Source organism: Amycolatopsis sp. cmx-11-12, from assembly GCF_046269425.1.
Classification (GTDB): domain Bacteria; phylum Actinomycetota; class Actinomycetes; order Mycobacteriales; family Pseudonocardiaceae; genus Amycolatopsis.
Genome location: NZ_JADNQM010000017.1, coordinates 57,672 through 115,342 on the forward strand (window position 1 = coordinate 57,672; position 57,671 = coordinate 115,342).

A 57,671-nucleotide genomic window follows, 5' to 3' on the forward strand; every position below is an offset into this window, starting at 1 on the left:
AAAGTCCATCGCGACCTTGCTGGCGCCGTAGATCGACATGCCGGGCCACGCACGCCGTCCCAGCGAACCAGCCGTGCTGAGGTTGACCACGGTCCCGCCGGTGTCCGCAAGCGCGTCGATCGCGTGCCGGGTGAGCAGGACAGGGGCGCGGAGGTTCACCGCGATCTGCTCGTCGATCCGGCCGGGATCGATGGCGCTCAGCATCTGTGGTGCGGCGATGGCCGCGTTGTTCACCAGCACATCGATCCGGCCGAACTCGCGCAGCGCGGTTTCCACGATCCGCTCGGGCGCGCCCGTGTCCGTGATATCGAGGCACAGTATGCGGAAATTGGCATGATCCTCGGCGGTTTCCCGCAGGGTGTGTCCGGTGCGCCCCACTACCAGCACGCGGTCACCGCGGTCGGCAAAGGCACGGGCAGTCGCGCGACCGATCCCGGTGCCACCACCGGTGACGATCACGACGCGGGACGCGGGTTTCTCACTCGGTGTGTTCACAACGCACTACGATAGGCAGCCGTACTTGAATCGCGGTAAATTCGGGCTCCTGTTCAGAGACAGTCGTCCCGAATGACGCGACGATCGCGAACCTTGAGTGATCCGCCCTCGCGGACCAGCACGTCGTCACAGACACACATGGCGTGCAGATTCGCTTCTCCACCCCGGCGGGTGGCGATCACCTGCACGTAGGACCGGACGTGCAGTTCTCCGTCGACCCGCTGCCTGACCGAGATCATCGAATAGCAGCGCCGATAGGTCACTCCCTCGTCAGCCAGCGCTTGCGCGGCCCTTCGCAGCCCCGCGGCGAGATTCGCCCGGCCACGTATCGGTTCGGCGACCTTCGGCGGGGACAGCAGCGATGCGTCCTCGGTGAACGTAGCCGCCGCTTCCTCGGCGGACCCGCCATCCATCAGGTGAACGTGTTCGGCGTAGAACTGCTGGACTTCGGCGTATATCTTCTCGAAGGACCTCTGATCGGCGGGTGTCGACACGGTGGGCTCCGTCCTTGTCGCTGTGCTCGCGTGGCCGGCTGGCCCGCCTCGCGTCAACGGTGTCACCTCCCGGTAGAGCGGGACCGGGAACATCGGTCCAGTGACGCTCCAACACTTTTCAGGCAGTGGGCGAAAGCATGTGCGATGACGGTGGATGTACCGAGAGACACTGCGGAGGTGGTCGTGCCGATCGTCGACCTGTCGTCGCCAGTTGACGCCGAGGGCTACGAACCAGACCCGGTGGTACACGACGTGCTCACCCCGGCCGAGGGCGCCCTGCACATGAGCGAGGAGATGCGTAAGCACTTCGGGATCGAGTTCGACCCTGACGAGTTGCCGGGCTCCGAGTTCCTTTCACTGGACCGGATCACCCTCACTACGCACACCGGCACCCATGTCGACGCACCTTCGCACTATGGTTCCACGACCAGCTACGGCAGCGGTGTTCCGCGAAACATCGACGAAATGCCACTGGACTGGTTCTTCCGCCCTGGCGTGGTACTCGACATCAGTGATGCGAAGACCACCGTGGTCGACGCCACCCGCCTGCGGAAGGAGTTCACCCGCATCGGCTACACGCCATCGCCGCTGGACATCGTGCTGCTGCGCACCGGCGCGAGCCTGCTGGCCGGAACCCCTCGGTACTTCACGGACTTCGTCGGACTCGAAGGGACGGCGGTACACCTGCTGCTCGACCTCGGCGTGCGAGTGATCGGGACCGATGCGTTCAGCTTGGACGCGCCGTTCGGCGATGTCATCACGCGCTACCGGGAGACCGGGGACCGCTCGGTGCTGTGGCCTGCCCACTTCGCCGGGCGAACCAGGGAATACTGTCAGATCGAGCGCTTGGCGAACCTGGAAGCGTTACCCGCTCACGGTTTTCGGGTGGCCTGCTTTCCGGTCAAGATCGCCCGCGCCGGAGCAGGGTGGGCACGGGCAGTCGCCATTACTGATGACTGAACGGGGCAGGCCATCGGTGACTGGTCGAGGCTGGTTGCTCACCGGCGATGGACATGACGTACCGGCCATAGTCGGACTTCATCAGCCCCGCCCCCAATCGGTAGCATGCCTCCGAATCGATGAAGCCCATGCGTAGAGCGACTTCCTCGACGCACGCTATCCGTACCCCTTGGCGCGCCTCGAGTGTCTGCACGTACTGTCCGGCCAGCAGGAGCGACTCCGGTGTACCGGTGTCCAGCCAGGCGAAGCCGCGTCCGAGGTCCACCAATTTTGCCTGTCCACGCTCCAGATAGGCACGGTTCACGTCGGTGATCTCCAGCTCACCACGGGTGGAGGGACGAAGGTTCTTGGCGATGTCGACGACCTCGTTGTCATAGAAGTAGAGGCCGGTGATCGCCCGGTTGGAGCGGGGATGCGGAGGTTTCTCCTCGATGGAGACGATCCGGCCTTCGTCATCGATCTCCGCGACACCGAACCGTTCGGGGTCCTTCACCGGATAGCCGAAGAGCACGCAGCCATCGGGATCGGCGTTCTTTGCCAGCACGTCGGAGAAGGCTGGCCCGTGGAAGATGTTGTCCCCGAGTACCAGCGCGACCTTGTCGTCCCCGATGTGCTCGGCGCCGATGATGAACGCCTCGGCGAGTCCCCTGGGTTCGGGTTGCTCCCTGTAGTCGATCCGCAACCCGAGATGTGCACCGTCACCAAGCAACCTGCGGAACTGCGGAAGATCTTCTCGCGTCGAAATGAGCAGTATTTCCGTGATATTGGCCAGCATCAGCACCGAGAGCGGATAGTAGATCATCGGTTTGTCGCTCACCGGTAGAAGTTGCTTGGACACCGCGAGTGTTATGGGGTGAAGACGGCTTCCGGAGCCACCTGCGAGAACTATTCCTTTCATCCGCGGTTCACCGGCCCGGCGAGTTCGAGGACAGGCTGTGCAGGCAGGCAACCAGACTACGGGCCTGAATATTGAGATAGTGGCTGTGCCTGAGCAGATCGACGAGTTGGTGCAGGGTCACCCAGCGGAAGTCGGAGTGCTCCAGGTCGGGATCCTCGTCGACTTCGACTACGAGGTAGCGGTTACGAGCGTGATAGAAACGCCCGCCCTCCTCGGACAAGATGGCTTCGAACCGTATCTGGCCGGGTTCCGCGCCGAGTACCGTGTCGAGGAACCGCGGCCTGGCGGCGGCCGGAAGGGAAAGGTAGTTGTCCGGGGTGCATTGCACGGTCGGCGCCAACTCGATCACATCGACGTAGCCTGGTTCCGTCCGGGCATGCACGAGAGCGTGGAGAACTCCCTGTACCTGCCGGACCACAAGCGCGACCACTCCACGGCCGATCGGTGCGATCATCGGCTGCATCCAGTGGCCGACCTCCCGGCCACCGGCCCGGACGTCCACTCCGATCACGTCGAAGTACCGGCCACTCGTGTGGGCGATCTTCTCTTCCGTCCGGTACCACTGGCGTACCGCGTTGAGCGGAATCGCGCTGGTGTGCACCTCAGTGCGGGTGCGGACCTCAGTGATCCAACTCAGGACCTCGTCGGTCGAACACAGGCTGCCCTGGACCCCGCAGTACGACCGGACAAGTGAGTCGCGAAACTGGTCGGTGCCGGAACTCAAGGCAGGGAGGACGTCGACACCCGCGAAGGGCAGACAGGAGAGCACCGTCCTGGCGTCCATGTTCACCAGGTCGTCGACCGCGAGCAGCTGATGTATCTGTCCGAGAGTCAGCCAGCAGAAGCCGTCCAGGAGTTCGACGTCGCCCTCGACTTCTACCACCATGTTTCGATTGCGCTTGTGATGAAACCATGATCCCTGCTCGGACTGACGTACGTCGGCGATGACCCGGTTCCGGGTCGCGGCGTCCTGGAAGAACGCGAGATATGGAACGGGCTTGCCCTTGTGTACCTTGGTGTAGTTACTACGGGTTGCCTGCACCGTGGGCGAGAGCTGAATCTCGTTGCGATTGCCTGGTTCGAACTTGGCCTGCATCAGACAGTGCAGGACTCCCTCGATCTCCTTGACCAGGATGCCCAGTACGCCGATTTCCGGCTGGTTTATTATCGGTTGGTCCCAGTTCGAAACCGGCCCTGCGGGGATTTGGACGTTCAGGCCCTCGACGGTGAAGAACTTTCCGCTGCGGTGACCAATCGTGCCGGTTTCGGGTGATCGATACCAATCCACCAGTTTGTCGAGCGGCACTCGTTCCACGTGGGCCTTGGTGCGCTGTCCGAACTCGGCGAACCAGCGGTGGAAGTCCGCCAGGGTGGTGACGGCGCCTTCCCTGGCCAGCACCGATTCGGCTATCCGCACCGCCATCAGTTTGTCGTCTTTGGGAGCCAGGAGCGCGGCAACCGCCGATGAGTTTTCCACGGATCCGACGTTGACAGGCGCCCCTGGAGCGGAGCTGAGCTGCCGACTGGAGACCAGTCGAGCCCTGCTCTATCCGATACGCGGGCCGACGAAAGATTCAACGCCCTACGACGGTCACGTTGCCGGGCACGATCGAATGTATCGGCTCTTGACTGGTTTCAGAGGAGGAAACGGCACGGTCTCCGTATGGCGATCGCGACTATTGCCCTGGCAGCTGCAATAATGATGGCCGTCCCTGGCGACGCGGTGTCCCTGGAACCGGGCCCGCACCCACTGCTGGGTACGTGGGAAGGAACCGTGCACATCCCGGACGGTGACCATCAGGCCCGGTTCTCCTTCAGCCGGAACGGGGGATTCTGCCTCGTCGCGGGTGGCACCGGGAGCGGTAGGTGGTGGCGGACGGGTGAGAACCGTTTCTCTTTCAAGGCGCTGGAAAAGTTCCACAACGAGGATGGGACGTTCCTCGGGGCCGTCGCGGTGAACCAGGCGGGTGTTCATCGACGCGGGACCTTTCGCAGTTCCGGACTGTCGTATTACTACGACGCGGACGGGAACCTCGAGGGTTCAGGAGTGGCCACGATAACCGCCACCAGAGTCCGGCGGGATGCGCTGCACTGTCGATAGCCGGACTGCCTCACCGCAGTCCGGGTTGGTGGTCCGTGGCGGCGCCCCGCGCGGCGCGCGCGACGAGTTCACCTACCGCGTGACGACGAGGTGGGCCTGCCGATGCCGCGTATCAACCCGGAGAACATCGTCCTCGTGGTCGCGCCTGTAATTTGTCCGGGTGTGAGCTGCCCTATCTGAAGGCCAACCTGCGCCACGCCCTGGCAGACCTACTGCACCGCCTGCTAGACCTGACCCAGCTCACGATCAAAGTCCACTACCAGAACGACCAAGTAACCATCAGAGCTACGTTATCCGGGGACATGGACGCGATAACCGCCATCGGCGACGCCGCGTCGCAGCAGCGCTGCGCAGGCGGGGACGAATGTGCATCCTGCGAGTGCCCCCGGTGGGGCTCGTGCAGCATCCACTCGAAATCACATCCGCTGTGAACTGCGACCTTCAGCGACCGCGGGGGATCGTCCGGTGTCGCCGCGGTCAGGATGTTGATGCTTGATGACGACTTCCGTGCGGCGCAGGTTCAAGCCTTCGGCAGGACTACCAAAGGATGGGAACGGGGCTGACCAGGGGCTTTTCAGCGGCACGAATTGGAGGGCGAGGTCTCGTCCGTGGAGGTAGGAGGCATAGGCGGCGCCGAGGGCAATGCAGGGCGGTGCAACCACGCTGCATTGCCAGAGCCGGCTCGCGCCGCGGCCGGGATGATATTGCTTCATGCGTGGTGTTCGGATCGCGAGGCGCAGATGGACTCGAGTCGAGCATCCGCTGCCCGAGTTCCTGGAGCCGCTTACGTCCCATCGCCTCACGTACGTCGGGGAACCACTCCTCTTCTTCTTCCTCCTCGACGTGGTGCCGCACGTTCTCGATGAGTACGGTGACTTTCGCGTCGAACCGCTCATCCTCGGGATCCATCCCTTTCAGCTCGCTCAGCATCCACACCACCACGTGGTGCTCTTCTCCGCTTTCGAGCACGTGATCCTAGGTATCCGGCGCCGCCTCGCGGGCGGCCGGGATCTCCTCCTTGAGGTAGGCGTGCACCGTGAGTTCCTCGATGAGACGATCTTCCGTTTGGTGATCTGATCGTCCACAGTGGCCTTCTGGCGGTTCAGGTAGTGCCCTGGGCGGTCACATCCGGGGGCTCAGCCCGCGCGAGCTTCGTCGTCACCTCGTCCACCTTGCTTTTGAGAAGCGAGGCGCTGTCGAGCAGGACGAGGAGTTCGCTCTCGTCGATCTCCAGGAGCATTCTGGTGATCTCTCCCGCCAAGATGGGCTGATGGCCCTGTACGAGGGGGAACAACGCCTCGCCCAACCGCACCTTTTTCTGCGCGGGACTCAGGCCGGTGAGCGCTTCGGCCGTCAATTCGGCGGACACGGCATACCTCTTTCACTCTGGGCCCGGCCGATCACTCGTGGATCGGCCGGGTCCGTTGGCGAAGCTCGCTCAGGCGAGGTCGAACCGGTCGAGTTCCATGACCTTGGTCCAAGCCTTCACGAAGTCGGCGGCGAACCGCTCGCGGGCGCTCTGGCCCGCGTAGACCTCGGAAAGCGCCCGCAGCTGGGAGTTGGAGCCGAAGACGAGGTCGACCGCGGTGGCGGTCCACTTCACCTTGTCCGAGGCCGCGTCGCGGATCTCGTACACGTTCTCCTCGGACTCCGAAACCTTCCATCGCGTGCCCGGCGAGAGCAGGTTGGTGAAGAAGTCGTTGGTGAGCACCCCGGGCCGATCGGTGAGGACGCCGTGCCGGGTGCCACCGGTGTTGATCCCGAGAGCGCGCAGGCCGCCGGTGAGGACGGTCATCTCGGGCGCGGTCAAGTCGAGCATGTAGGCGCGCTCGACGAGCAGGACCTCCGGCTGTAGCTTCTCGCCGGCACGCAGGTGGTTGCGGAACCCGTCGGCGCGCGGCTCGAGGAGCGCGAACGATTCGACGTCGGTGTCGTCCTGCGTGGCGTCCGTGCGCCCCGGGTGGAACGGCACGGTCACCTCGTTGCCCGCGTCGCGCGCCGCCTTCTCGACGGCGGCCGAACCGGCAAGCACGATGAGGTCGGCCAGCGAGATCTTCGCGCCACCGGCGTCGTTGAACTCCCGTTGGATGCCTTCCAGGACCTCCAGGACACCGGCGAGTTGCTCGGGCTCGTTGACCGCCCAGGAGCGCTGCGGCTCCAGCCGGATCCGGGCCCCGTTCGCGCCACCGCGCTTGTCGGTGGACCGGAAAGTCGCCGCGGACGCCCACGCGGTGCCGACCAGCTGGGCGACCGAGAGACCGGATTCGAGCACTTTCGCCTTGAGCGCGGCGATGTCGGTGTCACTCACGAGCTCGTGGTCGACCTCCGGCACCGGGTCCTGCCACAGCTGCGGCTCGGGGACCCACGGTCCCAGGAAGCGGCTGACCGGGCCCATGTCGCGGTGCAACAACTTGTACCAGGCTTTGGCGAACGCCAGTGCGAACTCGTCCGGGTTCTCCAGGAAACGGCGCGAAATCTTCTCGTACGTCGGGTCGACGCGCAGCGCCAGGTCCGTCGTGAGCATGGTCGGCTTGTGCTTCTTGGCCGGGTCGTGGGCGTCCGGGATGATCGCCTCCGCGTCCTTGGCGACATATTGCTTCGCGCCGCCAGGGCTCTCGGTGAGTTCCCACTCGTAGCCGAAGAGGATCTCGAAGAAGCGGTTGCTCCACTGAGTCGGCACATCGGTCCACGTCACCTCGAGACCGCTGGTGATCGCGTCGCCGCCCTTGCCGCTGCCGTGGCTGCTCAACCAGCCGAGGCCCTGTGCCTCGATCGGGGCGGCTTCGGGCTCGGGGCCCACGTGGTCGTCGGCGATGCCGGCGCCGTGGGTCTTGCCGAAGGTGTGGCCGCCGGCGATGAGCGCGACGGTCTCCTCGTCGTTCATCGCCATCCGGGCGAAGGTTTCCCGGATGAAGTGGGCCGCCGCGGCGGGATCCGCGCTGCCGCGGGGGCCCTCGGGATTGACGTAGATGAGGCCCATCTCAGTCGCGCCGACGTCGGGCACCATCTCGGACTCACTGGCGTAGCGCTCGTCACCCAGCCAGGTGTCTTCCGGACCCCAGAAGATCTCCTCGGGTTCCCAGGTGTCCTCACGGCCGAAACCGAAGCCGAACGTCTTGAAGCCCATCGACTCCAAGGCGACATTGCCCGCGAGCACGAGCAGGTCGGCCCACGAAATCTGCTGGCCGTATTTTTCCTTGACCGGCCACAGTAGACGGCGCGCCTTGTCGAGGTTGGCGTTGTCGGGCCAGCTGTTGAGCGGGGCGAATCGCTGCCCACCGTCACCGGCCCCGCCGCGGCCGTCGTGGATGCGGTAAGTGCCCGCGGCGTGCCAGCTCATCCGGATCATCAGCCCGCCGTAGTGGCCGAAGTCGGCGGGCCACCAGTCCTGCGAGGTGGTGAGCACCCCGGTGATGTCACGTTTGAGGGCCTCGACGTCGAGCTTGGCGAACTCCTTGGCGTAGCTGAAGTTCTCCCCCAGCGGGTTGGCCTTCGACGAATGGGCGTGCAGCACCGAGAGGTCGAGCTGGTTGGGCCACCAGTCCTTGTTGGTGCGCGGGCGCCCGCCCGATTTCGGTGTCGGCGAATCGATCGCCGGGTTCTCACTCTCACTGCCGTGCGATGTCACCGAGTCGTGGGCGACCGGGCAGCCCGCCGCCGCTTTGCCGTCCACGCCCTGCGCACTCGACGGGACGTTGTCCTGGGTGTCGCTCATCTACTTCCTTCCAAAGCGGCGAATCATTTCGGGACACTTTCGGCCGCACAATCGGGGCAAACGCCCCAGAAAACGACCTCCGCCTCGTCGATCACATAGCCGTGGTCATTCGAGGCGGTCAGGCAGGGGGCGTGGCCGACCGCACAGTCGACGTCCTCGATCGCGCCGCAGGAGCGGCAGACGACATGGTGGTGGTTGTCCCCGACCCTGGATTCGTAGCGGGCGCGCGCGCCGGCGGGCTGGATGCGCCGCACCAGACCGGCTTCGGTGAGTGCCCGCAAGACGTCGTAGATCGCCTGGTGGGACACCGTGGGTAGCTCGGACCTCACCCGCGCGATCACCGTTTCGGTATCGGCGTGCGGGTGCTCACGCAGGGCGCCGAGCACGGCCAGCCGTGGCCGCGTCACGCGTAACGAGACCGCCCGCAACTGTGCCTCGAAGTCGGACATCACCATCGACGATAAAAGCTTGTCTGTAACCGGTCAAATCATGCCCGCTCACCGTCGGACGACATCCACGATCAGGCCGGTGTGGTGCCGCTGGCGTGCCCGGTCGCCGGATGAATCACAGCCTGACTACCCGCGATCGGCATCACCCACACGTCGGACGCCCCACATGAACGAGTTTTCGTACGGCTCGCTTAAACACGGCGAGGGCGGGGTATTCGCGGCGCACCACCACTCTCGGCAAGGAGAAACATGCCTCCGAAACGGCAGCGCGCCCGGACAGAACCGGCTGAAGGCGAAACGAACGCGACCGTCGGTCGATCGGGTGAAGGACAGCGCGGCGACTACCTGACGACCGCTCAAGGAGTACTGCTGCCGGACACCGATCACTCGTTGAAGGCGGGCCCGCGGGGACCGTCCCTGATGGAGGACTTCCACCTCCGCGAGAAGATCACCCACTTCGACCACGAGCGCATCCCGGAGCGCGTGGTCCACGCGCGAGGGGCCGCCGCACACGGCACTTTTCGCGCTTACGGCAACGCGTCGTCGGTGACCAAGGCCGGTTTCCTGGAGAAGGACCGAGAGACCCCTGTTTTCGTGCGGTTCTCGACGGTGCTGGGCTCGAGAGGGTCCGCCGACACCGTCCGGGACGTCCGCGGCTTCGCTGTGAAGTTCTACACGGAAGAGGGAAACTTCGACCTGGTCGGCAACAACATGCCGGTCTTCTTCATTCAAGACGGCATCAAGTTCCCCGACGTCATCCACGCGGGCAAGCCCCATCCGGACCGGGAAATCCCGCAGGCCCAGACCGCGCACGACACCTTCTGGGACTTCGTTTCCCTCCACACCGAGGCGACGCACCATGTCATGTGGGCCATGTCCGATCGCGGGATCCCCCGCTCTTACCGGACCATGGAGGGCTTCGGGGTGCACACCTTCCGGCTGGTCAACGCCGAGGGCGAGACCAGCCTGGTGAAGTTCCACTGGAAACCGGTGGCCGGTGTGCACTCGCTGGTCTGGGAGGAGGCCCAGATCGCCGCGGGCGCCGATCCCGACTTCCATCGCCGGGACATGGCCGACGGCATCGATGCCGGGGCCCCCTTGGAATACGAACTCGGACTCCAGGTCATGCCGGATGCCGACGACGAGATGTTCGAGGGGATCGACCTGCTCGACCCGACCAAGATCGTTCCGGAAGAACTCGCCGAGGTCCAGCTGGTCGGCAAGCTCACGCTGGACCGGAACCCGACCAACTACTTCGCCGAGACCGAACAGGTCGCCTTCCACACCGGCAACCTGGTGCCCGGCATCGAGGTGACCGACGACCCGTTGATGCAGGCGAGGCTGTTCTCCTATCTGGACACCCAGCTCACCAGGCTCGGCGGCCCCAACTTCACGCAGCTCCCGATCAACTGCCCGCACGTGGCCGTCAACGACAACCTGCGCGACGGGATGCACCAGACCCTCATCCACCACGGACAGGCCCCGTATCTGCCCAACAGCGTCGACGACGCTCTGCCGACGACGGCCACGGAAGCCGAAGGTGCCTACGTCCACCGGCCCATCGAGGTCGCGGGCCCCAAGGTCAGGGCCAACCCGGTGTCGTTCGACGATCACTTCTCGCAGGCCACGCTCTTCTGGAAAAGCCTGTCGAGGATCGAGCAGATCCACGTGATCGAAGCGTTCACGTTCGAGCTGGGAAAGTGCTTCTCGCAGACGATCCAGGCACGTGCCCTGGAGTCTCTCGCCCAGGTCGACGCCGAACTGTGCGCGGCGGTCGCCGAAGGACTCGGGCTACCCGCTCCGCAGGGCACCCCGGCCGAAGACGTCACTCCGTCGGCCGCGCTGTCCCAGATCCCGCCGGGACCCGGCCCGATCGCGGGCCGCATCATCGGGGTCGTGGCGACGTCCGGCGCCGACCTCGGCGGAATCGGCAAACTCCGCCGGGTCGTCGAAGCCCAGGGCGCGATCCTGCGGGTTCTGGCACCGGCAGGCGGAACGCTGAAACGAGGGCGCGGACAACAGCCGGTGGCGCGGACCTTCCTCACCGCCCGTTCCATCGAATTCGACGCGGTGGTGGTCGCCGACGGCACCGCCGGACTGCACGACATCAAGCTGACCGTTCTGTTGGAGGAGATGTTCCGCCACTGCAAGGCCATCGGCGCCTGGGGCGACGGACGCCAGGTGCTGACCGACGCCGGGATCGACGTCGACGCACCGGGAATCGTGCTCGCCGACGAGGTCGCCAAACCGTTCTCCACCGAGCTGGTGAAGTCCGTGGGCCTGCACCGCGTCTGGGAGCGGGCCGAGCGTGTGATGAACGACTGAGTGCCTGTTGGCGGAGCTGCGACGTGCTTCGCGAAATGGACATAACGCGTGAACCTGCCCGGCCGAAGGCCCCGCTATCGCGGTGGCAGGGCGCCCTTGTCGACAACGCGAGTTGTTCGACCAGGTTGCGCCCTGTCGACGCGATCGCGGACGCGGGTTCACCAACAGACACTGAGGAATCGAACCTTGATGAAGACCCTGCTCGAACCGGCCGCACCGGAACCTTTGACGGGGCCGCGATCCGTCGAAACCATCACCGGCACGGTGCGGTTGCTGATGGCGAACGGCGTCCTCGACCTGCCCCGCCCCGGTGCGGGCGACACGTGGGGCCGCTGGACGACGCTCGCCGGGCTCGGCCGCCGCGACCTGGTGCTCGGCCGCCTCGCCGAAGGTCACACCGACGCCGTCGCGATCTTGGCCGAAGCCGGTCGTGAGCCTGTTCCGGACGCGCTGTACGGCGTGTGGGCCGCCCGGTCGGGCGGTACCGGCGCGACCGTCGTGGGCGGCGCTCTCACCGGTACCGTCCGGTTCTGCTCCGGCGCTCAAGTCCTCGACCGTGCCCTGGTGGTGGCGGATTACGAGGACGGGCCGCCGATCCTGCTGGAAGTCGGCCTGGACGAGCCGGGCGTCCAAACACTGCCGGAAACGTGGCAGGCGATCGGGATGGACGCCTCCGACAGCGGTGACGTCCGGTTCGACGGGGTCCCGGTGACCTCGGCCCATATCGTCGGCGAGCCGGGCTGGTACGTGTCCCGACCGGGATTCAGCCTCGGCGGCGCGGGCGTCGCCGCGGTGTGGCTCGGCGGCTGCGCGGCCGTCGTGGACTCGGTGACGGCGTACCTGCTCGCCCGCGGCGCGGCGGACGACCACCAGCACGCCCAGCTCGGCGCGCTCCACACCGCGATCCATCAGGCCGACGCGCTGCTCGTGCGGACGGCGGAAGTCGTCGCCGCCGAACCGGACGAGGACCTGCCCTTGCTGACCGGATTCTGCCGGGCCGCCGTCGAGCACGCGGCCCGGCAGGTCCTGGACGTCGCGCCGGAGATCACCGGGCCGGCGGCACTCTGCCGCGAGCGACGGTTGTCTCAGCAGCTGGCAGACCTGATGGTCTACGTCCGGCAGCACCACGGTGCCCGCGACCTCGCGGCTCTGGGCGTCGAACTGCTGAAGGAGGGCCGGCGGTGACCACGCGCCCCTTCTCCGCCGAGGACGTCAGCCGCGTCTGTGTCGTCGCCGCGCACCCGGACGACGAAACTCTGGGCGTCTCCGGGCTCATCCAGCGGCTGCACACCCGAGGAGCGGAGATCCGGCTGATCGTCGCCACCGACGGGGAGGCGGCGTTCCCCGGCTCCTCGGCCATCGAGCGCCGGGCTCTGGGCGCTCGCCGTCGCTTGGAGCTCCTGGAAGCGCTGCGGTGCCAAGGACTGGATGACGTGGAGCCGGTATGGGCGGGTCTGCCCGACTCGGCACTGGCCGACCACGAGGCGGAGCTGACCGCCGTCATCAGCGAAGTGGCCGCCGACAGCGAGCTCTGCTTGGCGCCTTGGCCGGAAGATCCCCATCCGGACCATCAGGTGGCGGGCAGGGCCGCGTTCCGCGCCGCGCCGCTGGGCGCGCATCGGTGGTCGTACCCGATCTGGCTGTGGCACATGGTGGCGCCAGACGACCCGGCCGTCCCGTGGGGACGGGCCGCGGAAGTCCGGCTCGACGACGCGAGCGCGGCGGTCAAGGCGAAAGCCCTCCAAGCTTTCCGGTCGCAGCTGGAGCCGGGCCCAAGAGGTGAAGATCCGATTCTGACACCGGAGATACTGGAGCACTTCGCGCGCGACAGGGAGGTCGTGTTCCACGAACCGAGGACGACATCGACGCCGGTGAGCAGATTCGAAACGCTCTACCGCGAACCCGATCCGTGGACGATGGACAGCTGGTACGAACGTCGCAAAAGGACGGTCGCGCTGGCCGCTCTGCCCCGCGAGCGGTACGACTTCGCCGTGGAACCCGCTTGCGGCACAGGAGTCTTGACACTGGACCTGGCCGGACGTTGCGACCGGGTCCACGCCTTCGACCCGGTGCCCGCCGCTCTGTCGATCGCCCGCGATCGCTTGGCCCATCTGTCCACTGTGGAGTTGGCCGCGGGCTCACTGCCGGACGATCTGCGAGGTCCGGCGGATCTGGTGGTACTGAGCGAAATTCTCTACTACCTGGACGAGGCGGACCTGACGGCGACGCTGGACCGGACTGTGGCGTCGCTACGCCCGGACGGTGAGGTGCTGGCCGTGCACTGGCGACCGCAAGCTCCGGACGCGCCCCACCACGGCGCCGAAGTCCACGAGAGGTTGCGAGCCCATCCAGGTCTGCGAAGCCTGGTGACGCACCGTGAGACCGACTTCCTGGTCGACGTTCTGGTACGCCGTTGATCACGTCCGTGGGCGTGCTGATTCCGGCGCGTGACGAAGAAACCGATCTCCCGGCCTGCCTGCGCGCGCTCGCCGTCGCCCTGCGCACACTGCCTCCGGAACTGGAGCGGCGGGTCTGCGTGGTGGCCGACCGCTGCCGCGACGACACCGCCGAGCTGGCCAGGAGCGCGGGAGCGGACGTCCTCGTCAACGCTCACGACCTGCCGATAGGAGCGATCCGGGCGCTGAGCGCACGGCATCTGCTTCGCGGGTTGAGGCACCACGCCTCCGCCCGCACCCTGCTGCTGAGCACGGACGCGGACACCGTGGTCGACCGCGACTGGGCGGTCCGGCATGTCCGCAGAGCGGACGCGGGCTGGGACGCCGTGGCAGGCACGGCGAAGCTGAACGCCGGATTGACATTCCCCGCGCAGCCTCGCTACGAGGCGCTGCTCGCGAACACACGAATTCCCGAAGGCCACGGAAACGTCTACGGAGCCAACCTGTCGATCAGGGCGAGCGCCTACCACGCGGTCGGCGGCTTTCTCCCGATCCGAACCGCCGAAGACCACGACCTGTGGCGTCGCCTCGCTCGCGCCGGATTCCGCCTGGCTTATGCCGAGGAAGCGAAAGTGATGACGAGCTCCCGGCTGAACGGCCGAGCGCCGGACGGCCTCTCGACATTGCTGCGTGCACTCGCCACTGCCTCATGAACCTTCGAAAAGCCTTTTCGCCGTCGCCGGTCACGACCGTGGCGAGGAGAGCGCGGCTGCCAGGATGGGGCCGAGTTGGCGCAAGGCGGGCGTGCGCATCATGCGGTGGTGTGTGGTGTCGATCTGGTGGGTCGTGATGCGGCCATCGACGTAAGGCCGCCAATCGTCGGCCAATCCGGTCGGTCCGGCCGTGCACAGCAGCAGGTCACCGCCGAACCGGCCGGGGGTGAAGCCACCTTGCAGCCGGATGCTGTGCCGGACGCTGGCGGTGATTCGCTCGATGGTCTCGGCAGGCAAGCCTGCCTCGCAGATTTCGTCCGCGAGCTCCTCCTCGGCGATACCGTCCGGGAGGGGGTCGCCGGTCCGGTCCACCACGGGCGGTACGTCGAGGATCGCCAGCAGCGCCACCTTTTCGCCCTCTTGCTCGAGCCGGACCGCGAGCGCGTGGGCGACCAGCCCGCCGAACGACCAGCCCAGCAACCGGTACGGTCCGCTCGGTTGTACTCCCCGGATGTGCCGCAGATAATCCGCGGCGATCTCCTCGACGGTCTCCGGCACGGCACCGTCGTCACCGAAGATCGCCGACTGCAGTCCGTAGAGCGGGGTCTCCGGATCGAGGTGGTGCAGCAGTCCCGCGTACGACCAGCTCATCCCGCTCGATGGATGGACGCAGAACACCGGTGGCAGGCTGCCGTGCCCGCGCAACTCGAGCAGTACGTCGAAGGCACCGCCTGTGCTGTCTCCCGCCATCAGCCGGGCGAGCGCGGCGGGCGTTGGCGCTTCGAACACCGCACCGACACCCAGTTCCACCCCGAGCACGGCCTGAATCCGGCTGACCAAGCCGGTCGCCAGCAGCGAATGCCCACCCAGGTCGAAGAAACCGTCGTCCGGGCCGACTTCCCCGATACCGAGCACGTCGGCGAACAGCCGGCACAGCACCGCTTCCCTCGGCGAGCGAGGACTGTCCGCGGACCCGGCGAACGTGGGTTCCGGCAGTCCCCGCCGATTCAGCTTTCCGTTGGGCAGCAACGGTAACGCGTCCAGCACCAGCACCACGGCCGGCACCAGGAACGCGGGCAGCCGCTCCGCGACATACTTACGCGCCAGGACATCCAGGTCGGTGGTGGCCCCCGGTTCCGGTGTCACGTATCCCACCAGACACGGCTCGCCCCGGCTGTCCGGCCGGACGACGACCACCGCCCGCGCGACTCCCGGGCAGCAGGCGAGCGCCGCTTCCGCTTCACCCGGCTCGACCCGGAACCCGCGGATCTTCACCTGGTCGTCCGATCGGCCGGCGTACTCGAGGTAACCATCCGGATGCCAGCGGGCGAGGTCACCGGTGCGGTACATCCGCGCGCCCGGCGCGCCATAGGGATCCGGCACGAACCGTTCGGCGGTCAGCCCGGGACGGTTGCCGTATCCCCTCGGCAGCCCCGCGCCCGCGGTGTACAGGTCACCGGCGATGCCGACCGGCACCGGGCGGAGCCCGCCGTCGAGCACGTAAGCGCGAAGGTTGTCCAGCAACCGGCCGATCGGCGCGGGAGAAGGCCAGTCGCCGGGATCACCGTCCATTGTGTACGCGGTGACGACCTGGGCCTCGGTCGAGCCGTAGTTGTTGTGTACCCGGCGCTCCGGCAACCGCCCGCAGAACCTTCTGACCTGACGGCTCACCGTCAGCGCCTCCCCCGCCTGGACGATGTCCCGCAGGTCCGGCAGATCCGCGTCCAGCTCGTTGGCCGCGCTGCCCAGCGCGTCGATCAGCAGGTTCGGCACGAACAACTCGTTCACCCGGTGCTTTTCGAGCCACCGCACCAGCCGGAGCGGGTCGGTCCGGACGTCGGCGGGCACGATCACCAGGGTGCGGCCGGAAGTGAGCGCCGACAGCATCTCCTGCAGCGACACGTCGAAGCTCGCCGACGCGAACTGGGCCGTGCGGATGCCGGGCCCCTCGCCGAGCACGGTGTTGTGCCACTCGAACATGTTCACCATGACGTCCGGTGTCATCACCACCCCCTTCGGCCGCCCCGTGGAGCCGGAGGTGTAGATGACGTACGCGGGGCTCAGCCGGTTCAGGCCGGTAGTCCGCTCATCGTCCCGCACCGCATGGCCCGGATAGGCTTCCAGGTCGACGTCGTCGACGATGACGCACGGATAATCGTTGTCCGGCAACGACTTCGCGATCGCCTTGGTGGTCAGCAGCGACGCCGGACTCGCGTCGCCCAGCATGAACTCGATGCGCTCCGCCGGGTAGTCCGGGTCGATCGGCAGGTACGCCCCGCCCGCCTTGAGGATCGCCATCAGCCCGACCACGACGTCCAGCGATCGCCCGATCATCACGCCGACCGTCCGTTCCGGACCGACGCCGTGGTGGATGAGCAGCCTGGCCAGCCGGTTGGCCCGCTCGGCCAGTTCGCCGTAGCTCAGCTGTGCGTCCTCGTAGACAGCGGCGACCGCGTCCGGTGCGCGCGCCACCTGTTCGTCGAAGAGATCCGGCAGTGCGGCGAACGGGATGTCGCGAGACGTGTCGTTCCAGTCGACGAGGACTTGCGCGCGCTCGTCCGCGGTCAGCAGCTCGATGTCGTCGAGGGCGCGCTCGGGCTCGGCGGCCACCGCCGTCAACAGGCGGCGCAGCCGGGTCACGATCGACACGGCGGTGCCGAGGTCGAAGATATCGGTGTTGAACTCGATCGTGCCGTCCAGCTTCGCTTCGCCTTCGGTGAACTGCAGGAAGACGTCGAACTTCGACGTCCCGGTCGGGACGTACCCGTCGGTCACGCTCAGCCCGTCCATCGCGATCCCGCCCCGCGGCTGGTTCTGCATGCCCAGCAGCACTTGGAAGAGGGACTGGTGCGCCCGGGATCGAGCCGGGTTGAGCATCTCGACGATCTGATCGAACGGGACGTTCTGATGTGCGTAGGCGTCCAGGTCGACGTTTCGTACCCGCTCGAGCAGCTGCCGGAACGTCCTGACACCCGAACAATCGGTCCGCAGGACCAGCGTGTTGACGAAGAAACCGACCAGATCGTCCAGCGCCTCGTCGGTACGCCCGGCGACCGGCGTCCCGATCGGGATGTCGCCGCCCGCGTCGAGCTTCGACAGCAGCGCGACCAGACCCGCGTGCACCACCATGAAAAGGCTGACTTCGTACCGGGCGGCGAGCGTGGTCAGCGCGGCATGGAGCTCCGCGTCCCAGGTGAACTCGTGGATGTCGCCCCGGTGGGTGGCGATCGCCGGATGCGGCCGGTCGGCGGGCAGCGTGATCCGCTCGGGCAACCCCGACAGTGTCTGCCGCCAGTACTCCAGCTGCGTGCCATGGACGCTCGCGGGATCCGAGGCGTCACCGAGCAACTCCTTGTGCCACAACGTGTAGTCCACGTAGTGCACGGGGAGTTCCGTCCACTCGGGATCTTCTCCCGCGTGGCGGGCGTTGTACGCCGCGCTGAGGTCCTTGGTGAGCGGCGACAAAGACCAGCCGTCACCGGCGATGTGGTGCAGCAGCACCATGAACACGTGCTCATCGGCCGAGTGCTCGACCAGCCAGGCGCGGATCGGCAGGTCGCGAGCCAGGTCGAAGGTGCTGCGAGCCAACGACTCCAGCACGGTGTCCAGGGCCTGTCCGTTCACCTGGACCGACTCGACGACCGGCCGCGCGGCGTCGACGGAAAGCACGTGCTGGCGTGGCACGCCGTCGGTGTCCGGGAACACCGTGCGCAGGCTCTCGTGCCGGGCGATCACGTCACCCAGCGCGGCCCGCAGCGCGATCTCGTCCAAATCTCCCTTGATCCGCAGGGTCATCGAGATGTTGTACGTCGCCGACGGTCCCTCGAGCCGATGCAGGAACCACAGTCTCGCCTGCGCCGGGGACAGCGGCACGTGTTCGGGCCGGGGCATCGGCCGCAGGACGAGCCTGCGTTCCCGCGCCTGTGACACGAGGCCCGCCAGTAGCGCGGGGGTGGGCGCGTCGAACGGTGCCCGCATGCCGAGTTCCACCCCGAGCACCGAACGAACACGGCTGACCAACCGCGTCACGACGAGCGAATGCCCGCCCAGGTCGAAGAAGCTGTCCTCGGCGCCGACGTCCTCGACGCCGAGCACCTCGCCGAACAGTCCGCACAACGTGCTTTCCAGCGGGGTCCTGGCGGCGCGCGACGCCGAGCCGAACACCGGCGCCGGAAGTGCCCGCCGATCGACCTTCCCGGAGGGCGCCAACGGGAATCGCGCCGAGACCATGATGGCCGCGGGCACCATGTAGCCGGGGAGATACCGGGTGACGAACTCTTTCGCCGTCACGCCCAACCGCGCCGGATCCACCGATGTTTCCGAAGTATCGGGCGTGACGTGCCCGACCAGGCATCGCTCGCCGCGGGCGTCGGTACCGACGACGACCACCGCGCCGGCCACGCCGGGGCATCGCGCCAGCGCCGATTCGACTTCGCCCAGTTCGATCCGGAAGCCGCGGATCTTCACCTGGTCGTCGGTCCGCCCCAAGTACTCCAGCCCACCGCTGCCCCACCGCACCAGGTCACCGGTGCGGTACATCCGCCCGCCGCCGAACGGATCCGCCACGAACCGGGAAGCCGTCAACCCAGCGCGACCCCAGTATCCCCAAGCCAGGCCCTCGCCGCTCACGTACAGCTCGCCCGGCACCCCCGGCGGTACCAGCCCCAGCCCGTCGTCCAGCACATAGCACCGGTAGCCGGGCAGCGGACGGCCGATCGCTGCCTGCTGGCCGGGCTCCAGCGCCGCGTACGTGACGTGCACCGTGGTCTCGGTGATGCCGTACATGTTGACCAGCCGGGGACTGTGGTGCCCGTGCCGTCCGTACCACTCGTCCAGCTTCGCCAGGTCGAGCGCCTCACCGCCGAAGATCACGTAGCGCAGGGCGAGCCTGGCCGAGGTGGGCGGATCCTCGGCGTCGGCTCGCATCAGTTCGTAGAACGCCGACGGGATCTGGTTGAGCACGGTGACCTGCCGGTCGGCGAGCAGGCGCAGGAGATCCGGCGGAGACTGGGCGATCTCGGCCGGAACCACGACGAGCTTGGCGCCGTACGCCAAGGCGCCCCACAGTTCCCAGACCGAGAAGTCGAAGGCGTACGAGTGGAACAGCGTCCAGGTGTCCTCCGGGCCGAAGTCGTACGAATCACCGGCCGCGGTGAACAGCGCCACGACGTTCCGGTGCGGGACGACCACGCCTTTCGGCCGGCCGGTGGACCCGGAGGTGTAGATCAGGTATGCGGCGTCACCCGCTTGTGGTGCGGTGGAAAGAACCGGCCTCGGGCCGTCGGCCAGCCGAGCCTCGACTGCCGGGTCGTCCAGCAGGATCCGGGCCGGCCGCCGTTGAGACGTGCTCTCCTCCGGCGCGGCGGGCTCCTCGCCGGGTAGCGCGGCGTCCGTGCGGATGGCGTAGATGTTGTAGAGCGCGGTGTTGTCCAGCAGCCGGTTGTCCTGCGCGCAGGTCACCTCGTACCCGAGCCCCCGCAGCAGGGTCAGCACCTGCTCGAGCCGGCCGTCGACGTCGTGCACCTCGACCACGAGCTGCCGGATGAGTGGCCAATGCTCGGCGTCGATGCCCTTGAGCACCTCGTATTCGGCGCTCTCGACGTCGATCTTCAGCAGGTCGATCCGCTCGACGCCGTACTCGCGCACGACCTCCGAAAGGGTGCGCAGCCGGCAGGTGAACCGTTCGCTGGACAGCCGCGCGTCGACCAGCTCGTCGACGTCCTCGTCGCTGGCGACCGCGTCGTCACCGAGCTGGTCGAATTGGTTGCGCAGGTAGGAGTGGACCATCTCGTGCGCCGCCCCGGCGGTGGTGACGCAGGAGGAGATGACCGTGTCATGCGGGTAGAAGGTGAAGTTCGCCTCGCCAGACTGTGCGGCGAGGCCGTACGGGAGGGCCTTGGCGTTGAGGCCGTGCAGCTCGACATTGCGGCGCAAGGACTCGTACACCGGAGGGACCGGTTCGAAGGAGTAGATGGTGGCGTTGGGCCAGCGCAGGCCGGCGAACAGCGTGTACATGCCGATGTTCGCACCGACGTCGAAGAGCACGTCGCCGTCCCGCACGGTGATCCCGTCTCGCAGGTACTCGAGCTTGGTGAAGATCTCCTCGAAGAGGAAGTCGGTCTCGCTCTTGTTCTGGTGGAACAGCTCCACCCCGTTGGGCAGCGTGTAGACCTGCTCCGGCGCGTCCGGGCCGAGCGCGTCCGCAGTGCCGACGACCACGACCGGATCGGCGTCCCGCAGCATCCACGCCACGCGCTCCCCGGGAAAGGACGGATCCAACGGCACATACGCCGCTCCGGACTTCAGCACCGCCAGCAGCACCATCGGCAAGTCCGCGGACCTCGGCAGCCGCACGCCGACGAACGTGCCAGGGCGGGCACCGTGCTCGGCCAGCAGCCCGGCCAGCCTGGTCGCCCGGTCGTCGAGTTCGCGATACGACACCGAGATCTCGCCGTACACCAACGCGACCGCGTCCGGCCGTTGCCGCACCTGGGCTTCGAAAAGGTCGACCAGGGTCGCGGTCAAAGACGGCTCCTTCTTCTCGGCGCCAGAACGGAAACCACCTCGACTCTAGGGACCTGCCGGGTGACAGAGAACTACTCGGTTGGGTAGCCCACTCGGCGCACACGGGCTCCGCGCTCCCGTTTCTTGCCACCCCGCAAGCGAACGGCTAGCGTCGATCTTCAGTCCGGTCTCGCGGTTTCCCGGCATGACGGAGGGCGGAAATGGACGGCGCATCAAGCTCGGCGTTGCCGGAGCTGGCGGCGGAATTCTGGGCCTGGCGCACCCGGACCCAGCCGGACTCCTACGACGACATCACCAGGGTGGAGCGGCCTCCTGACCAGGTGGCCGACTGGTCGTCATCGGCGATGCGTGCCCGGCGCGAGGCCCACGAAGGATTCTCCGACCGGTACCGCCGGATCGAGGTGTCCGATGTGGACACCAGTGACCAGGTGGACCGGCGGCTGCTCGGATCGGCGCTGGCGCGGGTCCGGTGGGAGCTGGACCTTTCGCGTGCCTGGCAACGTGACCCGTCGTTCTACGTCGACCAGAGCCTGGTCTGTGTCTACAATCTTCTGTTGGAGCCGCCACCGTTCGGCACCCAGCGGGCCGACGCCGTCGTTCGTCATCTGCGCAACGTGCCCGTCGTTCTGGAACAAGCACACGAGAACCTCGCCGGGACGATCGTCGGGCCGTTCGCCCGGCGAACGCTCACCGTGCTCCACCAGGCCGACGAACAGCTGCGGACGGCGATGTCGGCACTGGCCGTGTCGTTGCCCGACCGCCGATTGCCCGCCGCGGCCGAAACCGCCGCACGGGCTGTCGCCGGCTACCGGGAGTGGCTTGCCCGGCAAGCCCCGTTCGACACCGACGAAGTCGCGGTCGGTGCGGACGCGTTCGCGTTCTTCCTGCACCGCGTGGCGCTGCTGCCGTTCCCGGCGGAACAGCTGCGGACGATGGCCCACCAGGAACGGAATCGAGTGGCGTGGGCCGAGACGCTTTCATGCCGTGGCGATCACACAGTGGCCAAGGGGAAGCTACCCGGCATGGCCGAGTTGATCGCCCGGCAACGCGACGCCGAGCGTGACCTGCGGCGGTTCTACCTCGAACACGGTGTCCTGAGCCTGCCCGCGGGTCCGCGGAGATACCGGATGGCACCTCTCCCCGCATACCTCGAACCGCTGACCTGGCTGGGTGTGCCGCACTACCCGGCGTCACCGTCCCGTGTGGACGATGACGCGATTCGCTATGTCCGGCAGCCGCACCCGAGCCTGCCCTACTTCGATCTCGCCGAGATCCGCACCCCGCTCACCGGGCTCGCGCACGAAGGCATCCACGCACAGCAACTCGCGATCTCCTGGCAGCACGACAATCCGGCACGCCGTCACTACTACGACTCCGCGCCGAACGAGGGAATCGCGTTCTACCACGAAGAACTGCTGCTGAACCTGGGAGCCTTCGACAGCGAACCGGCAGGCGCCGCGTTCGTCGTCAACGCGATGCGGCTCCGGGCGCTTCGCGTGGAGATAGACGTCGCGCTGGCGCTCGGCGAGTTGTCCTTGCGGGAAGCGGCCGACGTGCTCGCGGAATCGGTCCCCATGGACCGGGCGACCGCGTGGCAGGAGGCCACCTTCTTCGCGGGGAACCCCGGCCAGGGGTTGAGTTACCAGATCGGCAAACTGCAGATCCTCGACCTGCTGGCGGCCTGCGCACAGCGTCAGGGCGACGCCTTCGATCTGAAGGCGTTCCACGACCGGTTGTGGCTCGAAGGCAACGTGCCGGTCGCGTTGCAACGCTGGGAACTCCTCGGTCTGCGCGACCACCTCGACCGGGCGGACCTGCTGGCCCCCGCTGGTGTCGAACGCCCACCAGCGCCCTGGCGGTGCTACTGAGGCCGATGGTGACGTTCCAGGTCCGTGAAGGCCCCCTTGAGGGACCCAGAGTCCCTCAAGGAGGCCTTCACGGACACCCCGGCCCCGACTCGCGACCACCCGCCAAGCCGAGTTGACCGTCCACAAGAGACACGATTCGGGTGAGGTCGTGAGTGGCGATTCGGATTATTGGGGGGTAAGGCAAAGGTGGCGTCTTACGTGCTCGCCCGGGTGCTGATCTGGGTGTCGCGAAAGCCACTTTCGGGACATCTGATGTCCCGAAAGTGGCTTTCGCGACATGCCCGGTGCGGGTGGCGCGGTCATGAACCGACACCGCGAACTAGTTCTTCCGTAGCCGTGTGATCGGCACTATCACGGCGGTGAGCAGTGGCGCCAGACCCGCCAGGAGCAGACCCGCGTCAGCGCCGAATCGTGTCACGAGCAATCCCGCCACCGGGCTGGCGGCGGCGGTCCCCAGATAGCCGAAGGCGGAGAAGTACCCGAACGCCTCCGCCAGCCGATCCGGCGAAACCTTCTCGGGAACCAGCAACATCGCCGCGGTGTCACCCGGCGCGAAGGCCAGTCCGGCGATCAGCAGGCAGGCGATGGCGAGCACCAGCGAAGGTGTCACGGCGGCGATCGCGGTGATGAAGCCGTACACGGAGATCAGCACCCAGGCCACGGTGAGACTGGGGGTTCTGCGCAGCAGGTTCGTGGCGGGTAAGGCCGCATAGACGGAACCACTGAGCGCGCTCGTGGCGAAGATACCCGCGAGCACCAGGCCGCCGTTCGTGGTGGGCCCGCCGTGGTCCGCCAGCAACGCGGGAAGGGCGACGTCGAGCGCGCCGAGGTTGATGCCGATGCCCACATTGAGCAGCAGCGGCACCCAAAGCCGTGCCAGCAGGGTTCGCGCCGACGACGACTGCCGGGGGCCGCTTCCGGGGGCCCGGCTCGGCAACGTCCAACTGAGCAGCGCACCCGATGCCACGACAGCGGCCACCGCGCCGATACACGCCTGTGGCCCGACCAGCGCGGCCACCACGGCCGCCAGCGCCGGACCGCCGATCCACGCCGACTGCAGTGCGACCGCGTCGATCGCGTACGCCTGCTTGAGCTGGCCGGGCTGCAGGACCTGCGGCAACAGCGACCGGTACGCCCCGCTCACCCCCGCACCGCTGCCCGCCGCCACGACCACCAAAGCCAGCAGCACCACCAAAGGCGCACCCGCGGCGGCCGCGATCGCCGTGGCGACCAGGCCTGCCGTCGACCCCAGCAGCGACCAGCCCAGCGCACGAGGCAACGTGGCCCGATCCATTTGCCTGCCCCGCCAAGGCGCGCACGCCGCGTAGGTCAGCGCGCTGGCGCCGCTCAGCAAACCGGCGCCGACGAACGACCCCGTCACGTCGTGGGCGGTGAGCACCAACGCGACCGGCAGCATCGTCTGGGGCAGCCTGGCGAGCGACGCCGCGGCCAGCCACCGAAACCAGGTCGGATTCGCCCGCAGCGGCCTGGCCACATCGTCCTCGACGGACATAGCTTCCTCCTGGCAGGCCTGGCATGGATGTACGCATCGCCGGGGTCGAAGGCTACCGATCGGGTCCGGGCGCGGAGTCCAATCGTCCCGCGATCAGGTCGAGGCACAGATGCGTGGGCGGCCCCATATGCGTGACGGCTTCGGCGTCGTGGGAGATCCGGTTGATCTCGTGTGCCTGGAGGTAGCCGGCGCTGCCGAGGAGACCTCGGACCGTGCCGCAGACGGTCTCACCGGTCGTCGAGGCGAAAACCTTGACACAGTAGGCACGCAGCACTCTGTCGTGTGCCGGGCCGGCGGTGAGATCGCGGACGGCGGCACGGGCCGACCTGACGGCGATCTCCGTCGAGGCGAGCTGCCGCTGAAACCGTGGTTCGTCGAAGAGCTCGCGGTCGCGGGCGTGCCCGAGCGCGGTTTCGTGCGCCGCCTGAGCCAGCCCCACGCTGACCGCACCGAGGGTGAGCCCCAGCCGGTGGGGCAGCTGGATCGCTTCGGTGGTGGCGCTGCCGGAGCAGAGCAGGTTGCCCTCCGCGACGGTCACGTCCTGGAACCGCACCATTCCCGTCCCGGAGCCGCGCATACCGGCCATGTCGAGTGCGTCCGGGGGCACCTGGACCCCGGAGGTGGCCGCTTCGACGAGGAACAGCGCCTGGTCACTCCCGCCGTAGGTGGGCCCGGTGGAGTGAGCTGTTTCGGTGGTGGAGGGAAGCTGTACGAGCACGATGAAGAAGTCGGCGACGGTGGCGCTGGTGGAGAAGGTTTTGCCGCCCTTGATCTCCCACCCTCCGGCGGTGTCCCGCTGGGCGCTCGTGGACAGCGAGCGCTTGTCCGCGGTCGATCCGGGCTCGCTCCACGCGGACGCCACCAGCTCGCCGCCTCGTGCGACGCGCGGCAGCCAGTGTTTCTTCTGGGCCTCGGTGCCGTACTGCTCGATCCGCACCACCACCGCGCAGTGGAGGTACAACATGATGGCGATCGACGGGTTGTCCGCGGCGACGGCCTCGATCACGGTGTTCGCGGCGGCCGCGTCATAGCCCCAGCCGCCGTGGTCTTCGTGGACCATCATGCCCAGCAGCCCCGACCGGCGCAGCGCCTCGAGGCTCGCAGGGTCGACCTGCCCTGTCTCGTGTGCCCGGCGGGCGCCGGCGCGGAGGGTCTCACCGAACTCCGGGCCGGGCGTGAAGTGACCGGGGAGATTCATCTGCCGTCGCCTTTCCATCAGCCCGACCACATGGCGAGCAGTTTCTCGCGCTCACCAGGGAGCAGTATATCGACGGCGCCCAGGCGCGAACCGGGATCAGCGACCGCGGCACGCACCACCTGGACCAGCCGCTGGGTCAGGGACGTGACTGTTTCCTCGTCGAAGATGTCGGTGGCGTACTCGACCAGCGCGTCGATGCCTTGCGGACGGCCGCCGGCGTCACGCCGCTCGGTGAACGCGAACAGCAGATCGAATTTGGCGTTGCGCAGCCCGGCCTGGTGCTCGGTCACCTCCACACCGGGGAACTCCAGCGTGGCCTCACCCGCGTTCTGCAGGACCAGTGACACTTGGAACAACGGGTTGTGGCTCAGCGATCGCGCCGGATTGAGCACCTCGACCAGTCGCTCGAACGGCACGTCCTGGTTGGCGTAGGCGGCCAGGTCGGTTTCCCGCACCCGCGCCACTAGTTCGGTGAAGGTCGGGTTGCCGCTGGTGTCGGTGCGGAGCACCAGGTTGTTGACGAAGAAGCCGACGAGGTCGCTGAACGCGTCGTCGTTGCGGCCCGCGATCGCCGCGCCGATCGGGATGTCCGTGCCCGCGCCCAGCCGGGTGAGCAAACCGGCCAGCATCACCTGCAAGGTCATGAACAAGCTGGCGCCCCCGGTTCCGGCAAGCCGGGTGAGGCCGTCGTGCAGATCGGCGTCGAGTCCGAAGTAGATCGTCCGGCCACGCTGGCTGCGTACGGCCGGCCGGGGCCGATCCACCGGAAGCTCCAGTTGTTCGGGCAGACCGGCCAGCTGTCCGGTCCAGTACCGCAGCTGCTCCGCGATACCTGTCCCGTCGGTGTGGAGACTTTCCCGTTGCCACAGCGTGTAGTCCGCGTACTGGACAGGCAACGGCGCCCAGTCCGGGGCGCCGCCCGCCCGCCTGGCGGTGTACGCGGTGGACAGATCCCGCAACAGCGGCCGCATCGACCAGCCGTCGGTGGCGATGTGGTGCAGGCAGATCAGCAGCACGTGCCGGTCGGGGGCGAGCCGGAAGAGCTTGGCGCGCAACGGCGGCTTGTGCTCGAGGTCGAACGGGCGGTCGACTTCGGCCGCCACGGCGTCGGGTACGCCGGGCTCCGGACAGTCCACTGTGGTCAGACGGAACGGTTCGGGGTCGAGCACTCGCTGGTACGGCTCGTCACCGGACAACGGGAACACCGTTCGCAGGCTTTCGTGCCTGGCGATCACGTCACCGATCGCCGTCTGCAACGCGTCCACGTCCACCTCGCCGGTCAGCGAGAACACCGACGGCAGGTGGTACGCCGAACCGTCATCCGTCCGTGTCGCCAGCTGCTCGACGAACCACAACCGTTGCTGCGCGAAGGACAACGGCACCCGGGCCGGTCGGCGCATCACCCTGACCGGCAGTCTGCTGGACGCCGGTCCGTCGATGGCCTTGGCGATGCCCGCGACCGTCTGCCGGTCGAAGACCACCCGCACCGGCAGGTCCACGCCGAACACCGAACGCACCCGGCCCGCCAGCTTGGCGGCCAGCAGCGAGTGGCCGCCGAGGTCGAAGAACCCGTCGTCCACACCGACTTCGGCGAGCCCCAGCACCTCGGCGACCAGCCGGCACAGCAGTTCTTCCTGCGGAGTGCGCGGTGCCCGGCCGGTCACCGTCCACTGTGGAGCGGGCAGCGCGGCGAGGTCCACTTTCCCGTTGGCGTTCTCCGGCAACCGGTCCAGTACGACGAACGAGGCCGGGACCATGAAGGAGGGCAGGGTCCCCGACACATGCCGCCGCAGCTCGGCGACGTCGAGCCGGACGGCCCCGGTGCCCACCACGTACGCCACGAGCCGGAGGTCTCCCGGCGCCACTTCGATCGCGGTCACGGCGGCCTGTGCCACCCCGGCGTGCTCGTGCAGGATCGTTTCGATCTCCCCTGGCTCCACCCGGTAGCCCCGGATCTTCACCTGGTGGTCGGCCCGGCCGGCGAACGCCACCGTGCCGTCGCCGTTCCACCTGGCCAGATCACCGGTCCGGTACATCCGCTCGCCGGGTGCGCCGAACGGATCCGGAAGGAACCGCGTCGCGGTGAGACCGGGCTTGGCCAGATAGCCACGGGCCACCCCCGCGCCCGCGATGTACACCTCGCCGAGCACACCGGGCGGGACCGGGCGCGCTGTCTCGTCCAGCACGTAGACCCGGTGATTCCACACTGGACGGCCGAGCGGGACGGTCGTGGTCCGGCCGCTCGCGGCGACCTCGCCGGGCACGGGGAACGAGAGCGCGCAATGCGTCTCCGTCGGCCCGTACTGGTTGATCAGCCGGCGGCCCGGCCGGGCGGCCAGCAGGGATCGAAGCTCATCGCCCAGTGTCAGCGCCGATCCCGCCTGCACGATGTCGGTCAACGTCGGCAACTCGGTGCCCTCGGCGACGGCGGCCGAGCAGATACCGTCGAGCATCAACGTCGGCGCCATGATCATGCGCACCCGGTGCCGGTCGATCCAGTGCACCAGCCGCGCCGGATCGGTGCGGAGGTCCGGCTCGGGGATCGCCACCGTGCCACCGCAGGCGAGCGTCGCGAGCGTCTCCTGCAACGACATGTCGAATCCGACACTCGCCAGATGGGCGGTGACCCCACCCGGGTACCCCGAACCGCCGTCCGCCTGCCAGCACACCATGTTGAACAGCCCGGCCGCGGGCATCACGACACCCTTGGGCATCCCTGTCGAACCGGAGGTGTAGATCACGTAGGCGGCAGCGGCCGCTCCCCCGCTACGCCGCTCGTCCCCGGTCAATTTCGTCGCGGGCAGCCGGTCGATCCGCGCCACGTCCTCGGGGTCGTCGAGGACCAGGGCACCGGGTACCCGTTGTGCGTGCTCGACGGTCGTCACCACGACCGAGGGTGCGGCGTCGGCGATCATGAAGCCGACCCGGTCGTCGGGAAAGTCCGGATCCACCGGGAGATAGGCCGCGCCCACCTTGACGGTGGCCAGCATCGCGACCAGGAGTTCCACGGAGCGGTCCAGCACCACCGCGACGACCCGCTCGGGCCCGGCGCCTCGCCTTGTCAGTTCCCTGGCCACTTGGTTGGCCCTGGCGTGCAGTTCGGCGTAGGTGACGCTGACCGTGTCCGTGACGACGGCGACCGCCGACGGTGTCCGCTCGGCTTGGTTCTCCAGCAACGTGGCGAGGTCGGTGGCGGGCAAGGCCCTGGCAGAGTCGTTCCACTCGGTCACCACCCGGTGCCTGCCGGGCGCGGACAGCAGTTCGTATCGTGACATCGGCAGCCCGGGATCACCGGCGGCCTGGTCCAGCACCAGGCACAGCTGCTCCGCCATGGCCTCGACCGTGCCGTGGTCGTACACGTCGGTGGTGTACTCGACCAGGCCGTCCACCCCGCACGGCGCACCGTCGGCGGACAGCTTTTCCTTGAAGTTGAACGATAATTCGAACCGGGACGTCCCGATGTCGACCGCCTCGAATCGGGACGTGAGGCCCGGCGCGTCCAGCGCGGGCTCGACGTTCGCGTCCACCAGGAACAGCACCTGGAAAAGCGGGTGCACGCCGAGGGAACGAACCGGGTTGACCGCTTCGACGACGTGTTCGAACGGCACGTCGGCGGCGTCGAACGCGGCGAGGTCGGTCGTCCGGACCCGCTCGATCAGCTCGTGGAAGTCCGGGTCGCCCGCCGTGCCGGTGCGCAGGACGAGCGTGTTGACGAAGAATCCGACGAGGTCGTCCAGCGCCGCGTCGGTGCGGCCGGCGATGGGCGCGCCGATCGGCACGTCGGTGCCTGCGCCCAACCTGGTCAACAAGGCGCAGAGGCCCGCCTGGATGACCATGAACAGCGTGGCCTGATGCTCCCTGGCGAGGCCGGTGAGCCGCTGGTGCAGTTCGGTGCCGAGGTGCAGGCGCACCCGGCCGCCGTCGTAGCCGGCGACGGCCGGGCGGGAGCGGTCGGTCGGCAGGGTGAGCTGCCCTGGCGTGCCCTTGAGCGCTGTCCGCCAGTAGTCCAGCTGTTCGGCCAGCAGGGAATCCTCGTCACGGTCGGCCAGTTCCCGTTGCCACTGAGCGTAATCCGCGTACTGCACCGGCAGTTCCGGCCATTGTGGCGCGCTGCCGGTCAGTCTGGCCTGGTAGGCGGTGGACAGGTCACGCCGCAGTGGTTCGAACGACCAGCCGTCGACGGCGATGTGGTGCAGCGCCAGCAAAAGCACGTGCTCGTCGGGACCGAGGACGAACAGGTAGGTCCGCAGAGGTGCGTCCTCGGTCAGGTCGAAACCTTCGGACGCGTACCGCCGGACCGTCTCTTGCGCCTTGTCCGGCTCGACGTCGATCACCTTCACCGCCGTGGCCGCGTCCGGGACGTCGAGGACCTCCTGCCTCGGCGTTCCCGCCTCCGCCGGGAAGATCGTCCGGAGCGGCTCGTGCCGGGCGATCACATCGCACACCGCCTGGCGGACCGCCTCGACGTCCAGCTCACCCGACAGCCACAAGGCCAGCGGGGTGTTGTACCCGGCCCCGCCACCGGCGACCTGGTTGAGGAACCACTGGCGCTGCTGCGCGAACGACAACGGGACCCGCGCGGGGCGGTCCTTCCGCTCGATGGGCGGGCGGCTCGTCCGGTACGTGTCGAGCCTGCTCGCCACGCCGGCAGGCGTCGGCGCGGTGAAGAACTCCCGCGGGGTGATCTGCGCGCCGAACGCCGCCTGCAACTGGCTCAGCAGGCGGGATGCCAGCATCGACTGACCGCCGAGCTCGAAGAAGTCGTCGTCCGCGGCCACCCACGGTTCGCCGAGCACTTCGGCGAAGATCGACCGGACGAGATCGGTTCGCGGGTCCGTCCCGGACTGCGCACCGGCGAAGTCACCACGCTCGGACATCGGTTTCCCCCTTCAGTGCCGTCAGCACAGGGTCACTCCCAGCTCGCGCATCCACAGATCGACTTCCAGCAACGGGATCAAGATGTGGGCATGGTTGGCGTGCGTCATCGTCGGCCGGTCCGCGGCGGAGATCATGTCCTCGATCCGTTGCCCGTCAAGCACTCCGGCCAGCGGGGAGGCCGGGTCGCCCGCCAGCGCGCGGACACCGGAGATCACTTGCGCGGCATAACCCGGAGAGAACGACGCCGGATAACCGCTCTTGGGCCGGTCGAGAACCGCGGGCGGCAGCCGATCGCCGAACGCCAGCCGGAGCAGGCTCTTCTCCCTGCCGTCCGCGATCTTCATCTCCCACGGGACGTTCCAGACGTACTCGATCAGCCGATGATCGCAGTACGGCACCCGCACCTCGAGGCCCACCGCCATGCTCATCCGGTCCTTGCGGTCCAGCAACAGGCTGAGCGGGGCCTGCATGCTCAGGTACAGGACCTCACGCATCCGCGCGTTCAGCTTGGTTTCCCCTGGCAGGCCGGGCACTTCGGCCAGCAGCGTCCGGTAGAGGTCCTGTTCCTGTTCCCACGGTTCGATCCGGGCGCGGACGTCCGACGCGACGAAGTCGGTCAGCCGTACGCCGTCCCCCATCCAGGGAAACGTGTCCGCCCAGACCGCGTCCGGGTGGCGGAACCACGGGTAGCCGCCGAACACCTCGTCCGCCGCCTCACCGGACAACGCGACGGTCGACGTCTCACGGACCGAACGGAACAGCTCCAGCATCGACGCGTCGAACTGCCCGAGACTCGGCAGGTCGCGCGCGTGCCTGGCGATCGGGAGGGCGGACAGCATGCGCTCGTCGTCGACGATCACCTCGTGGTGGTCGGCGCCGATATGCGCGGCGGTCAGCTTGGCGTACGGGCTGTCCCGGTCGGGGCGCAGCGCGGTCGGCCGGAAGTCCGACTCGGCACCGGCGAAATCGACCGAGTACGTCGACAACGGCCCGGAACCGTTCTCCCGCAGTGTCTCCGCGGCCAGTGCGGCCACCACGGACGAGTCAAGACCGCCGGAGAGCAACGTGCCAAGCGGCACGTCGGAGACCAGTTGCTCGGCGACGATCCGCTCGACCAGCTCACGCACGGTCGACACCGTCTTGTCGAGGTCGTCGGTGTGCTCCTCGCCGCGCAACGCCCAGTACCTCGACTCGGCGAACTCGCCGGGAGTGAACCTCAGAACGTGTCCCGGCCGTACTTCGGCCAGCCCCAGCAACGGCGTCGCGCCCGACGGCGTGAGCCGGGCGTTGAACAGCATCGGCAGCGACTGTTCGCTCATCCTGGCGGTGAACAGCGGGTTGGCGAGGATCGCCTTCGGCTCGGACCCGAACAGCAGGCCGCCCGCGTAACGGTGGTAGTACAACGGTTTCACGCCAAGCCTGTCGCGAACCAACAGCAGCTGACGCCGGTCGGTGTCCCAGACGGCGAAGGCGAATATCCCCACCATGCGCTCGACCGCCGCGGCGCCCCACTCCACATAGGAGCGCAGGACCACTTCGGTGTCGGACTGTGTGCGCATCCGGTGCCCGCGCGCGACGAGCTCGGCGCGCAGCTCCCGGAAGTTGTAGATCTCGCCGCTGTAGGTCAGCACGATCTGCCCGCCACCGGGTGACCGGGTGGTGACCATCGGCTGCTTGCCACCGGCGATGTCGATGACCGCGAGTCTGCGGTGACCGACGGCGGCATGGCGCGACAGCCACACCCCCTCGTCGTCCGGGCCGCGAGGCGCCAGCCCGACGGTCATCTCACCGAGGCAGGCGCCCTCCGCCGACAGATCGCGGGTGAAGTCCACCCAACCGGCGATTCCGCACATCAGTCAGTCCCCCGCCACCATGGGCAGCACATCCGCTGCGACCTGTTCCAGCACACGCAGATCTCCTTCGTACGGCGGCTCGCTTCTCGGAAACGGCACGATCAGGTCGGTCACCCCGATCTCCGCGTACCGGCCTGCCTCGTCGGCGAACGCGGCGGCCGAGGAGAACGGTGCCTGCGCCCGATTGACGTTCAGCAGAAACACCTTCAGCGTCGCGGGATCACGGCCCTCCTCGACGCACATCCGCCGGACGGCGCCGATCTGCTCGCGGGCCAGCTCGGGCGTCACCGCCGGGGCCACGCGTCCCCGGCGCGCGGCCACACCGTTGGTCACCCAGCCGTCCCCGTAACGAGCCGCCAACCGCATCCCGGTGGGACCGCTTCCGGCTATCATCACCGGAATCCTGGCGCGCGCGCCGCCGTCCGGGTCGATCCACGCGTTGCGCGCGGAGTAGAACCGGCCCGCGTAGTCCGAACACGGCTGCCGCAAGAGCTGGTCGACGACCTCGACGAACTCCGAGAAACGGTCCCGGCGCTCGGCGGGCGACCACGGCGCCTCGCCCAGCACCTCCGCGTCGGCGCCGGTCGCTCCCGCGCCGATTCCGAGCACGAACCGGTCGTCCGAAAGGTCGGACAGGGTGAGCGCTTCCTTGGCGAAGGGCACCGGGTGCCGGAAGTTCGGGGACGCGACCAGCGTGCCGAGCCGAATCCGCCGGGTACATTGCGCGGCCGCGGCGAGTGTCGGCATCGCGGAGTACCACCGTTGCCCGACCAGATCGCGCCACGCGATGTGGTCGAGGGTCCAGGCGTGCGCGAAACCCAGTTCGTCGACCATTTTCCAGGACTGCCGCGCCTCCCGCCAGCGGGCCGCGGGCAGGATCGTCACGCCGATGCGAATGGTGTCCTCCTGTCCGCGGTGTCCCGCAGGAACGCGTCCAGGTGGGACAGCCGCGCGGCGCGCAGGCCGGTGCCCTCCCACCGGAGGTCCAGCCGGGCCGGGCGTTGCTCGTCGTGGAAGTACACGGCTTCCAGCGCGCCGTCGGGAGTCTCGGCGACGACCGGATTGGCCACCAGAAGGTCACGTACCGGCGGGGTGTCCCGGAGCACTCGCAGCAACAGCCGTTTGCCGCCGAAGTGGTCGGCAGGCAGGGCCACCCGCGGATGCAGCTTGCGCTTGAACTGGAAGATGCCCTTGCTCAGGAACGGCTCGCAGCCGGACAGGTTGACCGCTCGGATGCCGTTGGTGGCCGCCCATTCCAGGATCAGCGCGTACAACGCCGCGAACGCGCCCGTGCCGTAGTGCGACCGGGCTCCGTGCGTCACTCCGGCCAACCGCAGGGTGAGTGTGCGGGTCCGCCGGTTGACCAGGCACAGCATCCCCGCGATACGTTCGGGTCCTTCGGTGAGGAAGAACAGGAAACCCCGGCGAAAGACGCACTGGAACGCGATCTCACGCTCCAGGCTGCGTGCCGCGGGACCGTGCCGCTCACGCATCGTCGGCAGGTGCACGTGTTCGTAGAACCACTCGAAATCCTCGGTGGCGGTGGCGTGTTCGAGGGTCCAGCCGAGGTCACGCCGCTGTCGCGCGACTCGCTGACGCTCCTTCCTCGACATCCGGGCCCGCATGGCCCCGGCGTCCGGCACGACCGGCACGACGAGCTCGATGCGGAACGGAAGCAGCAGGTCGTTGGCCGACCTCAGCGGCCGGAGCCGGGCGGCCGGGGCGCCGATGGCCATCAGGTCGACGCCGGACGGCGCCAGTGCCTCCGCCCACCGCACCGTTCGCGTTTCCCGGTGGATCGCGCCACCACCGGCGGCCTGTTCCTCCAGGAACGGCACGACATGGCTGACGCCCTCGGGCAGACCGGCGTAGCCGAGGGTGAGTGAATCGCCGATGGTGGACCGGATGTACGTCGCACGGCGCAGGCGCGCGTCGTCGAACGCCAATCTGGTCCGCACCAACGCCGGCCGGGTGCCGGTACGCCAGGCGAACACCGGCCGCGCGACGAGCGAGCGCCGGATCAGCAAGGCCCGCTCCCGGCGGAGACGTACTTGAAGACCTCCTCCGCCGAGGACACCGGCGTCACCCCTCGCTCGGTCAGCGGCTTCATGTCTTCGTCGGTGTACCAGCCCGAGCCGTGCACGACCACGTCGTGCGCGGAATCGACAAGGCCTCGGTCGATTCCGTTGAGGACACCGGTGAGCGCCATCATGAGCGACCACTCGCGCACCGCGGCCGGATCGGCCGGTACGGGGAAACCGGCGTCGGCGAGCAGCGGGCTCAGCTCCGCGTACCGCTGCCGGCATTCCAGCTCGGACACGACGATTCCGTCTCCCCCGTGCCGCTTGATGATGTCGGTCATCCGGTTCGCCGTCGCCGGCCGTCGCGTGTAGAAGGTCGGATCGAGCACCTCGCCGGGATCGCCCGTACGGTAGGGAAAACGCGAGTCGGACCGCTGCTCGTGCTGCCCGGTCGCCGGATCGAGCCGGTACCGCGGGACGCGGTCGCGGTCGAAGTCGCCGTGCCGCAGGTGCAACACCATGTCCGGCGTCCCGAGATGCTGGACGAGCAGGCTGTGCGGGCGTCGCATCGGATCCGACTGCCCGCCACGTTCCAGCCGGTCACGCCCGAGGTGGTAGCCGAGCAGACCGAAAGCACTCGACACCGCGTGCGCGTGGGTACGCTGCCGGTCGGCCTTGTCGACGGGCGCGACGGCGTGTTCGAACAACGCGCGGCCGACGTCGGCGACCAGGTAGTTGTCCAGGTCGAGGGAGTACCAGAGGTGGCGGCCGTGCTGCCGCAGCAACGTTTCGGCGTACTCCTCGACGAAGCGACGGCCGAGCACCTTGACGTTCTCCGCGACGGGATCGTCGTAGGTCAGCAAGGGGTTCAGTTCCGCCAGCCGAGGGTCCGCGGACAAGGCGTCGGTACGCAACTTGGCGATATTCGCCGCGGGCGCGAGGACGATCACCCGCAGCTGGTCCGGCTGGACCAGCCCGCACGACACGGCTCGCGCCAGCGCGTCCCGCAGCGCGGTTCCCTTGTTCGCCGAAGTCGGCGAGAAGATCACCACGGGTTCGCCGTACTGCCGGACGAACTCCGCGGCCCGTGCGACGATCAGTAACGAGGCGAAGGTTTTCGTCGTGTTGGTCCCCGGGTTGCGGGCGAGGTTGAGCAGCATCAGCTCGTGGCCGCGGTAGCTGCCCATCTCGTGCCAGGAGACCTCGGCCGCCGCGAAGTACTCGCGGACCGCCGGTGTCAGGTCGGGTAACGCCCCGCCCACACTGAACCGCGCCGGATCGTCCCGCGTCGGTGCCGGCCATGTCGCGGCCGACAGTTCCCGTACCTCGTCGTAGAAGTCGGTGATGAGATTCCCGGTCCGGACGGCATACGCCGCGCGGACGACTCCGGCATCCGGCTGATCGGTACGAGACAAGACCGCACTCCTTAGATCGTCGCACAACGCACTGACCCGCTAGGCCGTCAACCCGAACGCGGCAATTCCGAACTTGCCCAAGACTTGTACAACGCGGCCAATTCCACCCGCGAATTCACGCCGATCTTGCGAAAGATCTTCCTGAGATGAAAGTTGACCGTATGCGTGGTGACGAATACCTGGTTCGCGATCTGGTGATTCGTCAGACCGTCGGCGACCAGCCGGACAATGCTTTCCTGTTTGTCCGTCAGATCCCTGAACGTCACCCCGGGAATTCCGCTGAAACGCGCATAAGTGTCGTAGACGCCGACCGAACGCAGCCTGCTTCGAACCCTGGCGAAGTCGCGTGCCGCGGCCGCCTCCGAATACAGCGAAAGCGCCTCCTGAAGCGCATTCACCGTTCGCGGACTCGCGTCGGCGGGCGCGATGTCGGCGATGTCTTCGACCACCCTGGCACGCGACCAGCTGTCCGCGTAGAGCAGCCGCGCCTGGGACAGGAGGCCGGTATCCCGCCGCGACAATCCGTGCGCGTGCAGGTCGGCCGCCCGGAAGGCAGGCAGGTCGTCCTCCGCCAGCTCACCGATCAGTCCGCAGACCCACCGCGCGGTGGGGAGGTCGTCGCCGCACAGGGCGACCCGCACGATCAGCGCGGCCACCGACGGCTCGTGCACGAGCAACTCCCGCAGCCGCCGTCCCGTCCCGTACATCTCCTTGACCAGCGACAACGCGTGCTCAGGGCCGTACTGGGCTTCGGCGAGTTGCAGGACGACCGAGCCGTACTCCGCCGGATCGCCCTCGATCAGCTTGCACCGGCGCACGTACCGTGCCGACTTCGCGATGTCGCCATCACGAAGCGCGGCCAGTGCGAGCACCGCCAGCTCGGGCGAGGACAACTCCGCGCTGTCATGGCTGTTCACCACCGCGACGGCGTCGCTCAGCCGCCCGGCCTTCGCCAGGCGACGAGCCTTGGCCGCTGCCCACGGGGCTTCCCATCGGGTCTGCCCGGTCCACCGCGTCCGGTCACGGACCGCGGCCAGTATCGCGTCGCACTCTTCGAACCGGGACGCGTCGGCGAGCACGACGGCGGCCGCGATCTCCACCTCGGCGGGTGCCTCGTTGACGGCGCTCTCGGAAATCGCCTGATACGCCAGTCGTAATCCGCGGGACAGCTCTCCTGAATACCACGCCTTGGTCGCGCGGGCCATCGTCTCCCGCGGCTCACGGGCGACACCGGCGGGAAGGGCGGCCCGGGTGAGCTCGACGAGCGCGTCACGAGCCAGTTGCTCGCCGCACAACCGCAGGACGCGGTCACGTACCGCGGACAGCACGCTTTCGGGCAGACCGGGCTTGGCCAGTCGCGCGCACCCGTCGCCGACCTCGACGAAACCCTCGTGCGACAAACCGTCGACGAGCGCTTCGAGCAGGGCCGGGTTTCCGCCGGCGGTGTTGGCCAGCCGGGTCAGCGCGAGATCCGGCGCGGCGTGCAGCCGGTCGGTGAGATAACCGGCGGTCTCGTCCTCCGTCCACGGGACGAGCTCCGACCTCGTGTCGCCGAGCACCTGGCAAAGCCGCTCGACCTCGGGGCAGCCCGCGCCGGACTCACGGGCCAGCACCCAGACCGTTCGTGTCTCGGCGGTGACCATGGCCAGCAGTTCTCGCGCGAAGCCGGGCGAGGCGCGATGCACGTCGTCGATCGCCACGGCGGTCAGCTCCGCGCGCGTGGCCGGGTGCTCGTCCGCGCCGAGCCGGGCGGTCGCGAATCCGGCGTCCGCCGCGAGCCCGAGGACTTCGCCGAGCACCCACGTCTTCCCGGTCTGCGGCGCTCCCTCGTACAGCAGGACAGCGCCCTTCCCGGATTTCGCGGCACTCAGCACCGAGCCCACGAATGCGCGATCGAGGTTTCGTGAGGTCTGTTCTTTTCGCATTGTCATCCCTGGACGACATTCAGCCCGACGATTTCCTCGATCAGTTCGAGTTCACCGCGCTGCGCTGTGGCCGACAGCACGGAGGCGGCCAGCCTTCTGTTCTGGTCATCGAGTTCCTGGGACAGCTTGAACCGGCCGACCAATTCATGGATCTCTATTTCGAAACCTACTATATGCTCGATCATCCGGTCAATGCGCGGATCGTCGAGGTCCAGCCGATAGGAATTTTCACCGGGGTCGGATTTCTCGCAGATACCGGAGAGCCCGGCCAGCAGCGCGGCCCGATCGGGAAGCAGGCGGCCACGGCCCCGCACGTGCACGTTCATCGAGTTCCACGTGGGGAGCAAGCTGGTTTCGAAAACCTGCGGGGGCAGGTAGGCGTTCGGCCCGTGGAACAGCACGGTCAGCTGGTGGCCGTCGATGAGCTGCACGTGCGGATTGGCCCGGTCCAGGTGTCCGAAAAGGACTCCGTGCTCGCCGCGCGCCCGATCGAGCGTCATCGGTATGTGCGTCACCACCGGGTCCTCCGCGCCCCGGGCGGAGATCAGGGTGGCGAAGTTGAACCGCTCCATCACCGCGTAGATCTTCTCCGGATCGGTTTCGACGTAGTGCGGCGGCGGATACGCCGAGGCCCTGGACACCTCGACCGGCCGTCGGGTCCGCACCGGCGGCGGGGTCTGCTTGCAGATGTCGGTGAAGATCTGTTTGGCACGGAACGGCAACAGGGACAACAGGGTGTCGCCGAGACCGAACGAAGGCTCGCCGTAGCCCTGGACGTAGAAGCCGCCTTCCAGTTCCGCGGTGGTGCGCACCCGGTACTCCGGTGACAGCACGAGATCTCCGGACTCTTCCCGCAGGAACGGCCTCAGATCCGCGAAGATCGACTCGTCCAGCGCGCGGAGGTACCCGGTGGCCAGCACCACCCCGTCACACTGAATCTCCTCGTCCCCGCCGTGCCGATCGGTGACCGCGACCCGCAGGGCGGTGCCGTCCGCACCGACGGCGGTGACCTTGGTGCCAGGGTGGACGATCAGCCTGCGGGTACCGCGGACCTCGTCGTCGTACACCAGCCGGTAGAGGTCGTCGAGGAAGCCGGGCTCCACCACGCCGTAGTTGGTGTTGCGCAGCTCCGCCCGCAGCTCTGCCCGGTCCGGTTTCGTCCTGGCGTGGAAGGAGTTCGCCTTGCCTTCGAAGAACTGCTCGTTGACGAACGGGTTGCTGTCGGCCGCCCGCAGCGCATAGCCGGAATGCAGGAGGTGCACGCGGCTCGCGGGATACCGGCTCAGCAGATACGCCGCGATCTCACCGGCGCTCTGGCCGTCGCCGGCGACGCCGAATTCGTAAGGACGCGACCGGTCGGCGAAATGGTCGGGGAAACGCGGGAGGAAATCGCTGGAGTGCACCACGGCCGGGCCGGCGCAGACACCGCCGGCGGGCAGCCGGGGCCGTCCACCGGCGGCGTGCACGACGTTGGCCGCGTAGCGGATGGTCGTCTGCCCGGTAGCGACATCACGCGCCTCCACCCGGAACAACCGGTGCGCGTCCTCACCTGCCCGCCGGATCGGCGTCACCCTGGTGACCTCCGAGTTGTAGCGGACCTGATCGGAGAACGATTCCGCCACCCATTCCAGGTAGTCCTGGTACTCCAGTCTGGTCGGCCGGAAGTCGTTCAGGTTCACGAACTGCTCGAGTCGGCCCTTGGCCTTGGTGTACTGCAAGAAGGTGTACCGGCTGGCCAGGTTGCGCAGTGAGACCAGGTCCTTCAGGAACGAGATCTGCATGCGTGAGCCATCGATCAACATCCCGGGGTGCCACCGAAGCCGGGAGCTGCGCTCGAAGAAGAGACAGCTCCGTTCGCTGTCGAGCTCTTCGGCCGCGATGGCGAGGGCGAGGTTCGACGGCCCGAAACCCACGCCGATGAGGTCGTACGGGTTGCCCTCGGCACCCAGTTCCGCGTTGGGCGTGTTCGGCGGTGAATCATTCCTCACAGCAGTACCTCACAGCATCGAAGTTTCTCCCCGAGACACTCGCGTTCAACTGTCCGGATCCTTCAGTCGAACGCGAGCGGATGACACCACCTGCCGTTGCCGTCAGCACACCTTGTGCGTCCAGGAAAAGGGATCGGGTCGATGACCGTGCTGGATTCCCAGCAGTTCCTCGCGCAGGCGCAGCGTCACCGGGCCCGGTCTGCGGTCGCCGATCTGCCATTCCCCCGACACACTCTTGACCATCCCCACCGGCGCTATCACCGCTGCCGTACCGCACGCGAACACCTCGGTCAGTTCACCGGAGGCGCACTGCCGCCGCCATTGGCCGACCGAGATGCGGCTTTCCCCGGTCGCGATGCCGAGCTCGGGCGCCAACGCCAGCAGCGAGTCGCGGGTCACCCCTGGCAGCAGGGTCCCGGTCAGTGGCGGGGTCACGATTCGCGGCCTGCCGTCGCCGTCGGGCGCGTAGACGAAGAACAGGTTCATCCCACCCATTTCCTCGACCCAGGTGTGCTCGGCCGCGTCCAGCCACACCACCTGATCGCATCCGTTGCCCACCGCCTGCCGCGTGGCCTTGAACGTCCCCCCGTAGTTCCCGCCTGCCTTGGCGGCCCCGGTTCCGCCGGGCGCGGCGCGGGTGTAATCCTCCGACAGCCACACGTTGAGCGGCCTCGGCACGTCGCCTGCACCGAACGCGGCGGTCGCCGGTGAGGCGATCACGCAGAACAGGTAACTGTCCGACGGCAGGGTGAAACCCAGGGTCCGCTGCGTGGCGATCATGAACGGGCGCAGGTAGAGACTGGTGCCCACAGCGTCCGGTACCCAGTCGCTGTCCTGACTGACGAGCAGTTCCAGCGCGCGGACGAAGAGCTCCTCCGGCAGCTCGGGCATCGCCATCCGCTCGGCCGATCTGGTGAACCTGGCCGCGTTCGCGTCCGGGCGGAACAACGCGATCACACCATTGGCCTGACGGTAGGCCTTCATGCCCTCGAAGCATTCCTGGGCATAGTGGAACACCGACGTCGCGGGGTCGAGCATGAACGGCCCATAGGGCTCGAGGCGTCCGTCGTGCCAGCCGCGTTCGGCCGACCAGCGCAGCGTGACCATGTGATCGGTGAAGGTTTTGCCGAACCCCGGCGAGGCCAGAATCGCCTTCCGCTTCGCCTCCGGCACGGGCTGCCGGTTCGGGCGTACCTCGAAGTCGACCATCAGCAGTTCACCTTCCGCGGCCGGGGACACGGCCAACCTACCGGCGGCCAAGATCGCCGTGGTGTCACAGGAACGAGGGACAGGGACGGCGCGCGCCGCGTGGGTACTGTCACCGTCACGGCGTGGTTTCCCCGTACAGCCGCGATTCCCTCGCGCTCACCACCACTGGGTTTCCAGTGTCGTGCACCGGAAGTGAGGTCGTGAGTGGCGACTCGGGTTTTCTTGAGAGGTGAGGCAAAGGTGTCGCTTCGTGACCACACCACGCGCACCGAGCATGTCGCGAAAGCCACTTTCGGGACACCAGATGTCCCGAAAGTGGCTTTCGCGACACCCAGATCAGCACCCGAGCGAGCACGTAAGACGCCACCTTTGCCGTACCCCTCACCTGACGCCACCTCTGTCATTACACAGACTTACGGGGCGAATTTTCGACTCGCGTTTCCAGGCAAGGAGCCGGCGGCATGAACCTGTTCGACGATCCCGACGGGAACTTCTCGGTGCTTGTCAACGACGAAGAGCAGTACTCACTCTGGCCCGCGACACTGGCCGTGCCGTCCGGCTGGACGACCGCCCACCGTGAGGACTCCCGCCAGGCGTGCCTCGACTACATCGAACAGAACTGGACCGATCTGCGGCCGCGCAGTGCGCGGCGCGGCGCCGTCACGGCGTCCAACCAGTGACCGCACCCCTTCGCCGTCCGACGTCGCAAGAGTCAGGAACGATGGAATCACCCATGAGCATCGAACAGCCCTCGACCACGCGGCCGTGCGTTCATGAAATGGTGGCGGACCAGGCCGCCAGGACACCGGACGCGATCGCGGTCTCCTACCGCGGGCGAACGCTGACCTACCACCAGCTCGACACCGCCTCGGATGAACTGGCGCAACGTATCCGCGGCGCCGGAGTCCAAGGTGGAGCAGTGGTCGCGGTCGTACTCGAGCGGTCGCCGGAACTGATCGTCACCCTCACGGCGGTGCTCAAAGCGGGCGGCGCGTACCTGTATCTCGATCCGGCCGAACTGGCCGAGCAGCGAGCCCGGCTCGTGCGGGACGCGCGGACGCGGTTCGCCGTGATCACGGAAGCCACCCGGGAGCAGGCGCCCGACGTCCCGATCGTGTTGCGGTACGAGGATGTCCTCACCGGGCAACCGGAACCGGTTCACGCGCCGGAGGTCGTGCCCGACACGCCCGCCTACGTCTGCTATACCTCGGGATCCACCGGTGAGCCGAAGGGTGTCGTGGTCTCCCACCGCGCGATCCACCGGCTGCTCGACGACCCGTCCTGGATCGACGTCCGGGACGACGACGTGTTCCTGCAGATGACCAGGGTCGGCTTCGACGTCTCGACGTTCGAGATCTGGATGCCGCTGGTCAACGGCAACCGGCTCGCGCTCGCCCCGCCCGGCTTCGCCGACCTGGCCGAGATCGCCGACCTGATCCGCGCGGAGAAGATCTCCGTGCTGTGGCTGACTTCCGGACTGTTCCACAAGATCGTCACCCATCAGCTCGACAGCCTCGCCGGGGTGCGGCACCTCCTTTCCGGCGGCGATGTCCTGTCGCCGTCACACGTACAACGCGTACTCGCCGCGTACCCGCATCTCGTCTTCACCAACGGATACGGCCCCACCGAGAACACCACCTTCACCACGTGCTGGACGACCCTGGACAGCGGCGACGCTCCCCGCGTGCCCATCGGGGTGCCGATCGACGGCACCACGGTCGCGGTCCTCGACGACGCGATGCGGCCGGTGGCCCGCGGCGACGTCGGTGAGCTCTGGGTCGGCGGCGACGGGGTCGCCACCGGATATCTGAACAGACCCGGTGCCACGGCGGAGAAGTTCGTGGCGGATCTGGACCCGGCCCGGCCGGGAGGCCGGATGTACCGGACCGGGGATCTCGTGCGCTGGGCCGACGACGGCACGCTCGACTTCCTCGGCCGGGGGGATCGCCAGATCAGGATCCGCGGCTACCGTGTCGAGCCCAGCACCGTGGAGATGGAGCTGCTGGGACAACCCGGCGTCGAACAGGCCGCCGCGCTCGCGCACATCGACGGAGCGGGCGACGCCCGGCTGATCGCCTATGTCGCGGTCGGGCAGATGCCCCAGGACGACTGGAACGCTTTCGGCATCACCCTTCGTGAGCGGCTCCGGGAAACACTGCCGCCCCATCTCGTGCCGTGGGCGGTCATCGTGCTGCCCGACATCCCGTTGAACGGCAACGGCAAGGTGAACCGATCGGTCCTGCCGCGCGCGAAGGTCCCGCGCAACGTGCCCGACGACTACGTGCCGCCGACGGATCCCATCGAGCAACGGCTCGCCGAGATCTGGAGTGACGCGCTGATGGTCGAGCCGGTCGGGATCCACGACAACTTCTTCGACCTGGACGGGCATTCACTGCTGGCCGCCGAACTGCTCGCGGGGCTCCAAGAGGAGTTCGAGGTCAGTTTGCCCGCCCGTACCCTGTACCTGCGGCCGACCATCGCCGAACTCGCCGAGGAGCTGCGCAAGCAACTCGGTGACGACGCGACGGATCCTTTGGAGGCGACGGCTGATGCGACAGTTCGATGACCAGACGATGGACCAGCACCCGGCCCCCGGATGTCCGGTGAGCGGGGCCGCCACGGCCGTCGACGATCCGGTGCTCTACAGCGACGGGGACTACCAGTCGGTCTGGGAGGGTCTTCGCGGTCTGGACGGGCTCAGCTGGAAACAGGTGGACGACCGGCGGGGCTTCTGGTCCGTGGTCAAGTTCGAAGACGCGCACCTCGTCCTTCGTGACGCCGAGACGTTCACCTCGGAACGGGGCACGATGCTGTGCATGCTCGGCATACAGGACCCGGCGGGCGGCAGGCAACTGCCGGCGACCGATCCGCCGCGGCACACGACCATGCGCGCGTCCCTGCAGAAGGCGCTGGCGATCAAACCGATCGAGCGCCAGCACGAGATGATCCGTGAGCACGTGGTCGAAGCACTCGAACCGCTCGCCGACGGCGGGACCTTCGACTTCGCCGAGGCGATGCTGGCCCTCCCGGTGGCGGTCGGCGGAACGGCGATGGGGCTGCCTCGGCAGGACTGGCCGGAGCTCGTGCGGCTGCTCACCGCGTCGAGCGCCCCCGAGGATCCCGACTACCTGCTCCCCGGCGGAACCCAGGCCACGCTGGACAACGCGCACCGCGAACTGTTCGCCTACTTCCAGGACATCTTCCACGAGCGGCGCAAGAACCTCGGTGACGACCTGATCAGTGTGCTGATCGGGACCGAGGTCGACGAGCGCCCCATGTCGCCGGGCGCGGTGATGTCCAACTGCTACAGCGTGTTGCTCGGCGCCGCCGTCACCACCCCGCACTCGCCGACCTACGTGCTCGCCGAGCATATGGAGGACGGCCTGCTCGATGAGTGGGCCGCCGATCTGAGTGTCACGCCGACGGCGACGGAAGAGGCGATGCGGCTCGCTTCGCCGGTCAGCCACTTCATGCGCTACGCCGTCGAGGACACCGAGATCCGCGGCACGAAGATCAAGGCGGGCGAAGCCGTCGCGGTCTGGTTCGGCGCGGTCAACCGGGACGAGGAGGCTTTCCCGGACGCGATGACCTTCCAGTTGCGGCGCAGGCCCAACCGGCATGTCTCGTTCGGCCTGGGGCCGCATTACTGCGTCGGGCACAACGTCGCCCGGGTCACGCTCCGGATCGTGTTCGACGAGCTGCTCACCCGGTTCACCGGATTCGAGTCCGCGGGCGAACGCTCGCGGCTGCGCTCGAACTTCATCTCCGGCTACAAGCACCTGCCCATCGCCGCCAGGACACGTTGACCTCTGGAGTGCCACCGATGCGCAAACGACGAAACAAGTGGCTGCCACGCGAACCGTCGGCCGAAGCCACCGGCAGGGTGTTCCTGATCCCCTACTCCGGCTGCGGCGCCAGCATGTACCGGAACTGGCCGCGCCAGTACGAGGGGGTCGACCTACTGCCGGTGGAGCTGCCCGGTCACGAGACCCGGCTGGCCGAGCCCAACTTCGAGACCTACCAAGAGCTGGCGAAGCTGATGACCGCCGGGCTCGAGCCGTACTTCGATCTGCCTTACGCCTTCTTCGGACACTGCGGTTCGGCGCTCGCCGCCTATGAGGTGTCCTCGGAGATCACCAGGGCGGGGCTCCCCCAGCCCGCCACGGTGTACATCTCGTCCCAGGTGGCACCCCAGGACGGCCCGTTCGGCCGCTTCCTGGAGATGGACGACGACGAACTCGCCGAGGAGCTGAACACGCTGAGCCGGGAGCTCGGGTCCGAGCCGAACCCGGACCTCATCTCGTTTTACGTCGAAGTGCTGCGTGAGGACGTGGAGACCAACAAGCGGTATGTGATGCCCGATCCGTTCCGGCTCGAGTGCCCGGTCACCACGATCGGCTGGACCGAGGACGTCGAGATCCGCCACGACACCATGGGTGGGTGGACGGCCTGCGGTGAAACGACTTTCGAGCTGCTGCCCGGCAAACACCACAGGTTCATGGACGCGCCACCCGAGCTGCTGCGCGTGTTGTCCGGTGGACTCGGCGGCAGGGACTGAGCGTGGACGAGCGCCGCTGGCTCAAGGGCATGGGCCAGCGCGAGGATGCCAGGATCAGGTTGCTGTGCTTCCACTACGCCGGCGGCAATGCGGCGATGTTCCGGGACTGGCGGCGCTTGCTGCCGTACTCCGTCGAACCGGTCGCCGTACAGCTTCCCGGCCGCGCGGACCGGTTCGGGGAGGCGCCCTACACCAGCATGACCGCGCTCGTCGACCGGCTCGTCGAGGTGCTCAAACCGGTGCTCGACCACCCTTTCGCCTGCTACGGCGCCAGTATGGGCGCCCGGGTTTCCTGGGCACTGGCGCACGCACTGCGTGACCGGTGCCTCCCGATGCCACGAAAGCTTTACGTGTCAAGCAGTTCGGGTCCGGTGCTGGAGGAAGTGGTGCGTGGCTGGAACGAAACCGACGAACAGCTTGTCGCCTACATGCGGGAACTGGGTGGCACACCGCCGGAGGTGCTCGACGACGACGATCTGCTCATGGCGTTGCTGCCCGCGCTGCGTGCCGATCTGACGGTTCTCGGCACCCACGCGTATGGCCCGTCGGCGGCGCTGGATGTCCCTATTCACGCGTTCGCCGGACGTGACGACTTCGAGGCGTCGCCTGCGCTGATGGCGCCGTGGCGCGCGGAGACGTCCGCGACCTTCGACCTGGACGTCCTCGAGACCGGGCATTTCCTCGACGACAAAGGCTTACGGCACGTGCTCGACGTGATCGGGAGCGACCTCGGCTGAAAGCCTCACCCCAGGGTGGGGACTTGGGGACAGCGCCTGAGGTAATCAGACTGTCCACAAAGGACGCCCATTAGGTCGAATTGTCTGATTTGCCATCGTTTATCCAGGTTTTCTCGTGTGTCAAGGCCTCTTTCCTTGCGCCTGGCGCAAGGAAAGAGGCCTTCATGCACCAGTGTGCTGCGCCAGAAACTCGCTCCGTAAATTGGTACTGGAATCTGGTCACCCACCGCTGAATGAACCCCACCTATTTACCGCTCGCGGTCCCGTCAGGACCCGAATCCGCCAACAGCGCCGGACCTGACGTGTCGCGAAAGCCACTTTCGGGACGTCTGATGTCCCGAAAGTGGCTTTCGCGACACGTGATGGCGACTGGGCGCACAGTACACCGAACAGCGTGACACGACACCGGAACCTGAGCACGAACGTACGGCGCGAACCAACGAATCGTCACACGAGAGACAACCGAGCCGACCGCGAGACCATGTCCACTCCACCGCGGGCGACCCGTCCCGGTTCTGCCGCGCCCTCCTGAGTGCCTGTCCGACCAGGGTAAAACACGTCAGAAACACGCCCGCGCCACCAACCTTAAGTTCCTGACATTGAGGCTCACCCCGGGGTGGGGACGCCCGATGCTGTCGCCCCGCGCAGCAGGGCGGCTCTGGTGAGTTCGGCCTTGTTGCCCACGCCGAGCTTCGCCCGGATGCGTTTGACGTAGGTGTCCACGGTGTGCGGGCTGATCCCCAGCCGGGTCGCGATCTGGCCGTGGGTCAGGCCTCGCGAGATCTGGAACAGCACCTGTTGTTCGCGCTCGGAGAGGGTGTGCTCCACCGGGTCGGCCTGTTCCCGGGCCGCCGGTATCTCGACGTCACGATAATCGACGAGGTCGCGTCCGGGTCCGGAAGTGACCGCCCAGACCACGGAGACGAGGTGTCCGATCGAGTCGTGCTTGCTGATCACGCCGGCGGCCCCGGCCTCGAGATACGCCTCGCGATCAGCCGCCGTCGCACTGTCGGCGAGTACGAGTACCGCGGTGACCTGGGCCATTTCGGCGATGTGCAACAGATCCCGGTCCGACCGCAGCATGTCCGCGTCGACAAGGACCGCGTCGGCGGACCAGAGGATCTCGCTGTCGGTCAGGGATTCCGACGGGGCGACCTTGATTCCGGAATTCGTCAGTGCCTGGACGAGATCAGCGAGATAAATCGGTGAACTGACAAGTACATTGACCCGCATCACGGTGGCCCCCTCATTCGAACGGATGCAGTGATCAGGTTCGTCGGCGTGCCACCGGCATATACGGTGTGTCTCCGGGCGGTATTCAACTGCCCGGATCCTTCAGTTGAACATCAGCCGACGACAATCGGCTCCCCAGCCGAACTCCGGATAACGTTGACGAATATCACGATATCCTGTCTTCAAGGTACTCAAGAACCTCTTGCCAGGCAACGCTGTTCTGCTGCGCCAGCTTCGCAACGGTCCGCAGGGAGTGCGGCGGGAGGTTGTCGATGTGCTGCTTCCACTCCTCCATACCGGCCGTGTGCGCGTCCAGCCAGCGCAGCAGCGCACGCCCCCCGTCGGTGAACCGGAGCGACGGATCCTTGCCCAGTTCCAGGAGTGCCGCCCGCCAGTCCAGGCCCTGCGGAACATCGGCCTCCTGGCCGGGGGAACCGGCCCGCGCCGGACGAACCGCTCGTTGCCGCTGGGGAAGCGGGTGTTCACCGTTGCGGAGCCTGCGGCGAACGTCCAAGGCCGTGGCCGGGGAGACCCCCGCCGCCGCGGCGATCTCGCGGATCGGCGCCTCCGGCCGCCGCTTCAACAGGTCACCCGCCAGCAGCCTGCCTTTGGTGGCGTCGAGTGGACGGGACTTGCCGTCCCGGCCGATCCGGGTCGACGCCTTCGCCTGTCCGGTCCCTTCTGCCGAACGCCGCCGGATGGCGCCGACCGTCGTCGCCGAAAGACCGGTGACCGAAGCGACTTTCCGATCCGACCACTGCGGACGGGTGTGGATGATCCGCGCCGACGCCGCGGTGCGATCGGCCTGCGACAACGGCAGTCCGTGCGCGATGTTCGTCTCCACCGCGATGACGAAGGCGTCGTCGTCGTCACCGTCGTAGAACCGGACCAGGATCTCGGTGCGGCCACGCAGCTTGGCCGCTCGCAACCGGTGCATTCCGTCGATCACGCGCCTGGTCGTCAACTGCACGACTATCGGCGGCAACACCGCCTCCGACAAGGCCAGCACCCGGATGTGTTCCGCGCTCTCACCGGCCAGCCTCGGCGAATCCGCGGGAAGCAGTGAATCGACCGGAACCCACTCTTCGGAATAATGAAATCCGCCATCCCCCGTCTGACGGTTCGACATCTCCGCGTCCTTTCCCCAGCACTACCCGAAGACAGCGGATCGAACGCGCTGTCCGAGAGGCCCGCCCGGACAGCGTTCCCGGCGATTCCGGGCTACAGGTCGAATTCCCCTGGCGCGAGGCTGCGTGCCAGGCAGAACTCGTTTCCTTCCGGGTCGGCCAGTACCACCCAGGACCGGCCTTCTCCCTGTCCCACGTCCGTCTTGGCCGCGCCGAGCGCGAGCAACCGGTCCAGTTCGGTCTGCTGGTCACTGTCGATCGGGCAGATCTCGAGGTGCAGCCGGTTCTTGGCGACGGTCTTGGTCTCGGGAACACGGACGAAGGCCATACTCGGCACAGCGGGCCCGCCACGCAACGCGGCCAACCGCTGTTCGTCCGGCTCCTCCGGATCGGGCCCGATCTCGACCACGGCGCCGTTCTTGTCCTCATAAACGACGTAACCCAGAACGCCGCACCAGAAATCCGCCAGCCGCCGCGGGTCCACGCTGTCGATGGTCAACCATTCGAACCGACTCGTCATGCACGATGCCTTTCCATTCGGATATCCCGGGGTTCACTCTATTCCACGAACCTCGATCCGGCAGGCGCGACCGTGTTGTGCGACGCCGTTACGGCTGTTCCCCCGAAGCGGCGGTCACCCTGGCTCGCAGCAGTTCGTCGGTGGCACCGGGTACCAGCGGGGTGCTGTCCCGTTCGGCGAGGAATTCGGGGCGGGTCTGGTCCACCGAATGCGGCACGTTGCGCACCGCGTTGAAGGTGATGATCACCAGGCGGCGGCTGATCGCGGACATGTTGGGCGGCGAGCCGTGCAGCATCTGGCCGTGGAAGAACAACACGGTGCCCGGATCGCCATGGGGCGCGACCATGCCGTTGCGCAGCATGCATTCGCTGAGCGCGTCGGGCGCTATCCGGTACTTCAGCGAGGCGGCCAGCGTCGACGCCCAGTTCTCCTCCTCGTCGAAGGTGACCGGCAGCAGTTCACGGTGCGAACCGGGCACCAGATAGAGCGGTCCGTTGAACTCCGTCACCGGGTCGAGGAACAACACCGCGCTCAGCGCTTCCGGGGCAGGCATACCGTCTTCCCGCTGCCAGAACAGGAAATCCTGGTGCCACTCCCAGATCCCGCCACCGAGACCGTGCTTCGCGTTGATTTTGAACTGGTGGATGTAGACGTCGTCGCCGAGCAGTTCACTCGCGGCCTGCATCAGCCGGGGATCCCGGACGAGCCGGTGGAACACGTCGTTCGTCCGGTGCACGCCGTGCACCGCCCGGACCTTCCCGGAGTCGCTCTCCAGGGTGCGATGCGGCCCCGGCCGCCCGAACTCGGCCTGGGCCTCGTCGCGGAGCGCGGCGAGCTCTTCCGGGGTGAAGAGGCCTTCGTGGAGGAAGTATCCCTCCTCGCGATACCGCCTGGTCACTTCGTCTGACAGGTACACAGATATGCCTCCTTGTCGGTGGTTGCCGGCCGGCCCGGTACCCGCCGGCCCGTAACCGCCCCCAGTCATCTCGTCCCGGTCGGCTCTTCGACCGCCGCGGCGTCCTGCACCGCCAGCGCGAACTCGGTCACGGTCGGGAACTCGAACAGCGCTCGCAGCGGGATGTCCACCGCGAACGACGCGCGCACTCTGGCCAGCACCTTGGTCGCCAGCAACGAATGCCCACCGAGTTCGAAGAAGTCCTCGTCACAGCCGACCTCCGGCACGCCCAGCGCGGCCGCCCAGATCTCGGCGAGCAGACGCTGGGTGGGGGTCTCCGGCGCGACCCGCCCGGCTCGCTCTTCGTCAGGTCGCCGCGGCTCGGGCAGCGCGCGGCGGTCGACCTTCCCGTTCGCGGTCAGCGGCAGCCTGTCCAGCACCACCACGCTGCTGGGCACCATGTAGTCGGGCACCTTCGACGCGGCGTGCGCCCGCAGCTGCTGGGCGAGGTCTTCGGCGCCGGGGCCTGGGCAGCACACATAGCCGACCAGTCGGGGGTCGCCAGCCACCTCCCGCACGAGCACGATCGCCTCACTCACCCGGGGATCGCTCTCCAACGCGGCTTCGACCTCCGCGAGCTCCACCCGGAAGCCGCGGATCTTGACCTGGAAATCGGCGCGGCCGAGGAACTCCAGGTCACCGCTCGGCAGCCAGCGGCCGAGGTCACCCGTGCGGTACATCCGGCGTCCGGTGCCCGCCGCGAACGGATCGGGCAGGAACCGTTCGGCCGAGACGCCCGCGCGGCCGAGATACCCGCGGGCCAGCCCCTCGCCACCGATGTGGATCTCGCCGATCACCCCGTCGGGCACGACCTCGCCGCGCTCGTCGAGGAGGTAGACCGACGCGTTGGCGATCGGGCGGCCCACCGGGACCGGTGCCGGCCAGTCCTCGGTCGCGGGCGGCAGGTCGTAACAGGTGACGACATGGGTCTCGGACGGCCCGTACTCGTTGTGCAGCGCCATTCCGGGCGTGCCTGCCAGCCGCCGGACGTCCGGGGTCGCCATGAATTGCTCGGACCCGGAGATGACGGTGCGCAGCGCGGCGGGCAGTACGCCTGCCTCCCGGTAGCCCGCGGCCACCTGCTGCAACGCGGGTGCCGGGATGAACAGCCGGCGGACCTGCTGAGCCTCCAGGACCGTATGCAGCCTGGCCAGCTCGAACCGCTCGTCCTCGGTGATGAGCACGAGCTCGCCGCCGACCAGCCAGGTCGAGAACATGTCCTGGACGGACACGTCGAAGGCCAGCGAAGCGAACTGCAGCGTGCGCGGCGGGTCGTCCCGGCTCATCCCGTAGTGCGCGGCCTGCCAGGCGAGGAGGTTGACGACGGCCCGATGGGGCATCGCGATGCCCTTGGGCCCGCCGGTCGACCCGGAGGTGTAGGTCACGTAGGCCAGGTTTTCCGGGGTGAGGCCGGTGCTCGGGTTGTCCGGCACCCCCGGTTCCAGATGGACGCCGTCCAGCGACCAGATCTCGGCCGTGGTCTCCGGCAGCCTGGCTCGCAGCCCCTTCGTGGTCAGCAGCACCGGCGCGGCCGCTTCGGCCAGTACGGCGCCGATCCGGTCCGCCGGGTTGCGCTGGTCGATGGCGACGTACGCGCCACCGGCCTTCAGCACACCGAGGACGGCCACCACCAGTTCCAGGCCGCGTTCCAGGTACAGCGCGACCCGCGTGTCCGGCCCGACCCCCGCCGCGCGCAACCGGGTGGCGAGCAGATTCGCCTTCCCGTTGAGCGCCTCGTAACTCAGCTCCGCCGAGTCGAGACGGACGGCGATGCGGTCGGGCGAAAGGGCCACCTGCTCCTCGAAGACACTCACCAGCGTGCCCGGCGCGGTGGCGAGGGCGGGGCCTTGGCTACGGGAGGCGAGCAGCGCGTCGCGCTCTTCGGGGCCCAGCAAGGAAATCCGGGACAACCGCGGATCGCCACCCGCCGCGATCTCGGTGAGCAACCGGGAGAAGTGCCGCCCCAGTGCGGCGATCGTGTCCGCGGCGAACTCGCCGGTCGCGTAGTCGAAGGACAACCGCCAGCCGTCACCGAGACGGCGTGCCCGCAGTGCGAGCGGATACCTGGCCTCGGGAGCGGGCACGTCGAGCCAGGTGACTTCGACGCCGGGCAGGGTGACGTCGGCCGCGCCCGCTTCGGTGACTTCGAACCACACCTCGAACAGCGAGTCGCCCCGGCCCCGGCGGCTCGGACTGGCCACCCTGACGACGTCGTCGAACCCGATCTCGCGGTGGGCCACGGCGTCGCGCAAGGTGTCGCTCACACGAGCGGTCAGCTCGCCGAACCCCGGGTCTCCGGTCAGATCGAGGCGCAACGCGAGAATATGCTGCAGGCAATCGATGTTCTCGCGCGAGTCGCCGTGGTCGGCGAGCACCGGCGTACCGATCATGATGTCGGACTGACGGCTGTAGCGGTGCAGCAGCAACGCCCAGGTCGCCAGCAGGACCGTGGAGGCCGGGCAGCCGGTCTGTCCGGCGACGGCGTCCACCGCCGCGCCCGCGATGTCGAACGACAGGGTCGCGGAGCCGTCATCGCCGCCCTTCGCCAGTCTCGGGAGTTCAAGGCCCACTGGGAAGCCGTCGAGCCGGCGCTCCCAGTACCGCAGCGCCACCCCGGTGTCTCCTGACTGATCCCGCGGGACGGGGTGCACACCGACCGGTGGCAGCGAAGCGGCCCGGTCGCCGGCCTCCGCCGCGTAGAACTCGGACAGGTCCCTGGCCAGCAACCGGACCGACCACTGGTCGAACGCGATCTGGTGGACCACCACGCCGAGCAGATACTCGCCGGGGCCGTAGCGGACGAGCGTGGCACGGAAGATCGGGCCGGCCGCGAGGTCGATCGGAACGCGGGCGGCGGTCTCCAGCAGCCGCAGCGCCGCGGCCTCGGACCCGGCCTCGTCCGGCACGACGTAGAGGGGATCCGCCGGTTCGTCGACGACCCGGGTCGGCATTCCCGCCGAGTCGGCGAACCTGGTACGCAGAGCCGGGTGGCGCTCGCTGAGCCTGCCGAAGGCCGTCCGCAGAGCGGGCACGTCCACCTCGCCGGACAACCGCCAGGCGAACGCGAGGTTGTAGGCGGCGCCGCCGGGGTCGATCTGGGCGAGGAACCAGAGTCCGCGTTGGAACGACGAGGCCTGGCTGAACGATTCGTACGGTTCCCCGGCCATTACCCACTCCAGTACGGTGTGACGGCGTGCGACCACGAAATCGTCACGGCGTCCCCCCTCGGGTCACAAGTCCGGTAAGCCACTGACAGCGTCAGTTTCGCCTGCTCACAACGTTTCCGGGTGCACCGCCAGCCGCGCCGCGGTCTCGGACTCGGACAGTTCCGCCACCATGGCGAGCACGTCCCGCAGATCGGACGGTGATGCCTGCTGGAGCCGCCGCTCCCGCACCTGTTCGGCGAGCAGCTCCACGGTCAGGTGCGCGGTGAGCAGATCGGCCAGCGGCAGTTCGACGCGCAGCATCGCCCTGATCCGGCTCAGCACCTTGGTGGCGAGCAGCGAATGCCCGCCGAGGTCGAAGAAGCTGTCGTGCACGCCGATCCGTGGCACACCGAGGACCTCGGTCCAGATGTCGGCGAGCCGCTTCTCCAGCTCGTCCCGCGGTGCGACGTGCGGGGTCTCGGTGTCCCGGGTCCGCGTGACGGCCGGCAACGACGGCCGGTCGACCTTTCCGTTCGCGGAAACCGGAATCGACGGCAACCAGGTGAACACGGACGGGATCATGTGCGGCGGCAGGCGCTCCCCCAGCGCGGTGTGCAGCCGTCCGGAGTCCGGCGGGGTGCCGGTGTCGGATACCAGGTATGCCGCCAGGAACCGTTCCCCCGGCGGATCCTCGGTGGCGACGACGACGGCGTCGGCGACTCCCGCGACGTCCCGCAGCGCCGCCTCGACCTCACCCAGCTCCACCCGCTGGCTCCGGATCTTGATCTGGAAGTCCTGACGTCCCCAGAACTCCAGCGTCCCGTCGTCGATCCACCGGACCTGGTCCCCGGTCGCGTACAGCCGCTCGCCGTCACCGAACGGGCTCGGCACGAACTTGGCGGCGGTCAGCTTCGGCTGCCCCGCGTAGCCCGAGGCGAGCTGGCAGCCGCCGATGAACAGCTCGCCGACCACACCCACCGGCACCGGGGACAACCGCCGGTCCAGCACGTACAGCGTCACGCCGGGGGTCGGGCCGCCCAGCGACACCCGCGATCCGAGCGGTTCGGTGACCTCGTGCAGGGTGATGTCGACGGCCGTTTCCGCCGGGCCGTAGGTGTTGACGAGCCGCACGCCGGGGTAGGTCCGCAGGAACTCGCCGGCCAGGCCGGCGGGCAGCTCCTCCCCGCTGGCCATCACCACGCGCAGCGCCGGGTACCGGCCAACGACCCCGCAATCGAGGAAAGCACGCAGCATCAACGGTACGAAATGGCAGATCGTCACGCCGTGGCGTTCGAGCACGCCGTGCAGGTACACCGGATCGCGGTGACCACCGGGTTCCGCGAGCACCATCCGCGCCCCGGTCAGCAGCGGCCACACCAGTTCCGGCACCGACACGTCGAACCCGATCGGCGTCTTGATCAGCGCGACGTCGTTCCCGGTCAGATTCAGCCGTTGTTCGAACGTCCGCAGCCGATTCGTCAGGCCGCCGTGGGTGTTCACCACGCCCTTCGGCGCACCCGTGGAGCCGGAGGTGAACAGCACGTACGCCGGGTCCGCCGCGCCGAGCACGATGGCCGGTCGTCCGGTGGGCTGCGCGGCGATCTCGCGCGCGAGATCGCCGTCGTCGAGGCGAACGCGGTCGACGCTGGCGGGCAGCGACTCGTGCAAGGACCGTGTCGTCAGGACCTTCACCAGGCCGGCCTCGGCGACCATCCGCGCCAGCCGTCCGGCGGGATTGGCGGGATCCAGCGGGACGTAGACGCCGCCCGCCTTCCAGATCCCCCACAGTGCCACGATCAGGTCGGTGCTGCGGTCCAGGCAGACCCCGATCCGTGACCCGCGTTCCACGCCCTGGCCGCGAAGCCACCACGCGAGCCGGTTCGCGCGTTCTTCGACCTCCCGCACCGACAGCGCCTCGCCGCCGTCCATGACCAGCGCCTGCTCGGCACCCGCCCGGTCCGCGGCCGCTTCGAACCACGCGACCGTCGTCGGATGCCCCGTGGACGGCTCGCCGCCGAAACCGAGCCGGAGGACGTCGGATCCCCCGGCTCGCGGCATGATCGGCAGCCGCCACACCGGGAGCCCGGCATCGGCGACACCGGCCCGCAGCACCTCCGCGAAAGCCGACACCAATCCGGCGGCCGCGGTTTCGGTGAGAACATCCTTGGCGTACTCCAGAAAACCCGTCAGGCCGCCGGTCGCGGCCGGGGAAAGCTCAAGGGAGACATCGAACTTCGCTGTCGCCGTGGGGATCTGCTCGACCTGGACCGACGCCAGTACCGGCAGCCGGTCACGGAGCACGAGCAGGTTCCGCACGATCGACAGTCCGTGCACGCCACCCTGGTCCTGCCCGGCGGTGCGCACGATCCGTTCGAAGGGCAGCTCCTGGTGCGCGTACGCCCCCAGGCATGCTTCCCGTACCCGGCCGAGCAGTTCACCGAAGCTCGGGTCGTCGCCGAGATTCACCCGCAATGGCAAGGTGTTCGCGAAGAAACCGACTACTTCGGACAGTTCCGGGCGGGACCTGCCCGCGGTAGCCGTACCGAGTACCACGTCGACCTGCCCGGACCACCGCGACAGCACCACCGACCAAGCCGCGGCCAGCACCATGAACGGCGTCAGCTCATGGGCGGCCGCCAGTTCGCGCACCTTCGAGACCAGATCCGGTGGGACTTCGGCGGCCAGCGAGGCGCCCTCGAACGATCGGGTCGCCTCCGACGGACCGTCGGCGGGCAGTTCGAGCGGGACCGCGCCTGCCAGCCGTTCCCGCCAGTAGGCGTCGGCCTCGCCGAAGCCTTCGCCAGACTCCGATTCCCGTTGCCACGCGGCGAAATCCCGGTAGCGCGTCGGCACTTCGGGCAGCACGGGAACGGTGCCGCCTGCCAGCGCGGCGTACACTGTGGACAGTTCCGAGGTCAGGATGCCCAGCGAGGTGTCGTCGGCCACGATGTGGTGCACGCACAACGCGAGCACCCACCGGTCGGTCGCGGAGACCCGAATCAGGGCCGCACGCAGCAACGGCGGCGAGCCGAGGTCGAACGGTTCCGTGGCGAGCCGCGCGCAGGCCTCGTCGAGCGCCGCGTCATCTGCCACCCGCAACGTCGGAAGTTCGAACCGGGCAGCGGCGTCGGCGAACATGTGCTGTCCGACCTGTCCATCGGCGTCGAGCCGGAAACCGGTGCGCAACAAGGCATGCCGGTCGATGAGCAGGCGGATTCCGTCGAGCAGGGCCTGGTAGCCGGGTTCGCCGGACCAATCGACGCGACCGGCGATGTGGTACGCGGCCGAGGCGCCAACCTGGTCGAGCAGCCACAACCGCTCCTGCCCGAACGACGCGGGCGCCGTCGTGGCGTCGGCAAGCCGTGGGATCCCGTCCGCGCGAGTGCTTTCCGGTGTGGTCTTGGCGATGGTGGTCTTGGCGATCTCCGCCGCCGTCCCGCCGGACAGCAGCCATTCCAGTGCCACCTCGACGCCGAGTTCGGTCTGCAACGCCGCACGCAGCCGCATCGCGCGCAGGGAGTCGAGCCCCTGGCCGACAAGCGGCCGGTCCGGCTCCAGCGCGGAAGGGGCGAGCTGGAGCGCTTCGGCGACCAGTTCGGCCACGGCGTCGGGCTTTTCAAGCTGCTGGGCATCCGGGACCGTCATGGTGGCCAGCACCGGCAGCGTCCCGGCGAGGTAGGCGTCGCGGCAGGCGGACCGGCGGACCTTGCCGCTGGAGGTTCTCGGCACGCTTCCGGGGCGTACCAACGCGATATCGTGCAAGTCGAGTCCATGCTCACCGGTGACGGCTTCGCGCACCGCGCGGATCGCCTCGGCGAGATCAGCGGGTGCGACGCCTCGGGCCACTTCGTGCACCAGGACGACCTGCTCGGTTTCCGCGTCTTCGACCGCGAACGCGGCACCCCGGCCCGCGGCCAGCGCCGCGCTCGCCCGCGCCGCGGTCAGCTCGATGTCGGCCGGGTAGTGGTTCGCGCCGCGGACCACGATCAGCTCCTTGAGCCTGCCGGTCACGAAGAGCTCACCCGCGCGCTGGAAGCCGAGATCGCCGGTACGCAGCCAGGTCCGGTCCTGGTCGTCACCGGCCAGCCGGGCACCGAACGCGCGCTCGGTCTCTTCCGGGGCCTGCCAGTAACCCGCGGCGACCGAAGGCCCGCTGACCCAGATTTCGCCGACGCTCCCGTCCTGGCACTCGCGAAGGGTCACCGGGTCGGCGATGGCGAGCGCGGCACCTTGAACCGGCCCGCAGCCGACCAGTGTCACGCCCGATTCGGCCTCGACGGCGGTGCCCGCGGACAGCTCGCCACGATCGACGGTCAGCTCGGCCGGGAGAGCGGGCTTCGACACGCCGGTCACGAACAACGTCGCCTCGGCGAGCCCGTAACAGGGCAGGAACGCTTCGGCACGGAACCCGGTCGGGCCGAAGCGGTCGGCGAAGGCACGCAAAGTCTGCGAGCGC

The 57,671-nt window shown here is 68.0% G+C and carries 37 protein-coding genes (2 of these 37 cut by a window edge); 13 read left to right on the forward strand and 24 right to left on the reverse strand.

What is annotated here, in order from left to right; genetic code table 11:
• Nucleotides 1–459: the 5' portion of an SDR family NAD(P)-dependent oxidoreductase gene (locus ACLARN_RS23180; protein WP_409493547.1), read on the reverse strand. 273 nt of this gene lie to the left of the window's left edge; the window shows 459 of its 732 coding nt (coding positions 1–459); it begins with the start codon at nt 457–459; the stop codon falls past the left edge of the window.
• Nucleotides 460–548: 89 nt separating this feature from the next.
• The gene (locus ACLARN_RS23185; protein ID WP_409493548.1) at nt 549–989 is read right to left on the reverse strand and encodes a nuclear transport factor 2 family protein; all 441 of its coding nucleotides are present in this window, start codon (nt 987–989) and stop codon (nt 549–551) included.
• A 183-nt stretch (nt 990–1,172) separates the two neighbouring features.
• On the opposite strand from ACLARN_RS23185, the gene ACLARN_RS23190 reads away from it, so the two are divergent.
• Nucleotides 1,173–1,949, forward strand: coding sequence for a cyclase family protein (locus ACLARN_RS23190; RefSeq protein ID WP_409493549.1), 777 nt, complete (start codon nt 1,173–1,175; stop codon nt 1,947–1,949).
• Here the strand turns inward: ACLARN_RS23190 and rfbA are convergent.
• Nucleotides 1,936–2,847 carry a glucose-1-phosphate thymidylyltransferase RfbA gene (gene rfbA / locus ACLARN_RS23195; RefSeq protein ID WP_409493550.1) on the reverse strand — a complete coding sequence of 304 codons (912 nt, stop codon included), beginning with the start codon at nt 2,845–2,847 and terminating at the stop codon, nt 1,936–1,938. The two genes, ACLARN_RS23190 and rfbA, sit on opposite strands and share 14 nt — an antisense overlap.
• Before the next feature lie 7 nt (nt 2,848–2,854).
• Nucleotides 2,855–4,324, reverse strand: a complete 1,470-nt coding sequence (locus tag ACLARN_RS23200) for an NDP-hexose 2,3-dehydratase family protein (RefSeq protein ID WP_409493551.1) — start codon at nt 4,322–4,324, stop codon at nt 2,855–2,857.
• A gap of 186 nt (nt 4,325–4,510) precedes the next feature.
• Here ACLARN_RS23200 and ACLARN_RS23205 point away from each other — a divergent pair, with 186 nt between their 5' ends.
• Together ACLARN_RS23205 and ACLARN_RS23210 are read left to right on the forward strand one after the other, a co-directional pair.
• Entirely contained in the window at nt 4,511–4,948 is a 438-nt protein-coding gene (locus ACLARN_RS23205; RefSeq protein WP_409493552.1) for a hypothetical protein, read from the forward strand.
• A 711-nt stretch (nt 4,949–5,659) separates the two neighbouring features.
• Nucleotides 5,660–6,025 (forward strand): hypothetical protein, encoded by a 366-nt coding sequence (locus ACLARN_RS23210; protein WP_409493553.1) that lies wholly within the window; start codon nt 5,660–5,662, stop codon nt 6,023–6,025.
• Between the two features lie 25 nt (nt 6,026–6,050).
• Here ACLARN_RS23210 and ACLARN_RS23215 read toward each other — a convergent pair whose 3' ends face one another.
• From ACLARN_RS23215 to ACLARN_RS23225, 3 genes are all read right to left on the reverse strand, one after another.
• Nucleotides 6,051–6,317, reverse strand: a complete 267-nt coding sequence (locus tag ACLARN_RS23215; protein WP_409493554.1) for a hypothetical protein — start codon at nt 6,315–6,317, stop codon at nt 6,051–6,053.
• Nucleotides 6,318–6,386: 69 nt separating this feature from the next.
• Complete coding sequence (gene katG, locus ACLARN_RS23220; protein WP_409493555.1) at nt 6,387–8,663, reverse strand: catalase/peroxidase HPI; 2,277 nt, start codon at nt 8,661–8,663, stop codon at nt 6,387–6,389.
• 23 nt (nt 8,664–8,686) lie between these two features.
• Entirely contained in the window at nt 8,687–9,118 is a 432-nt protein-coding gene (locus tag ACLARN_RS23225) for a Fur family transcriptional regulator (protein ID WP_409493556.1), read from the reverse strand.
• A gap of 243 nt (nt 9,119–9,361) precedes the next feature.
• Here ACLARN_RS23225 and ACLARN_RS23230 point away from each other — a divergent pair, with 243 nt between their 5' ends.
• From ACLARN_RS23230 to ACLARN_RS23245, 4 genes are all read left to right on the forward strand, one after another.
• Nucleotides 9,362–11,437 (forward strand): catalase, encoded by a 2,076-nt coding sequence (locus tag ACLARN_RS23230; RefSeq protein ID WP_409493557.1) that lies wholly within the window; start codon nt 9,362–9,364, stop codon nt 11,435–11,437.
• A 189-nt stretch (nt 11,438–11,626) separates the two neighbouring features.
• The gene (locus ACLARN_RS23235; protein ID WP_409493558.1) at nt 11,627–12,622 is read left to right on the forward strand and encodes an acyl-CoA dehydrogenase family protein; all 996 of its coding nucleotides are present in this window, start codon (nt 11,627–11,629) and stop codon (nt 12,620–12,622) included.
• On the forward strand, nt 12,619–13,854 hold the full coding sequence (locus ACLARN_RS23240; protein WP_409493559.1) for a PIG-L family deacetylase: 1,236 nt from the start codon (nt 12,619–12,621) through the stop codon (nt 13,852–13,854). The genes ACLARN_RS23235 and ACLARN_RS23240 overlap by 4 nt, the downstream gene beginning before the upstream one ends.
• A complete protein-coding gene (locus ACLARN_RS23245; protein WP_409493560.1) occupies nt 13,851–14,546 on the forward strand; it encodes a glycosyltransferase in 696 nt (231 codons plus the stop codon). The genes ACLARN_RS23240 and ACLARN_RS23245 overlap by 4 nt, the downstream gene beginning before the upstream one ends.
• A 30-nt stretch (nt 14,547–14,576) precedes the next feature.
• Here ACLARN_RS23245 and ACLARN_RS23250 read toward each other — a convergent pair whose 3' ends face one another.
• Complete coding sequence (locus tag ACLARN_RS23250; RefSeq protein ID WP_409493561.1) at nt 14,577–21,071, reverse strand: amino acid adenylation domain-containing protein; 6,495 nt, start codon at nt 21,069–21,071, stop codon at nt 14,577–14,579.
• 200 nt (nt 21,072–21,271) lie between these two features.
• On the opposite strand from ACLARN_RS23250, the gene ACLARN_RS23255 reads away from it, so the two are divergent.
• Entirely contained in the window at nt 21,272–22,939 is a 1,668-nt protein-coding gene (locus tag ACLARN_RS23255; protein ID WP_409493562.1) for a DUF885 family protein, read from the forward strand.
• 319 nt (nt 22,940–23,258) lie between these two features.
• Here the strand turns inward: ACLARN_RS23255 and ACLARN_RS23260 are convergent, their stop codons facing one another.
• The 10 genes from ACLARN_RS23260 to ACLARN_RS23305 all read right to left on the reverse strand — a co-directional run bounded on the left by ACLARN_RS23260 (nt 23,259) and on the right by ACLARN_RS23305 (nt 40,939).
• On the reverse strand, nt 23,259–24,452 hold the full coding sequence (locus ACLARN_RS23260; RefSeq protein WP_409493563.1) for an MFS transporter: 1,194 nt from the start codon (nt 24,450–24,452) through the stop codon (nt 23,259–23,261).
• Nucleotides 24,453–24,504: 52 nt separating this feature from the next.
• Nucleotides 24,505–25,650 (reverse strand): acyl-CoA dehydrogenase family protein, encoded by a 1,146-nt coding sequence (locus ACLARN_RS23265; protein WP_409493564.1) that lies wholly within the window; start codon nt 25,648–25,650, stop codon nt 24,505–24,507.
• Nucleotides 25,651–25,667: 17 nt separating this feature from the next.
• Nucleotides 25,668–30,527: an amino acid adenylation domain-containing protein gene (locus ACLARN_RS23270; RefSeq protein WP_409493565.1), complete on the reverse strand. Its 4,860-nt coding sequence runs from the start codon at nt 30,525–30,527 to the stop codon at nt 25,668–25,670.
• 21 nt (nt 30,528–30,548) lie between these two features.
• Nucleotides 30,549–32,381 carry an asparagine synthase (glutamine-hydrolyzing) gene (asnB, locus tag ACLARN_RS23275; RefSeq protein ID WP_409493566.1) on the reverse strand — a complete coding sequence of 611 codons (1,833 nt, stop codon included), beginning with the start codon at nt 32,379–32,381 and terminating at the stop codon, nt 30,549–30,551.
• A 3-nt stretch (nt 32,382–32,384) separates the two neighbouring features.
• Nucleotides 32,385–33,266 carry an LLM class flavin-dependent oxidoreductase gene (locus tag ACLARN_RS23280; RefSeq protein WP_409493567.1) on the reverse strand — a complete coding sequence of 294 codons (882 nt, stop codon included), beginning with the start codon at nt 33,264–33,266 and terminating at the stop codon, nt 32,385–32,387.
• The gene (locus ACLARN_RS23285; RefSeq protein WP_409493568.1) at nt 33,263–34,408 is read right to left on the reverse strand and encodes a hypothetical protein; all 1,146 of its coding nucleotides are present in this window, start codon (nt 34,406–34,408) and stop codon (nt 33,263–33,265) included. The genes ACLARN_RS23280 and ACLARN_RS23285 overlap by 4 nt, the downstream gene beginning before the upstream one ends.
• Complete coding sequence (locus ACLARN_RS23290; RefSeq protein WP_409493569.1) at nt 34,402–35,817, reverse strand: DUF6002 family protein; 1,416 nt, start codon at nt 35,815–35,817, stop codon at nt 34,402–34,404. The genes ACLARN_RS23285 and ACLARN_RS23290 overlap by 7 nt, the downstream gene beginning before the upstream one ends.
• A gap of 47 nt (nt 35,818–35,864) precedes the next feature.
• A complete protein-coding gene (locus tag ACLARN_RS23295; protein WP_409493570.1) occupies nt 35,865–37,742 on the reverse strand; it encodes a helix-turn-helix transcriptional regulator in 1,878 nt (625 codons plus the stop codon).
• 2 nt (nt 37,743–37,744) lie between these two features.
• On the reverse strand, nt 37,745–39,730 hold the full coding sequence (locus ACLARN_RS23300) for a SidA/IucD/PvdA family monooxygenase (RefSeq protein WP_409493571.1): 1,986 nt from the start codon (nt 39,728–39,730) through the stop codon (nt 37,745–37,747).
• A gap of 102 nt (nt 39,731–39,832) precedes the next feature.
• Nucleotides 39,833–40,939: a branched-chain amino acid aminotransferase gene (locus tag ACLARN_RS23305; RefSeq protein WP_409493627.1), complete on the reverse strand. Its 1,107-nt coding sequence runs from the start codon at nt 40,937–40,939 to the stop codon at nt 39,833–39,835.
• 461 nt (nt 40,940–41,400) lie between these two features.
• On the opposite strand from ACLARN_RS23305, the gene ACLARN_RS23310 reads away from it, so the two are divergent.
• The 5 genes from ACLARN_RS23310 to ACLARN_RS23330 are packed head-to-tail and all read left to right on the forward strand — an operon-like array spanning nt 41,401 to nt 46,234.
• On the forward strand, nt 41,401–41,619 hold the full coding sequence (locus tag ACLARN_RS23310) for an MbtH family protein (RefSeq protein ID WP_409493572.1): 219 nt from the start codon (nt 41,401–41,403) through the stop codon (nt 41,617–41,619).
• Nucleotides 41,620–41,672: 53 nt separating this feature from the next.
• On the forward strand, nt 41,673–43,505 hold the full coding sequence (locus tag ACLARN_RS23315; RefSeq protein WP_409493573.1) for an amino acid adenylation domain-containing protein: 1,833 nt from the start codon (nt 41,673–41,675) through the stop codon (nt 43,503–43,505).
• Nucleotides 43,489–44,745, forward strand: coding sequence for a cytochrome P450 (locus ACLARN_RS23320; protein WP_409493574.1), 1,257 nt, complete (start codon nt 43,489–43,491; stop codon nt 44,743–44,745). The genes ACLARN_RS23315 and ACLARN_RS23320 overlap by 17 nt, the downstream gene beginning before the upstream one ends.
• A 17-nt stretch (nt 44,746–44,762) precedes the next feature.
• Entirely contained in the window at nt 44,763–45,497 is a 735-nt protein-coding gene (locus ACLARN_RS23325) for a thioesterase II family protein (protein WP_409493575.1), read from the forward strand.
• Between the two features lie 2 nt (nt 45,498–45,499).
• The gene (locus ACLARN_RS23330) at nt 45,500–46,234 is read left to right on the forward strand and encodes a thioesterase II family protein (protein WP_409493576.1); all 735 of its coding nucleotides are present in this window, start codon (nt 45,500–45,502) and stop codon (nt 46,232–46,234) included.
• Between the two features lie 606 nt (nt 46,235–46,840).
• On the opposite strand, the gene ACLARN_RS23335 is transcribed toward ACLARN_RS23330, so the two are convergent.
• The 6 genes from ACLARN_RS23335 to ACLARN_RS23360 form a co-directional block, all read right to left on the reverse strand.
• Nucleotides 46,841–47,467, reverse strand: coding sequence for a helix-turn-helix transcriptional regulator (locus ACLARN_RS23335; RefSeq protein WP_409493577.1), 627 nt, complete (start codon nt 47,465–47,467; stop codon nt 46,841–46,843).
• Between the two features lie 166 nt (nt 47,468–47,633).
• Nucleotides 47,634–48,596, reverse strand: a complete 963-nt coding sequence (locus ACLARN_RS23340) for a ParB/RepB/Spo0J family partition protein (protein ID WP_409493578.1) — start codon at nt 48,594–48,596, stop codon at nt 47,634–47,636.
• 92 nt (nt 48,597–48,688) lie between these two features.
• Nucleotides 48,689–49,114 carry a VOC family protein gene (locus tag ACLARN_RS23345; RefSeq protein ID WP_409493579.1) on the reverse strand — a complete coding sequence of 142 codons (426 nt, stop codon included), beginning with the start codon at nt 49,112–49,114 and terminating at the stop codon, nt 48,689–48,691.
• Nucleotides 49,115–49,202: 88 nt separating this feature from the next.
• Nucleotides 49,203–50,030 (reverse strand): phytanoyl-CoA dioxygenase family protein, encoded by an 828-nt coding sequence (locus ACLARN_RS23350; protein ID WP_409493580.1) that lies wholly within the window; start codon nt 50,028–50,030, stop codon nt 49,203–49,205.
• A 65-nt stretch (nt 50,031–50,095) separates the two neighbouring features.
• Complete coding sequence (locus ACLARN_RS23355; RefSeq protein WP_409493581.1) at nt 50,096–53,236, reverse strand: non-ribosomal peptide synthetase; 3,141 nt, start codon at nt 53,234–53,236, stop codon at nt 50,096–50,098.
• A gap of 105 nt (nt 53,237–53,341) precedes the next feature.
• Nucleotides 53,342–57,671, reverse strand: partial view of an amino acid adenylation domain-containing protein gene (locus ACLARN_RS23360; protein WP_409493582.1) — the 3' portion only. 902 nt of this gene lie beyond the right edge of the window; only the last 4,330 of its 5,232 coding nucleotides appear in the window; the start codon falls outside the window, past its right edge — the gene reads right to left on this strand; its stop codon occupies nt 53,342–53,344.

What these genes read in the sequence shown, in the direction of transcription:
- rfbA (WP_409493550.1), bottom strand. Translation starts at nt 2,847, where the DNA reads ATGAAAGGAATAGTTCTCGCAGGTGGCTCCGGAAGCCGTCTTCACCCC.
- ACLARN_RS23205 (WP_409493552.1), top strand. Translation starts at nt 4,511, where the DNA reads ATGGCGATCGCGACTATTGCCCTGGCAGCTGCAATAATGATGGCCGTC.
- ACLARN_RS23210 (WP_409493553.1), top strand. Translation starts at nt 5,660, where the DNA reads ATGCGTGGTGTTCGGATCGCGAGGCGCAGATGGACTCGAGTCGAGCAT.
- katG (WP_409493555.1), bottom strand. Translation starts at nt 8,663, where the DNA reads ATGAGCGACACCCAGGACAACGTCCCGTCGAGTGCGCAGGGCGTGGAC.
- ACLARN_RS23225 (WP_409493556.1), bottom strand. Translation starts at nt 9,118, where the DNA reads ATGGTGATGTCCGACTTCGAGGCACAGTTGCGGGCGGTCTCGTTACGC.
- ACLARN_RS23230 (WP_409493557.1), top strand. Translation starts at nt 9,362, where the DNA reads ATGCCTCCGAAACGGCAGCGCGCCCGGACAGAACCGGCTGAAGGCGAA.
- ACLARN_RS23235 (WP_409493558.1), top strand. Translation starts at nt 11,627, where the DNA reads ATGAAGACCCTGCTCGAACCGGCCGCACCGGAACCTTTGACGGGGCCG.
- ACLARN_RS23255 (WP_409493562.1), top strand. Translation starts at nt 21,272, where the DNA reads ATGGACGGCGCATCAAGCTCGGCGTTGCCGGAGCTGGCGGCGGAATTC.
- ACLARN_RS23260 (WP_409493563.1), bottom strand. Translation starts at nt 24,452, where the DNA reads ATGTCCGTCGAGGACGATGTGGCCAGGCCGCTGCGGGCGAATCCGACC.
- ACLARN_RS23265 (WP_409493564.1), bottom strand. Translation starts at nt 25,650, where the DNA reads ATGAATCTCCCCGGTCACTTCACGCCCGGCCCGGAGTTCGGTGAGACC.
- ACLARN_RS23270 (WP_409493565.1), bottom strand. Translation starts at nt 30,527, where the DNA reads ATGTCCGAGCGTGGTGACTTCGCCGGTGCGCAGTCCGGGACGGACCCG.
- asnB (WP_409493566.1), bottom strand. Translation starts at nt 32,381, where the DNA reads ATGTGCGGAATCGCCGGTTGGGTGGACTTCACCCGCGATCTGTCGGCG.
- ACLARN_RS23295 (WP_409493570.1), bottom strand. Translation starts at nt 37,742, where the DNA reads ATGCGAAAAGAACAGACCTCACGAAACCTCGATCGCGCATTCGTGGGC.
- ACLARN_RS23305 (WP_409493627.1), bottom strand. Translation starts at nt 40,939, where the DNA reads ATGGTCGACTTCGAGGTACGCCCGAACCGGCAGCCCGTGCCGGAGGCG.
- ACLARN_RS23310 (WP_409493572.1), top strand. Translation starts at nt 41,401, where the DNA reads ATGAACCTGTTCGACGATCCCGACGGGAACTTCTCGGTGCTTGTCAAC.
- ACLARN_RS23315 (WP_409493573.1), top strand. Translation starts at nt 41,673, where the DNA reads ATGAGCATCGAACAGCCCTCGACCACGCGGCCGTGCGTTCATGAAATG.
- ACLARN_RS23320 (WP_409493574.1), top strand. Translation starts at nt 43,489, where the DNA reads ATGCGACAGTTCGATGACCAGACGATGGACCAGCACCCGGCCCCCGGA.
- ACLARN_RS23325 (WP_409493575.1), top strand. Translation starts at nt 44,763, where the DNA reads ATGCGCAAACGACGAAACAAGTGGCTGCCACGCGAACCGTCGGCCGAA.
- ACLARN_RS23335 (WP_409493577.1), bottom strand. Translation starts at nt 47,467, where the DNA reads ATGCGGGTCAATGTACTTGTCAGTTCACCGATTTATCTCGCTGATCTC.
- ACLARN_RS23340 (WP_409493578.1), bottom strand. Translation starts at nt 48,596, where the DNA reads ATGTCGAACCGTCAGACGGGGGATGGCGGATTTCATTATTCCGAAGAG.
- ACLARN_RS23345 (WP_409493579.1), bottom strand. Translation starts at nt 49,114, where the DNA reads ATGACGAGTCGGTTCGAATGGTTGACCATCGACAGCGTGGACCCGCGG.
- ACLARN_RS23355 (WP_409493581.1), bottom strand. Translation starts at nt 53,236, where the DNA reads ATGGCCGGGGAACCGTACGAATCGTTCAGCCAGGCCTCGTCGTTCCAA.